At 69.0% G+C, this 42764-nt stretch carries 40 protein-coding genes and 3 pseudogenes; 18 read left to right on the top strand and 25 right to left on the bottom strand.

Annotated features, from left to right (window positions below):
* Positions 1-97: 97 nt before the first annotated feature.
* Both AWZ10_RS32365 and AWZ10_RS32360 read right to left on the bottom strand, forming a co-directional pair.
* Positions 98-322 (bottom strand): hypothetical protein, encoded by a 225-nt coding sequence (locus AWZ10_RS32365; protein ID WP_046702442.1) that lies wholly within the window; start codon positions 320-322, stop codon positions 98-100.
* Positions 323-639: 317 nt separating this feature from the next.
* A complete protein-coding gene (locus tag AWZ10_RS32360; protein ID WP_060892756.1) occupies positions 640-2652 on the bottom strand; it encodes a DHA2 family efflux MFS transporter permease subunit in 2013 nt (670 codons plus the stop codon).
* Positions 2653-3288: 636 nt separating this feature from the next.
* Between AWZ10_RS32360 and AWZ10_RS55885 the strand changes: the two are divergent.
* From AWZ10_RS55885 to AWZ10_RS55535, 5 genes and pseudogenes are all read left to right on the top strand, one after another.
* A pseudogene (locus tag AWZ10_RS55885) lies at positions 3289-3561 on the top strand (glucose-6-phosphate dehydrogenase); the annotation flags it as partial.
* Between the two features lie 186 nt (positions 3562-3747).
* Positions 3748-4920: an MFS transporter gene (locus tag AWZ10_RS32350; RefSeq protein ID WP_159058427.1), complete on the top strand. Its 1173-nt coding sequence runs from the start codon at positions 3748-3750 to the stop codon at positions 4918-4920.
* 47 nt (positions 4921-4967) lie between these two features.
* Positions 4968-5114, top strand: coding sequence for a hypothetical protein (locus AWZ10_RS51740; RefSeq protein WP_159058426.1), 147 nt, complete (start codon positions 4968-4970; stop codon positions 5112-5114).
* Positions 5111-6073, top strand: coding sequence for an SDR family NAD(P)-dependent oxidoreductase (locus AWZ10_RS32345; protein WP_060892755.1), 963 nt, complete (start codon positions 5111-5113; stop codon positions 6071-6073). The genes AWZ10_RS51740 and AWZ10_RS32345 overlap by 4 nt, the downstream gene beginning before the upstream one ends.
* Positions 6074-6122: 49 nt before the next feature.
* Positions 6123-6524, top strand: a complete 402-nt coding sequence (locus AWZ10_RS55535; protein WP_079104520.1) for an MmyB family transcriptional regulator — start codon at positions 6123-6125, stop codon at positions 6522-6524.
* On the opposite strand, the gene AWZ10_RS32340 is transcribed toward AWZ10_RS55535, so the two are convergent.
* The 7 genes and pseudogenes from AWZ10_RS32340 to AWZ10_RS48465 form a co-directional block, all read right to left on the bottom strand.
* Positions 6421-7353, bottom strand: coding sequence for an NADP-dependent oxidoreductase (locus AWZ10_RS32340; protein ID WP_060892754.1), 933 nt, complete (start codon positions 7351-7353; stop codon positions 6421-6423). The genes AWZ10_RS55535 and AWZ10_RS32340 overlap by 104 nt on opposite strands.
* 562 nt (positions 7354-7915) lie before the next feature.
* Positions 7916-8785 (bottom strand): helix-turn-helix domain-containing protein, encoded by an 870-nt coding sequence (locus AWZ10_RS32335; RefSeq protein WP_046702437.1) that lies wholly within the window; start codon positions 8783-8785, stop codon positions 7916-7918.
* Between the two features lie 179 nt (positions 8786-8964).
* Positions 8965-9660, bottom strand: a pseudogene (locus AWZ10_RS32330) (type 1 glutamine amidotransferase domain-containing protein).
* A gap of 27 nt (positions 9661-9687) precedes the next feature.
* Complete coding sequence (locus AWZ10_RS32325) at positions 9688-10080, bottom strand: nuclear transport factor 2 family protein (RefSeq protein WP_060892753.1); 393 nt, start codon at positions 10078-10080, stop codon at positions 9688-9690.
* Between the two features lie 66 nt (positions 10081-10146).
* Positions 10147-10746 (bottom strand): flavodoxin family protein, encoded by a 600-nt coding sequence (locus AWZ10_RS32320; protein WP_046702434.1) that lies wholly within the window; start codon positions 10744-10746, stop codon positions 10147-10149.
* A gap of 244 nt (positions 10747-10990) precedes the next feature.
* On the bottom strand, positions 10991-11902 hold the full coding sequence (locus AWZ10_RS32315; RefSeq protein ID WP_046702433.1) for an alpha/beta hydrolase: 912 nt from the start codon (positions 11900-11902) through the stop codon (positions 10991-10993).
* A 77-nt stretch (positions 11903-11979) separates the two neighbouring features.
* Positions 11980-13329, bottom strand: coding sequence for an FAD-dependent monooxygenase (locus AWZ10_RS48465; RefSeq protein ID WP_244172615.1), 1350 nt, complete (start codon positions 13327-13329; stop codon positions 11980-11982).
* Between the two features lie 203 nt (positions 13330-13532).
* Between AWZ10_RS48465 and AWZ10_RS32305 the strand changes: the two genes are divergently transcribed.
* The 5 genes from AWZ10_RS32305 (at position 13533) to AWZ10_RS32280 (ending at position 19731) form a co-directional block, all read left to right on the top strand.
* Positions 13533-13985 carry an IclR family transcriptional regulator domain-containing protein gene (locus AWZ10_RS32305; RefSeq protein ID WP_060892751.1) on the top strand — a complete coding sequence of 151 codons (453 nt, stop codon included), beginning with the start codon at positions 13533-13535 and terminating at the stop codon, positions 13983-13985.
* A 608-nt stretch (positions 13986-14593) separates the two neighbouring features.
* A complete protein-coding gene (locus tag AWZ10_RS32295) occupies positions 14594-15241 on the top strand; it encodes a (2Fe-2S)-binding protein (RefSeq protein WP_046702430.1) in 648 nt (215 codons plus the stop codon).
* A gap of 5 nt (positions 15242-15246) precedes the next feature.
* Entirely contained in the window at positions 15247-16227 is a 981-nt protein-coding gene (locus AWZ10_RS32290; RefSeq protein ID WP_060892750.1) for an FAD binding domain-containing protein, read from the top strand.
* Positions 16224-18410 (top strand): xanthine dehydrogenase family protein molybdopterin-binding subunit, encoded by a 2187-nt coding sequence (locus tag AWZ10_RS32285; protein ID WP_046702428.1) that lies wholly within the window; start codon positions 16224-16226, stop codon positions 18408-18410. The genes AWZ10_RS32290 and AWZ10_RS32285 overlap by 4 nt, the downstream gene beginning before the upstream one ends.
* Positions 18411-18567: 157 nt before the next feature.
* A complete protein-coding gene (locus AWZ10_RS32280) occupies positions 18568-19731 on the top strand; it encodes an XdhC family protein (protein WP_060892749.1) in 1164 nt (387 codons plus the stop codon).
* A gap of 63 nt (positions 19732-19794) precedes the next feature.
* On the opposite strand, the gene AWZ10_RS32275 is transcribed toward AWZ10_RS32280, so the two are convergent.
* The 6 genes from AWZ10_RS32275 to AWZ10_RS32250 form a co-directional block, all read right to left on the bottom strand.
* Positions 19795-20460, bottom strand: a complete 666-nt coding sequence (locus AWZ10_RS32275; protein WP_046702426.1) for a response regulator — start codon at positions 20458-20460, stop codon at positions 19795-19797.
* Positions 20457-21743, bottom strand: a complete 1287-nt coding sequence (locus tag AWZ10_RS32270; RefSeq protein ID WP_060892748.1) for a sensor histidine kinase — start codon at positions 21741-21743, stop codon at positions 20457-20459. Before AWZ10_RS32270 ends, AWZ10_RS32275 begins: the two co-directional genes overlap by 4 nt.
* A gap of 97 nt (positions 21744-21840) precedes the next feature.
* Complete coding sequence (locus AWZ10_RS32265; RefSeq protein ID WP_060892747.1) at positions 21841-22686, bottom strand: ABC transporter permease; 846 nt, start codon at positions 22684-22686, stop codon at positions 21841-21843.
* The gene (locus tag AWZ10_RS32260) at positions 22683-23621 is read right to left on the bottom strand and encodes an ABC transporter ATP-binding protein (protein ID WP_046702424.1); all 939 of its coding nucleotides are present in this window, start codon (positions 23619-23621) and stop codon (positions 22683-22685) included. Before AWZ10_RS32260 ends, AWZ10_RS32265 begins: the two co-directional genes overlap by 4 nt.
* A 652-nt stretch (positions 23622-24273) precedes the next feature.
* A complete protein-coding gene (locus AWZ10_RS32255) occupies positions 24274-24729 on the bottom strand; it encodes a MarR family winged helix-turn-helix transcriptional regulator (RefSeq protein WP_060892746.1) in 456 nt (151 codons plus the stop codon).
* 402 nt (positions 24730-25131) lie between these two features.
* Positions 25132-25803, bottom strand: a complete 672-nt coding sequence (locus AWZ10_RS32250) for a helix-turn-helix transcriptional regulator (RefSeq protein ID WP_060892745.1) — start codon at positions 25801-25803, stop codon at positions 25132-25134.
* Between the two features lie 72 nt (positions 25804-25875).
* On the opposite strand from AWZ10_RS32250, the gene AWZ10_RS32245 reads away from it, so the two are divergent.
* A complete protein-coding gene (locus AWZ10_RS32245; protein WP_060892744.1) occupies positions 25876-26727 on the top strand; it encodes an aldo/keto reductase in 852 nt (283 codons plus the stop codon).
* Between the two features lie 260 nt (positions 26728-26987).
* Here the strand turns inward: AWZ10_RS32245 and AWZ10_RS55880 are convergent, their stop codons facing one another.
* Entirely contained in the window at positions 26988-27221 is a 234-nt protein-coding gene (locus AWZ10_RS55880) for a hypothetical protein (protein ID WP_199845806.1), read from the bottom strand.
* 67 nt (positions 27222-27288) lie between these two features.
* Positions 27289-28837, bottom strand: a pseudogene (locus AWZ10_RS55875) (amino acid adenylation domain-containing protein).
* Between the two features lie 351 nt (positions 28838-29188).
* Between AWZ10_RS55875 and AWZ10_RS51735 the strand changes: the two are divergent.
* On the top strand, positions 29189-29353 hold the full coding sequence (locus AWZ10_RS51735; RefSeq protein WP_159014885.1) for a hypothetical protein: 165 nt from the start codon (positions 29189-29191) through the stop codon (positions 29351-29353).
* A 195-nt stretch (positions 29354-29548) separates the two neighbouring features.
* On the opposite strand, the gene AWZ10_RS32230 is transcribed toward AWZ10_RS51735, so the two are convergent.
* Both AWZ10_RS32230 and AWZ10_RS32225 read right to left on the bottom strand, forming a co-directional pair.
* A complete protein-coding gene (locus AWZ10_RS32230) occupies positions 29549-30088 on the bottom strand; it encodes a GlcG/HbpS family heme-binding protein (protein WP_060892743.1) in 540 nt (179 codons plus the stop codon).
* Positions 30089-30346: 258 nt separating this feature from the next.
* Positions 30347-30910: a MarR family winged helix-turn-helix transcriptional regulator gene (locus AWZ10_RS32225; RefSeq protein WP_079104519.1), complete on the bottom strand. Its 564-nt coding sequence runs from the start codon at positions 30908-30910 to the stop codon at positions 30347-30349.
* 825 nt (positions 30911-31735) lie between these two features.
* Between AWZ10_RS32225 and AWZ10_RS32220 the strand changes: the two genes are divergently transcribed.
* Both AWZ10_RS32220 and AWZ10_RS32215 read left to right on the top strand, forming a co-directional pair.
* The gene (locus tag AWZ10_RS32220; RefSeq protein ID WP_060892742.1) at positions 31736-32683 is read left to right on the top strand and encodes a quinone oxidoreductase family protein; all 948 of its coding nucleotides are present in this window, start codon (positions 31736-31738) and stop codon (positions 32681-32683) included.
* Between the two features lie 143 nt (positions 32684-32826).
* A complete protein-coding gene (locus AWZ10_RS32215) occupies positions 32827-33429 on the top strand; it encodes a TetR/AcrR family transcriptional regulator (protein WP_079104517.1) in 603 nt (200 codons plus the stop codon).
* A gap of 57 nt (positions 33430-33486) precedes the next feature.
* On the opposite strand, the gene AWZ10_RS32210 is transcribed toward AWZ10_RS32215, so the two are convergent.
* A complete protein-coding gene (locus AWZ10_RS32210) occupies positions 33487-35085 on the bottom strand; it encodes an FAD-dependent monooxygenase (RefSeq protein ID WP_208618591.1) in 1599 nt (532 codons plus the stop codon).
* A 395-nt stretch (positions 35086-35480) separates the two neighbouring features.
* Between AWZ10_RS32210 and AWZ10_RS51730 the strand changes: the two genes are divergently transcribed.
* Positions 35481-35654, top strand: coding sequence for a hypothetical protein (locus tag AWZ10_RS51730; protein WP_159058425.1), 174 nt, complete (start codon positions 35481-35483; stop codon positions 35652-35654).
* A gap of 110 nt (positions 35655-35764) precedes the next feature.
* Complete coding sequence (locus AWZ10_RS55530) at positions 35765-36319, top strand: VOC family protein (protein WP_060892740.1); 555 nt, start codon at positions 35765-35767, stop codon at positions 36317-36319.
* On the opposite strand, the gene AWZ10_RS32200 is transcribed toward AWZ10_RS55530, so the two are convergent.
* From AWZ10_RS32200 to AWZ10_RS32190, 3 genes are all read right to left on the bottom strand, one after another.
* Complete coding sequence (locus tag AWZ10_RS32200) at positions 36305-36934, bottom strand: TetR/AcrR family transcriptional regulator (RefSeq protein WP_060892739.1); 630 nt, start codon at positions 36932-36934, stop codon at positions 36305-36307. The genes AWZ10_RS55530 and AWZ10_RS32200 overlap by 15 nt on opposite strands.
* A gap of 181 nt (positions 36935-37115) precedes the next feature.
* On the bottom strand, positions 37116-37571 hold the full coding sequence (locus tag AWZ10_RS32195; RefSeq protein ID WP_046702415.1) for a MarR family winged helix-turn-helix transcriptional regulator: 456 nt from the start codon (positions 37569-37571) through the stop codon (positions 37116-37118).
* A gap of 145 nt (positions 37572-37716) precedes the next feature.
* The gene (locus AWZ10_RS32190) at positions 37717-38769 is read right to left on the bottom strand and encodes an ABC transporter permease (RefSeq protein ID WP_244172613.1); all 1053 of its coding nucleotides are present in this window, start codon (positions 38767-38769) and stop codon (positions 37717-37719) included.
* Positions 38770-38851: 82 nt separating this feature from the next.
* On the opposite strand from AWZ10_RS32190, the gene AWZ10_RS32185 reads away from it, so the two are divergent.
* Positions 38852-39325, top strand: coding sequence for a MarR family winged helix-turn-helix transcriptional regulator (locus AWZ10_RS32185; protein WP_052769433.1), 474 nt, complete (start codon positions 38852-38854; stop codon positions 39323-39325).
* A gap of 576 nt (positions 39326-39901) precedes the next feature.
* On the opposite strand, the gene AWZ10_RS32175 is transcribed toward AWZ10_RS32185, so the two are convergent.
* On the bottom strand, positions 39902-40594 hold the full coding sequence (locus AWZ10_RS32175) for a response regulator (protein ID WP_060892737.1): 693 nt from the start codon (positions 40592-40594) through the stop codon (positions 39902-39904).
* Positions 40591-41787 (bottom strand): sensor histidine kinase, encoded by a 1197-nt coding sequence (locus AWZ10_RS32170; protein WP_060892736.1) that lies wholly within the window; start codon positions 41785-41787, stop codon positions 40591-40593. The genes AWZ10_RS32175 and AWZ10_RS32170 overlap by 4 nt, the downstream gene beginning before the upstream one ends.
* 212 nt (positions 41788-41999) lie before the next feature.
* Here AWZ10_RS32170 and AWZ10_RS32165 point away from each other — a divergent pair.
* Positions 42000-42764: ABC transporter ATP-binding protein (locus AWZ10_RS32165; RefSeq protein WP_060892735.1), on the top strand; the 765-nt coding region annotated here is incomplete at its 3' end.

Genomic DNA, 42764 nt, shown 5'->3' with positions numbered 1-42764 from the left:
CGCGACGGTGTGTGCCGTCGCGGCCCCGCCGTTGTTCACCCCGCCACGCGGACGGGGCGACCGGTGGTGGGTGGAGTGCCTGTCAGCTCCGCCGCGTTCACCGGACCGGGTTCCATCCGTCGGTACCGGCCAGGTACTTCTCCACGGTGTAGTCACTGGCCTGTGCGTCGGTGAGCTGCGGCCGGTTGGAGTTCACGCCGGCTCCGGGGCCGGAGTTGTGGTATTCGAAGAGCCGGGCGTTCCGCCAGGAGTAGTCGGGGGTCATGTCGGTCCAGGGTTGCCTGGTCGTGTCCCCGGCGGGCAACTCGGTGTCACGGATCACCGTCTGGGGCTTGGCTGTCGCCGCGGGTGGGTCCAGTCGTGTCGCCGTACATCAGCGTGCCGTGACCCGTCCCCCTGTCAGGCCGAACGGCAATGGCCATGAGCGCACTTTTCCGTCGGCCTCGAAGGGCAGAATCGCCTACCCGGAGAGCGATAGGGAGGGGAAAATCTCCTACCCCTCACAGCTTGCCCTGACCGGCGGCATGTCTGCCGATACGGCAGTGCGACGAAGGGCTCCTTCGAACCCAGGGCCAATGGCGGGTTACCTGGCGGTTGTCCGCCACCCGGAACGGTGCACGTGAGGCACCCCTGCAGCATTCAGCCCGCTCGCCCGTTGTTCGAGCCCGGCAGCTGTGACGTCAGGTCCTCGACCAGCTCGACCAGGTCCGTGGACCGGTCGGGCCCCCACCAGTCGCCGAGCAGTTCCGCGAAGGAGTCCTCACGCGCCGCCGAAAGCCTTGCCGCAGCCTCGTGCCCCGCGTCGGTCAACACCAGGTCCATGCCCTCGCGCGTGGCCAGATGCTCCAGCTCGATCTGCTGCAAGGCAGCCTGAATCACAGGCAGCGGCACATGGCTGTACTCAGCGAGTCGTATCGGCGACAGCGACCTTTCCGGCCGCAGTGCCCGCAGCAGCAGCCAGCTGGAGGCGGGCAGCAGGTCGTATCCGGCCTTGGCGGTGATCTTCTCGTAGATGCCGCGCCGTCCCTCCCGCGACCCGAGTACGGACAGGGCCCGCTGCATCTCCTCGCGGGAGGAGCGGTGCACGGGGTGGGCGCCGATGGTCTGCGCGAGGTCGGGCTCGGTGACCGAGCCGCGCAGCCTGTCCTCCTTGAGCAGCCAGGCCAGCGCGAAGCCGAGCAGGACGATCGGGGCGGCGTAGAGGAACACATCGGTGATCGAGGTGGCGTACGCGTGCAGCGCGGGCGGGCGCAGTGTGGGCGGGAGTTCGGCGATGGCACGCGGGTCGGCTTCGAGCGCGGCGGCCGTCTCCGGCGGCGCCGTGCCGGTGAAGGCGCCGCGCAGTTTGTCGTCGAGCCTGCTGGTGAAGATCGTGCCGAAGACGGCGACACCGAATGCCGAGCCGATGGACCGGAAGAACGTGACCCCCGAGGTGGCGACGCCCAGATCCTCGTACGACACCGCGTTCTGCACGATCAGTACGAGCACCTGCATGACGAGGCCGAGGCCGAGGCCGAAGACGAAGAAGTACAGGCTCATCTCGATGTCGCCGGAGGACTCATCGAGCCGGTGCAGGAGCAACAGCCCGACCGCGGTGCAGGCGGTGCCGAGCACCGGGAAGATCTTCCAGCGTCCCGTTCGCGAGACGATCTGGCCCGACATCGTGGACGTCAGCAGTAGTCCGAGCACCATCGGCAGCATGTGCACACCCGACATGGTGGGCGACACACCTCGCACGACCTGCAGGAACGTCGGCAGATAGGTCATCGCGCCGAACATCGCGAAGCCGATCACGAAGCTGATCGCCGAGGAGAGCGCGAACGTACGGATCCGGAACAGCTTCAGCGGAAGCACCGGCTCGGCGGCCCTGCGCTCGACGAACAGGAACCACATGAGCAGTACGGCGCCCAGGACGGCGGTACCGATCAGCGGGACCGACGTCCATCCCCAGGTTCTGCCGCCGAGCGAAGTCACGAGGATCAGGCAGGTGGCGACGGCCGCGATGAGGACCGTACCGAGGTAGTCGATCCGGTGTTTCTCGGCCCGGACCGGGATCCGCAGCGTGGCGGCGATCACGAGCAGGGCGACGGCACCGACGGGCAGGTTGATGTAGAAGACCCATCGCCAGCTCAACTGGTCCACGAACAGCCCGCCGAGCAGCGGCCCCAGGACGCTGGTCGCGCCGAAGACAGCACCGAACAGGCCCTGGTAGCGGCCCCGGTCCCGAGGCGGCACGATGTCGCCCACGATCGCCATCGACAGGACCATCAGGCCACCGCCACCGAGTCCCTGCAGCGCGCGGAAGGCGATCAGTTGGGACATGTCCTGCGCCAGACCGCACAGCGCGGATCCGATCAGGAAGATCACGATTGCGGCCTGGAAGAGCCTCTTGCGCCCGTACTGGTCGCCGAGCTTGCCCCACAAGGGGGTCGCCGCGGTCGAGGCGAGCAGGTAGGCGGTGACGACCCAGGACAGATGGCTCATCCCGCCGAGGTCGCTGACGATCGTCGGCAGCGCGGTGGAGACAATGGTCTGGTCGAGTGCCGAGATCAGCATGCCGAGCAACAGCGCGCCGATGGAAACGCGCACCCTGTGTCGGTGCCCCGCCGCCGGCTGCGGGTTTACCGCCCGTTCGCCCACGTCCTGGGACATTGCCGCCTCCTGAAGTCGATTTCTTTGTGACCTTGTCGGGCACGGCATTACGCCGGAATTTACACATGGGGCAATTCCATGCCTGCCGCGACGGAGAATGGGAGAAGAATCTGTCCCAGCCGGCAGCCGACCGGTGGAATGACGGACTGGTGCCACCTCTGTACCGGGCGGGGCTCGGCTCGTCTCTGTTCAGGGCGTCAACGCGCTGAGTCACCAGGACGATAGCTGCGGGGCATCAAGTGCGCATCGCCGTATGGGGGGAGGAATCTGTCCCCTGGATAACTCGTACCGGGGAGGGCAACGTCATCTTTACTTTCTCCTCGACAAAGGGAAGTTTATTGTCCGACGCAGAGCGCAGAGCGCGGAGACGGATACGCAGACGTGATGCGCGTAGCCCGTCAGGCGTCGCGTTGTCACGACATTTGGACGGTCGTCCCGTGGAGTCTGGCGTAGCGATTCTGGCCACTGCCGGCGGCTACTTCCTCGGTGGGCCGTGTCAGCTCACCAATGAGCCTTCGGGGCGGTGGCGAACGCCGGTGCTCTGTCGGGTCTCGGGCCCAAGGAGCGAGTCACAGATGATCAGAGCCGCACCCCACCGAGAAGTGCCCTCAGTCCGGCAGCCACGGCGAGGAACGACTGCGCCGCGTCGACCACTTCCTCGCCAAGGACGTCATCGAGGACCTGCTGACCTTCCGCTTCGGCAACACCACCATCAACGCCGTCCTGGACCGCCGCTTCGCACGCAGCGTCCAGATCACCATGGCCGAGGACTTCGACGTGGCCGACCGCGGCGGCTTCCACGATGCGACCGGCTGCCTGCGCGACGTGGTCCAGAACCACCTGCTGCAGATGCTCGCCCACTTCGTCATGGACGCACCGCGCACCGGATCGGCCGCCGACGTCCTCGACGAACGCATCCGAGCCCTCGGCGCCGTCCGTACCGTCCGGCCCGAGAACCACGTACGCGGCCGGAGAGATCCGCCCCACCCTGAAGATGCCGTCGACTCGCAGTCACCTGGACACCCACCCATGGCTACCCCGGACACCCCCACGCCGCCCACTGCGAGCGCCCCGAACGCAGCGGACAGGAACAGAATGAGTCGCGGCCTGACTCTGCTGTTCGCTCTCGCCGGCGGCACCGCGGTCGCGAACCTCTATTGGGCACAACCGCTCCTCGACTTCATCGGCGGGGACCTGCATTCCTCCACCGCGCTGGCAGGCTGGCTCGTGACAGTCACACAGATCGGCTACGCGGCCGGAGCACTGCTGCTGGTGCCCCTCGGTGATGTACTCGACCGGCGCCGGTTCATCCCCGGGCTGATGCTCTGCGCGGCCCTCGCCCTCATCGCTTGTGCGCTCGCTCCGTCCATCGGCGCGCTCCTGGTCGCGACCACACTCCTGGGCTTGACCACGGTCAGCGGCCAGCTGCTCACCCCGCTCGCCGGTGATCTCGCTGACGACACCAACCGCGGGCAGGTGGTCGGGATGGTGGTCTCGGGGCTGCTCCTTGGCATCCTCACCTCACGCACCATCAGCGGACTCATCGCGGATGCCGCGGGATGGCGCGCCGTCTACTTCGTCGCCGCGGCGGTCTCCGTCGCCTTCGCTCTGCTCCTTCGTCGTGCGATCCCTTCGCTCGCCCCGAAGGCTCACCTGTCCTACCCCCAGTTGTTGGTTTCGGTCTGGCAGGTGATCCGGCATGAGCGGGCAGTGCGCTGGACCCTGTTTCTCGGTGCCACCGCCTTTGGCGTCTTCACCATGTTCTGGACCGCCCTGACCTTCCTGCTCAGCGCGCAGCCGTTCTCCTATTCGGTCTCCGTCATCGGCCTGTTCGGCCTCATCGGGCTGGCGGGGGCGCTGGCCGCCCAGCGTGCGGGGCGGCTCCACGACCGGGGCCGGTCCATGCAGGCGACCGGATGGGGGTGGGCAGCGATAGTGGTCTCCTTCGTCGTGGCGGCGTTCGCCGGCCGTTCCGTAGCGGGGCTCATCGTGGCCATCGTGCTGCTCGACGTCGCCGTACAGGGCGTGAACATCCTCAACCAGACACGGCTGTTCGCGGTCGCCCCGCAGGCCCGAAGCCGCCTCAACACGGCCTTCGTCACCTGCAACTTCATCGGCGGCGCGGTCGGCTCCGCAGCCGCCTCCGTCCTGTGGTCCGTCGGCGGCTGGAACGCCGTCTCCCTGACCGGCGCAGGCCTCGGCTGCGTCGCACTCCTTGTGTGGGCCCTCGGCCGCCGCGGACCGCTCCTCAACGAGCGAAGCAACTGAACGACCGACCATCACCGGCATCACGACCTGGCTGAGGAAGGACAGCCATGCGCGTCGTCGCGTCGAAGACCACTACGCCGTCTCTCGACGCGCGCATCGACATCGCCGACGACGTACGGCTCGCCGAGTTGGACGCGGCAGGCACCGAAGGCAAATTCTTCTCCGCTGCTCTGGTTTGGAGCGTTTGGGCATGACCACTACACAGCACAAGATCGGCTCCGGTTTTGACGGCACGAGCACCGCCGACGACGTCCTCCGGGGCATCGACCTGAACGGGAGGCTCGCGATCGTCACCGGCGGCTACTCGGGCATCGGCTTGGAGACCGCCCGTGCGCTGACCCGGGCCGGCGCCCGCGTCGTCGTCCCCGCGCGTCGGCCGGCCGACGCGCGGGAGGCGCTGGACGGGGTTCCCGGCGTCGACGTGGATGAGCTGGACCTCGGCGATCTGGAGAGCGTGCGCGGCTTCGCGGAGCGGTTTCTCGCCTCGGGCAGGCCCGTCGACTTCGTCATCGACAGCGCCGGGATCATGGCCTGTCCCGAAACGCGGGTCGGGCCCGGCTGGGAGGCGCAGTTCGCCACCAACCACCTCGGCCACTTCGCCCTCGTCAACCGTCTGTGGCCGGCCCTCGAAACCGGCGGCGCACGTGTCGTCTCCGTCTCGTCCGGCGGTCACCACATGTCCGGCATCCGCTGGGACGACATCCACTGGAAGCAGGGCTACGACAAGTGGCAGGCGTACGGGCAGGCCAAGACCGCGAACGCGCTCTTTGCCGTGCACCTGGACAGGCTCGCCAAGGACTCCGGCGTCCGCGCCTTCGCCCTCCATCCCGGCGTCATCATCACGCCGCTCCTGCGGCACGTGGCCGAGGAGGAGAAGATGGGGTTCGGCTGGTTCGACGAGGACGGCAACCTGAGGAACCCGGAATTCTTCAAGAACCCGCAGCAGGGTGCGGCCACGCAGGTCTGGGCGGCGACGTCACCCCAGCTGGCCGACCTGGGCGGCCTCTACCTGGAGGACTGCGATGTCGCCGAGCCTGCTCCCGCCGACGGTGAGATGCGCGGTGTGAAGGACTGGGCGATCGATCCCGGGCAGGCGGCGCGTCTGTGGGAGCTGTCGGCGGAACTGACGGGCGTGAACCCCTTCGCCTCGTAGTGCGTGTCCGGAGCGGGCGAGCGTCTCGAACGCTCCCCTCTCCTGACTCGTGCTGGACGATCTCACCGCCTCCCACGCCTCCGTCACCGGCCGGCGCACCGACATCCTGGGCTGGAACCAGCTCGCCGCCGCCCTCTTCAGACAGTCTGTGAACCGGCCTGAAGGATCATGGTCACCGGTGCCCTGGGCAATGCTGATACCAGCTTGGACGGCTCCTCGCGAACGATCCAGCTGGTGGTCCAGCTCCGACCGATTGCGCGAGAGTGCGGCCGGACGTCGTTCGACGTCCGGCCGCAGCGTGAGGTGGCGCTGGGGGCTGCCGCCCCTGTGCCCGTACTTGACTCTGCTCAGAAGGTCAGGACCAGTCGGCCCCGCACGCCGCCGACGGCGAGGAGCCGGTGCGCCTCGGTGGCCTGTTCCGCCGGGAACGACTTGGCGACCCGGAGTGTGATGAGGCCGTCCTCCGCCTGCTGCCGGAGCCGGTCGAGCCTGGCGTGCTCCCGGGCGTAACGGAACACGACGATCGGCTCGTAGGTGATGTCTCGTTCGCCGGGGCCGTCGTAGCCGAGCAGTGTCACCACCCGGCCGCCGTCGCGTACCGCATGAGCGGTGAGAGCGCCGAGCGACGCGGTGTCGACGAGTCCGTCGACGCCCTCCGGGACCTCTGCGCGGACACTGCCTGGGTACTCGGCGCCGCGACGAAGTACGACGTCTGCACCGAGTTCCTTGATCAGTGCCTCGTCCTGCTCCGAGGCGTCGGCGACCACCCGCAGTCCGTCCGCCTTGGCCAGTTGGACGGCGTATCCGCCGACCGCGCCGGCCGCTCCGGTGATCGCGACAGTCTGGCCGGGCTCCAGGCGGAGGGTGTCCAGGGCCAGTCGCGCGGTCAGGCCGTTCATCGGGAGGGTTGCTGCCTGCACGTCGGTCGTAGCGTCAGGAGCGCGGACGACCGACTCCACCGGTACCACGACCTGCTCGGCGTAGGCGCCGTGGGAGCCGTTGGAAAGCACGATCGCCATCACGCGGTCGCCGACGCGCAGGTCCGTGTTCGTACCGGTGCCTATCTGGTCCACGACCCCTGCGGCTTCCATGCCGGGAACGAACGGCGGTTGGGCGTCCGGCGACCGGGCGACTCCGCTGCGCTGAAGGGCATCGACCGCGTTGACGGTCGCGGCGTGCACCCGGATGCGGACCTCGCCCGGACCGGCATCGGGAGCGGGCAGTTCGAGAACCTGAAGCACCTCCGGCCCACCGAATTCCGTGAAACCTACAGCCTTCATTCGAAGCACCTCATTGTTTGGCATGCGGTCGTTGGGTGTCTGACCCTCCCGTCTCGTGTGCGCCCGGAAAAGGGGAAGGTTCTTGGCTGGGATGAGGTCATTGGGGGGACGAATCTCTCCCCCCATGACCGGAGCGGGACCGCGAGATGCGATGCTCCTCGCGGTCCCGCTCCGGTATGCGAGCGGAGCAAGTACGTGGGACGGCCTGAAGCCTGAGGCAGGATCATCCTGAGGCGGAACGAGCGGGCTCGGCGTCCGAGCGCTCAGACGGCGAGGACGAAGCAACTGAGGGCAACGTCGGCAATGGTCACGGCCGCTCAACCGCCCGACGCTCACAGCGCCCTCGCGGCGGCCGAGCCGATGGCGTCGCCGAGGAAGTTGCTGTGACAGAGGTCGTACTCTCCGCTGGGCGGGGCTCTGTACGGGAGGCAGGCCGCAGAGATGCTCTGGTTCATCAATGTCCGCTGACATTTTCCAGCTCGTGCAGGCGACTCCTGTTTAGCCAGTGCAGCCCTGGCCAGGGGAAGGATTTCTCCCCCTGCGGACGTAAGTGGGAGAGGGCTCAGGTGGCGGGGTCGGACGCCGTCGGCTTCTGGTCCGCGGCCCAGGAGGCCAGGAGACGTAGTCCGTCGTGGGACGGGGTACCGGGTTCGGCGTTCCACACGATGATGTGCTGGTCGGGGTCCGTGCCGCAGGTGAGCGTGTTCCAGTCGAGTGTCAGCTCGCCCACCACCGGGTGATGAAGCTTCTTGATGCCCTTGCCGCGCATCGCGACGTCGTGTTCGGTCCACCACTGCCGGAACTGTGGGTCACGGGCGGAGAGCTCCTCGACCAGAGCGGTGAGGGGCTGGTCGGCGGGATAGCGCGCGCTCTCCATCCGCAGCTGGGCGATGGCCAGCCGGGTGACCTCCTCCCAGTCGGCATACAGCTCGCGCATCCAGGGTTCGGTGAACAGCAGCCGGACGAAGACGCGCTCCTGCTCCGGGTAGCGCCCGAAATCGGTCCACAGGGCGGCGGCGAGCTGGTTCCAGCCCAGGATGTCGGTGCGCCGGCCGATGACGAAGGCCGGGGAGGCGGTGAGATCGTCCAGCATGCGCTGCAGCTGCGTGTCCACCTGCTGGCGCTCGCGCGACGCGGACGGGCGCACTCTCTCTTTCGCCGCGAGGTCGAAGAGGTAGGTGCGCTGGTCGTCGTTCAGGCGGAGCGTCTTGGCGATTTCGTCGAGCAGGGGAGCCGATGCCTGGAGACGGCCCTGCTCGATGCGCGTGTAGTACTCGGTACTGATCGCGGCGAGAAGGGCCACCTCCTCTCGGCGCAGACCGCTCACACGCCGTCGTTCCCCGGCGCGGAGTCCGACCTCGGAAGGACTGAGCTCGGCACGGCGGGCCTTGAGGAACTCACCCAGCTCGTTCAGATGAGGGTTGCGGTTCATGAATTGCAGCCTCGCACAAATGCCCGGCGCTGTGAGGGGGGAGAGATCCTGCCCATGTGAGCTTTACCCATATATGAGAATGATATCGGCTTCGACCTGCATGGCAAAAGACAGAACGGGACTCGGCGGCCCGGAGTGCGTACCGGGCCGCCGAGTGAGCACATGGCCCTGGTGTCAGCTCACAGTGCCTTGAGCAGTTCCTGGGCCAAGGCTACCGCGGAGCCCGGGTTCTGGCCGGTGAACAGGGTGCGGTCCACCTCGACGTGCGGGGCGAACGGCTCGGTCTCGCGATAGTCCGCGCCGAGTTCGTTGACAAGGCGGTCCTGCAGCAGCCACTTCGCGCGGTCCGCGAGACCGTTCTGCTTCTCCTCGGCGTTGGAGAGGCCGGTCAGACGGTAGCCGGTGAACGGGGATGTCCCGTCCGGGCCGATGGTGGCCAGCAGCGCCGCGGGGCCGTGGCACACCAGGGACACCGGCTTGCCCGAGGCGAGCCAGTCGGTGAGCAGCTTGCCGGAGGCGGCGTCATCGGGCAGGTCTTCCATCGGGCCCCAGCCGCCGGGGTAGAACACGGCCACGTAGTCGTCGATGTTGACGTCCTCGATGCGCATCGGGTGCGCCAGCTCGGTCGCCTCGTGCAGGGCGGTGCGCATACGCTACGCGCCTTCCTCGCCGCCGTTGAAGTCCGCGGTGAGGCTGAGCGCGTCCGCCGTGGGCGGCACACCGCCGGGCGTCGCCGCCGCGATCTCGAATCCGGCCTCCTTGAAGACCTGGTAGGGGCCGATTGCTTCCTCGGCCCAGAAGCCGGCCGGCTGCCGGGTTCCGTCGGCCAGCGTCCAGTGGTCGGACGCGGTGATCACGAAGAGGATCTTCGCCATGGGTGGATCTCCTTGAGGGGGGTGGTCTCAGCCCTTGAGGGCTTCCTGGATGACGTGGCTGTCGGCGGCCTGCCGCATGCTGACGGCCTTGCCGTCACGGACGGTCCACAGGTGGATGAACCGGACGTCGGCCGTGTTCCCGGTCTTCGTCTCGGCGTGGTAGTGCCCGAACACGAAGACATGGCCCTCGTCGTCCGCGTAGAACTCCTCGGGCACCGCGCCCAAGGAGACGATGTTCGGCATCGGCGTGCCGAAGAAGTCCTTCGCCACGCTGTCCCAGCCGTGGTAGACGCCGCTGTTCGGGAAGCCCGGAGTGATGTCCCAGACGAGGTCAGGGTCCATGACCTCCGAGGTGACCTCGGGCGCCATTCGGGATTCGTATACCCGGCGGATGAGGGCGAGGTTCGGAGAGTCGGACATGGGTTGCTCCTTGCGGGGGGTGGGGTTGGTCGATCGGAATCGGAAACAGGAAAGAAGGCCAGGCGATCAGGCGGCGAGCGCGGCCCGCCCGGCCCGGAAGACCGCGGCCTGGTGTGCGACGCGCGCGCCCAGGTGCTCCGCGGTGGCGAGGTCCGACCGGTGGACCGCCTCCGGGCCGGCATCGGTGGGGCTCTGGGCACCGGCACCCATGAAGAAGCCCAGCCGGTTGATGTCGTCCTCGCTGCCCTTGGTGGAATCCCAGCCCGGCATCAGACCCAAGCTGATCCAGTGCATGCCGTGCTGAGCGGCCAACGTGGCGAAATAGTTCAGGGTTGACGACTTGTCACCGCTCTTGGCACCGGAGTTGGTGAAGCCCGCGGCAAGCTTGTCCACCCAGGCGTGCGAGAACCAGCGCTTGCTGCTGGCCTCGGCGAACACGTGGAACGCCGAGGAGGCGGTACCCATGTACGTCGCGGCGCCGAAGATGATTGCGTCAGCGGCGTCCAGCTGCGCCCACTGCTCATCCGTGATGGTGTCCACGGAGATCACGACCACGTCGGCGCCGGCTCCCGCCGCGCCACGGGCCACGGCCTCGGCGACGACGGCCGTGTGGCCGTAGCCCGAGTGAAAGGCAATGGCGATCGTGGTGCGGCCGGAAGGGGACATGATGATCGGGCTCCTCGAATGTCTTTGTGCGGTGTGTGACCGAGCATTGCATCGGAAGAGCGCACTGTGAGGGGTAAGAAATTTTCCCCCGCCTACCGCTCTACCGGTATGCGAATCCGGCCCGACGGCCGGACCCTGCAGAGTGGCTCGTCCGGCACCCGCGTGGTAAGACAGTTACGGTTTGCGTTCGCTGCTCGTCGGAGACCCGGTCTCTGTCCATACTCGGCTGAGGCGTTGTGGGCCACTAGAGGACGCCGAAGAACTCCACCATCTTGGGGATTGCCTGGTCCACGTACTCAGGCACGTCGTACATCGCGATATGCGTTGCGCCTTCGACGACGAACAACTCCTTCGGCCCCTTGGAAAGCTCGTAGGCCTGGTCGCTGAATACCTTTGTGTCCGCCTTGCTCCCTGCGATGAGGAGCATCGGCTGGGTAAGCAGTTCCGGGATCTGGTCGAACGTCGAGAAGGCGAACATCTTGTCCATGCTGGTCAGCAGGAAACGTCCCTTCGAATTGGGATGTTCACCTCGCGGCGTCCTGTAGTAGTCGTACCCCTCGCGCAGGAGGTCCGGCGTGCTCTCGTTGATCTCCTCCAGCGTTTCCGGGACGAACGGGGCGTAGAGAGGTTCTGCTCCCCTTGCTTCCGCCGTGCGCTGCTGGGCGACCATTTCCAGCGTTCCGATCTGCTCGGCCACTGGGGACAGGTGCCCCAGAAAGCTCCTGGAGCCTTCGCCCATCGGAGCCGCGCTGACCGTAGCCACTGCCTTGAAGCGACGTTCCGTCTGAGCCACGCTGATCGCGTAGCCGCCGCCGGCGCAAATGCCGAAGACCCCCATGCGCTCGGAGTCGACGAATGGAAGCGTGGTGAGAAAGTCGGCTGCACAGCGAGCGTCTTCCACCCGGGTCGTCGGGTCTTCCAGGAGGCGGGGTTCGCCACCGCTCGCTCCCTGGTATGAGGAGTCGTAGACGACGGTGACGAATCCGTGCTCAGCGAGCCTCTTGGCGTAGTGGCCGATGGTCTGTTCCTTTACGCCTCCGGCCGGATGAATGCCGACGAGTGCCGGATATTTCTTTTCTCTGCTGAAGTTTTCTGGCAGATGGAGATGTCCCGCAATCTCTACTGCATTATTCCTGAACGAAACAGTTTCGACCATGGTGCGTACCCCTTTTGTGTACTCGGGCCGCGGTCGGGCGGACCTGAGATCATGGTCTGCCGAAGCTCAGGGCATGTCTACTCGTGATGGGGGGGAGGAATCTTTCCCCTGGGTACAACTCGCTGGGTGAGTATTTGTCCCCCGATGGGGGCTCGGACCACACATCGAGAAATGCGTGCAATTTGCAAACATTTTCCACTCGAGTCGACCGGGCGCCCACGGGACGTCGGCGTTCCACTGTGCCGAGGGCGCCCTTCGCAGGCCATCCGGCGTGGTGATCCGACGGTGGTGAACGTTCGCCCTGGATGTCGGCGACCCCGGTCCGCTCTTGGCTCCTGTAAGGGTTCAGGGCGATTTCGCCTCGGGTGTGCCGCTGCTCCAGTGCCGCGAAGGCGCCGGTGGCGCGGTCGAGTGGACATGCGGCCGCGATGGGAGGGGGTGCCATTGCCGGACGTGACGTTCGGGACCCGGGCCGGTTCTGCCCGTGAGCCTGGGCGCGCCAGGGGTCGCGATCGGCGGGGAGTGTGCGCATGCGCGGCGTCGCCGAGCAAGGTGATCCTGCCCCGGCTCCAACGCCGTAGTGGCGCCCGGTCCAGCATCGCCCAGCGCCCGGGCAGACCGCCGGCGGTGATCAGGTCCGTCACCCGCGGGTCCCAGTCGGCGAACTCGGCACGGAACGCCTCGATCGTGGCCGTCGTACTCCAGGACTCGTCGGTGTAGTCCCCGGCCGGGGCGAAAGCGACGACATTGACGGCCTGCCCACCTGCGACCGGATAGTGCACGAAGTGCCGTCCGGGCCCGAGCCAGAGGGTCTGGGCGCGGCGCAGGGCGAAGTCGGGCGCAGCTTGGGCGGACACGATCGTGCGGAAGGCGCAGATACCGGAATAGGTCGGCGGTGCGGCCTCGGTCACCGCGCCGCGGACGACGGAGTGCACGCCGTCGGCGCCGATGACGATGTCCGCCTCGGCCTGGCTGCCATCGGCGAAGCGCAGCGATACGACGTCCTTGCGTGCGTCGACCGCCGTGCAGCGTGCGCCCAGGCGGACCCACTCGCTGGGCACAGTCGCCCTGAGAGAGTCCAGCAGGTCGGCCCGGTGCACGACATAGGTGCGCTCGCCGTAGAGCCGTTCGCACACGCCGCTGAGCTTCTCCACCGACAGCACGCTGCCGTCCGCCCAGCGGCGGAACTCCCAACCCCTGTCCAGCGGCACGGCCCGGCGGAGGAACTGGTCCATGACGCCGAGGCGCCGCAGCAGCCGTACGGCATTGGGAGCCATCACGAGCCCCGCGCCGACCTCGGTGAGCGCGGGCGCCTGCTCGTAGACGGTGACCGTCAACCCCGCGCGGCGCAGGAAGGCACCGGCGGCCAGACCACCGATGCCACCCCCGACGATGGCAATGCGCGGACCCGACACGGTGGCAGGCACTGATGGACTCCTCTGGCTCGTCCAGGGCAAAACAACTGGCCCCCAGATCCTGTCTGGCGACCGGCGCCGCCGGGAACGGCTGTGCTCATTGAATGGACAGCGTTTTCCATGGCATGGCTACTCTGAGTCGGCAAGACGAGCGGGCCGCACAGCGAGCAGGCCTTACCCAATGTCCCGGACCAGTGAGCCCGGCAGGACTGACGGTGAGTTCCCGCCTGCTGGACGTACTGTTCGCGTTCCACCCCGGGCACAGTGTGCTCAGCCTCGCCGACCTGGTGCGCAAGACGGGCATGCCGCACGACACCGTGCGGAGACTGGTCATGGAGCTCACCGACTTCGGCGCGCTGGACCGTCGGCCGGACGCCAGATTCACGGTGGGACGGCGGCTGTGGCAACTCGGGACCCTCGCCCCGCTTGCCGAATCACCGCGCACGTTGGCCCAGCCGTTCCTCGAGGATCTCTACACCGCGCTTCACCAGCACGTCCGACTGGCGGTCCTGGAAGGCCAGGAAGCGGTGATCATCGAGAGGCTGCCCGCGCCGGAGGCACTCGGGCTCGTCCTGCAGGTCGGCGGGCGATTCCGCGACAACGCCTGGTGGTCAGTGTTCGGGAAGGGACGGTCGAAGGCAGGCCGAGTCGGCGACGCGAAGCTGTAGGCGCCGCCCCGTGTCCTCGCCCGAGCGGCTCCCGTTCTGGACATGCTCGTCCAAGTCATCCGCGCGTGGAGATATAAAGGTGGTTGATGCACTCACGCTTGTTTGATGTGGATCAGAAGGTTAATGCTTGGTCTGTGTCCAGAACCCTGGCCTTGATCACCGGTGACTGCTCGGTCAGCGGTGTCGCCTGTGTCCCGCCCTCGGTCGCCGACTGCGACTTCCTCCCGGTGGCCCTGTTGACGGGCCGGCGGAACGACCTGGCCATCGACTCGGGCGCGGTCGGCGCAGCCGCGGCGCACTGTCCGACCTCCGGTGACATCCGGCTGCCGGCACGCCGCGCTCGAGTCGGCGGCGTCTCGCCGCTGCGCCGGTCTCGCCGGGCGTGCGGGGGAGGTGCCGTGTCTTCCGGGCCAGGAGGACCAGTGGGCCGCGCTCGGCGCAGTCCTGGGAGCCGAATCCGCCCTGCCGTACTGCGGCAGCGACGCTTCTCCTGCCGTCCCGGGGGAACGGCAGCCTGGCTGAGCAACGGGCACGGCACCCCTTCGCGGACGGCCCGGCCATCGATACGCCCCTGCCAACCACCCGTACCCCATCGAGGGAGTGTGGACATGTCCACCGAACATCCCGCCGAGGTAGAGACTTTCGCCGGCGAGCCCCCGTCCGCGCCCACTCGGCGTACCTTCATCGCCACGACCACCGCTGCAGGAGGAGTCGCTGTGGTGGGCGGCCTGATCGCGGGGCCGCCCGCGCTCGCCGCCGAGGAAGCGGCGGCCGCCGAGGTGTCGCCCGGCAGCCGTGTCTCCTTGACCGTCAACGGCGTCCGGCGCACCGTCACGATCGACAACCGCACCTCGCTGCTGGACCTCCTGCGCGAGCATCTCGACCTGACCGGCTCGAAGAAGGGCTGCAATGCCGGTGCCTGTGGCGCCTGTACGGTCCTGGTCGACGGACGCCGGGTCAATTCGTGTCTGACGCTGGCGGTGCGCCTGGAGGGCGCCGAGGTCACCACGATCGAGGGCCTGGCGAAGGGCGACCGGCTCCACCCGCTGCAGCAGGCGTTCATCGACCAGGACGCCTTCCAGTGCGGCTTCTGCACATCGGGCCAGATCGTGTCCGGTGTCGGGTGCATCCAGGAGGGTCACACCGGCTCCACGGAGGAGATCCGGGAGTGGATGAGCGGCAACCTCTGCCGCTGCGGCTGCTATGTGAAGATCGAGCGCGCGGTCGAGCAGGCCGCCGCCGGCCGGAAGGGCTGATCCCCATGCGTCCCTTCACCTACACCAAGGCCGCGGACATGCGTGAGGCTCTCAGCGCCGGTTGGCGCGGCGGACGTTACGTCGCCGGCGGCACCACGCTCGTCGACCTGATGCGGGAGACCGTCGAACGTCCCGGCTCGCTGGTCGACATCAGCGCCCTGCCGCTGCGCGAGGTCACCGTCACCGAGCGCGGGGGCTTACGCATCGGCGCCCTGGTCCGCATGGCCGAGGCCGCCGCCCACCCCAAGGTGCGTGTCCTGTACCCCGTCATCTCCGAGGCGCTGGAGCTGAGCGCCTCGGCTCAGCTGCGGAACATGGCGACCATCGGTGGCAACATCATGCAGCGCACCCGGTGCACGTACTTCCGGGACGTGACCGCCGACTGCAACAAGCGCGAGCCCGGCTCCGGATGTGCCGCGCTGCACGGCTACAACCGCAGCCATGCGATCCTCGGCACCTCCGACCACTGCGTGGCCACCCACCCCTCCGACGTCGCGGTGGCCTTCGCGGCACTGGAGGCGACCGTGCACCTGCTGGGCCCGGACGGGGAACGCCGTGTCGCCTTCGCCGACTTCCTGCTTCAGCCGGGCAGCACCCCGAACCGCGAACAGGCCCTGCGTAAGGGTGAGTTGATCACCGCTGTGGAGATCCCGGCCCACGCCCGCCCACTGAAGTCCGGCTACCTGAAAGTGCGCGACCGGCAGTCCTACGAGTTCGCCCTCACCTCGGCCGCGGTCGCCCTGCACATCCGTGGCGGCATCATCCGCGAGGCGAAGGTGGCCGCCGGCGGGGTGGGCACCGTGCCGTGGAAGCTGCCCGCCGTCGAGCGCCATCTCATCGGCGAACGTCCTTCCGACCGGCTGTGGGCCGAGGCCGCCGGGCACGCGGCCGATGGGGCGCACCCCCTCAGCCACAACGGCTTCAAGCCCGAGTTGCTCAAACGCACCGTCGAGCGCCAGCTGCGCACCGTAGGAGGCATCACATGAGCCAGCCGCAGGCAGCTGTCGGTGCGGGGCTGCCCAGGGTCGACGCACGGCTGAAGGTGACCGGGGGAGCGAAGTACGCCGCCGACAACAATCCCGACGGGGTTGTGCACGCGGTCATCGTGGAAAGCAGCATCGGGCGGGGCCGGATCACCGGCATCGACACCCGTGCCGCCGAAGCCGAACCAGGCGTGCTGAAGGTGATCAGCCACCTCAACGCGCCCAAGCTGCCGCCCGTGGAGGGGCGGTTCCCGCCGGGCAAGCCGCTGCGCGCGTTTCAGGACGACCGGGTCCAGTTCTTCGGACAGCCCGTCGCGGTCGCGGTGGCGACCACGCTGGAGATCGCACAGCACGCCGCGAGCCTGGTGAAGGTCTCCTACGCCGCCGAGACCTCCTCGACCGACCTGAGCGTCGCCGACGCCGCCGGAGAAACCCAGACCTATGCACGCGGCGACGCCGACCGGGCCCTGGGCTCCGCCCCCGTCCGGCTTGAGAGCGCGTACCGGACGGCCCGCAACCACCACAACCCGATGGAACCGGCCGGCATCGTCGCCCACTGGGACGGCGACCGGCTGACCGTCTGGGAGAAGACCCAGTACGTGCAGGGCGCCGTGTTCACCTTCTCCGGCGAGTTCGGCATCCCTCCGGGCAACATCCGCGTCATCTCGCCGTTCATCGGCGGAGCCTTCGGCAACGCCGCCCGCACCTGGGTGCACTCCGTCATCGCGGCCATGGCCGCACGCGAAGTGAAACGCCCCGTGAAACTCGTCCTCACCCGCAGGCAGATGTACTTCACCGTGGGATTCCGGCCCGCATACGAGTACGGACTGCGACTGGGCGCTGACCGAGGGGGCCGCCTGACCGCGTCGACGCACGACGTCCGCGCCGAGTCCTCCCGCTACGAGACGTACAGCGAAAGCGTTCTCGTCCCCGGCCGGATGCTCTACAGCACGCCCAACGTCCGCCAGGCGTATGACCACGTCCCGCTGGACGTGAGCACGCCGATGTTCATGCGCGGCCCCGGCTACGCCAGTGGCGCCTACCCCGTCGAGTCGGCCATGGACGAACTCGCCCATGAACTGGGTGTGGACCCGATCGAGCTGCGCCTGCGCAATGAACCGGCCGACGACGAGTCCAGCGGCCTGCCGTTCTCCACCCGCCGCCTGCGCGAGTGCTACCGCACGGGTGCCCGTGAGTTCGGCTGGCACCGGCGCAACCCGAAGCCGCGCTCGAAGCGTGACGGTGACTGGCTCATCGGCATGGGCATGGCCGCCGGTGTCTACGACACCATGCGCAGCGAGGCCCAGGCCTCGGTGAGGCTGGATGCCGACGGCACCGCCCTGGTGCAGTCCTCTACCAGCGACATGGGCCCCGGCACGGCCACGTCCATGTCTCAGGTCGCCGCCGACGCCCTCGGCCTGACCATGCGTCAGGTGACCTTCCGGCTCGGCGACTCCCTCATGCCGCCGGCCGCCGGGCACTTCGGTTCGCAGACCATGGCCAGTGTCGGATCCGCCGTCCAGGACGGCTGCGACAAGCTGCGCAAGCAGGCGATCACGCTCGCGGTCGACGACGAGGGATCACCGCTGTACGGCACCGATGCGGCCGACATCGTCGTACGAGGCGGTCGGTTGTACGTGAAGGACGACCCCGCACGCGGGGAGACCTATCAGCGGCTCCTGGCCCGCAACGACCGGACCCATCTCGAAGTGCTCGGTTCGTACGCCGGGGCGCCGGAGCCTGAGAGGTTCTCTCTCTACGCCTACTCCGCGATCTTCGCCGAGGTGGCCGTCGACGCCCGCCTCGGCCTGGTACGGGTCCGGCGCATGCTCGGCGTCTACGACGCCGCCCGCATCGTCAACCCGAGACTCGCCGACAGCCAGGCCATCGGAGCCATGACCGGCGGGATCGGTCAGGCCCTTCTCGAGCACACGGTCACCGACCACCGCGACGGCCGGATCGTCAACGCGAACTTCGCCGACTACCTCGTGCCGAGCCACGCCGACATCCACGACCTGAAGGCGATCTTCATCGACGGGGAGGACTACGAAGCCGATCCCATCGGCGTCAAGGGGCTCGGTGAGATCGTCATCGTCGGAGTGGCACCCGCCATCGCCAACGCGGTGTTCAACGCCACCGGTCGCCGCATCCGCGAACTGCCCATCACCGCCGAAGCACTGCTCTGAGCCCCCGGGTGGCCGGTGTGTACCCCACCCGGCCACCCGGGCCTGTCCGTCCGGCGGCTCGTGACGTCACGCCCCCGGGCACCAGGGCCGTCGTCGCGGTTTCCTCCCCTAGAGCGCGGCGACGGCCCGTCAACCCACACCCAACGGAAAGCCCCCCATGCTGAACATCACGGACACACTGCACGACTGGTGCCACGAGGGCCGGCCGTTCGCCCTCGCCACCGTCATCGGCCTCAGAGGAAGCGCACCCCTGCCGGTCGGCACCGCACTGGCCGTGGACGCCGACGGCAACGCGGTCGGTGGCATCTCCGGCGGCTGTGTCGAGGCAGCGGTGTACGAACTCGGCCGCCAGGTGCTGGCAGACCGCGCTGCCCCCGCACGCGTTGCGTTCGGGTACTCCGACTCGGATGCCTTCGCCGCCGGCCTGACCTGCGGCGGAGAGATCGACGTCCTGGTACAGCGCGTGGAGCCCGGCGCCCAACCCCATCTCGCCGCCGCCCTCGATGCCGTGACCGCCGGACTTCCGTCGGCCGTGGCCCACGTCGTGGACGGTCCTGGTGAGCTCGTCGGCCGTACGCTCCATGTCCCCGACGAGGGGGCCCACGAGGGCACGCTCGGCGACGAGAGCGAGGACCGGGCGGTCGTGGCGCATGCGCGTGCACTCCTGCGGGCGGGTCGCACCGCCTTGATCGAGGTCGGCGGCGGTGGGGGAGAACCAGGGAACTCGGACGACGGCACCTGCCCGCGCAAGCTCACCGTCCTCGTCCACGTGCACGGGTCCCGCCCCCGCATGCTGATCTTCGGCGCCGTCGACTTCGCCGCCGCCCTCAGCCGGGCGGGGAGCTTCCTCGGTTACCGGGTGACCGTCTGCGACGCCCGCCCGGTCTTCGCCACCCAGGCCCGCTTCCCGCACGCCGACGAGGTTGTCACCGACTGGCCCCACCGCTACCTCGCGGCCACCGAGACCGACGCCCGCACCGCCGTCTGCGTCCTCACCCACGACGCCAAGTTCGACATCCCCCTGCTGCGGCTGGCACTGACCCTTCCCGTCGGCTACGTCGGCGCCATGGGCTCGCGACGCACCCACGAGCACCGCGTCGACCTGCTCCGGGAAGCCGGCGTCTCCCAGGACCAACTGGCGCGTCTGCACTCGCCGATCGGCCTGGACATCGGAGCCCGTACTCGCGAGGAGACAGCGATCTCCATCACGTCGGAGATCATCGCCCATACCAACCGTGCCACCGGCCGGCCCCTGTCACACGGCGCCGGCCCCATCCACCTTCCCGCGCAGCCTCTGCCCGGCCTGGTGACGGCGCCGTAACCCCCGCACAGACGCCGTCCGGCAGCCGCAGGGTACCTGCCCCACTGAGTGGTGTGCGGACGGTCACGCGCCGGGGTGGGCGTGGCCGGTCTGGTAGGCGATCACGACGAGTTGGGCGCGGTCGCGGACGCCGAGCTTGGTCATGATGTGGTTCACGTGTGTCTTGGCGGTCGAGGGCGAGATGTGGAGCTGCTCGGCGATGGCGTCGTTGGAGAGGCCGGCGGCCACGAGATCGAGTACTTGGCGCTCGCGGTCGGTCAGGGACGTCAGCTCCGGGGCCGGAGCGCTCGTCCTGTCGGGTGTGGTGAGGTAGTGGGCGATGAGTGCCCTGGTCGCCCTGGGTGACAACAGCGCCTCTCCGAGGGCGACCAGCCGGATGGCGTCGAGGAGATAGGAGAGCTCCACGCTCTTTCCGAGGAACCCGCTGGCCCCGGCACGTAGCGCCTGGAAGACGTGCTCGTCGGCTTCGAAGGTCGTCAGGATCAGCACCCGTACGCCCGCGAGGTCTTCGTCCGCCGAGATGGCGCGCGTGGCGGCGAGGCCGTCCATGTCGGGCATCCGGATGTCCATCAGCACGACGTCGGCGCGGGCGCTGCGGGCCAGTCTGACCGCCTCTTCGCCCGTCGCGGCCTCTCCGACGACCTCCAGGTCCGGCTCCGACTCGATGAGCATGCGGAAGCAGGTGCGGACGAGGGCCTGGTCGTCGGCGAGCAGCACGCGGATGGTCATCCCTGCCTCCCCTCGGTGGCGGTGGCGGTGGCGGTGGCGGTCGCGGGCAGGGCCGTGCCGGACCGATCTGACGTTCGGTTGTCGGCCGGTGGTCCGGCGGCGGGCAGCGGTAGCCGCACAACGAGGCGAAAGCAACCGGCGGTGTCTGCTCCGGCATGGAGGCTGCCGCCGACTGCGTGGGCGCGCTCGCGCATGCCCGTCAGCCCGTGCCCGGTGCCCATCGCGGCCGACGCAGGGTACGGGCCGGAGTGCAGGGGGTTGGTGATCCGAACGCACAGTTCGTCGGGCCCGTAGTCGACGAGCAGGTCCGCCTCGGCGGTCGCGCCGTGCTTGTGCGCGTTGGTCAGCCCCTCCTGGATGACGCGGTATGCGGCCAGGTCGATGGCGGTCGGCAGGGGGTGCGGGTGGCCGGCCTGCCGGTGGCGGACGCTCAGCCCGGCGGCGGTCAGCGATTCGAGGAGCCCTCCGAGGCGGGACAGGCCGGGCACGGGTTCGGTCGGCTGAGTCGCCTCCGTCTCGTCGCCGGACTGCCGTAGTACGTGCAGCAGCGGGCCCAGTTTGTCCAGGACTGTGCGGCCCGCCTCACGGATGTGACCGAGCGCCACCTCGGCCTGATCCGGTCGGCCCCGAAGGAAGCGACCGGCGACTCCTGCCTGAATGGTGATCAGAGCGATGTGGTGGGCGATCACGTCATGGAGTTCCCTTGCGATGCGCAGCCGCTCTTCGGCGACCCTGCGGCGGGCCTCTTCTTCCTTGCTCTCCTCCGCCCGCAGCGCTCGCTCCTCCATCGCGGCGACGTAGTCGTGCCAGGTGCGCACGGTGCCCCCGACGGCGGCGAACATCCCGGTCCAGGCGAACACGGCGCCGGCTTCCTGGCTGGAGGCCGAATCCGTCGCCCAGGTGATGACGGCGTACAGGGCGAGGGCCGTTCCCAAGGCGGCGAACAAGGCGGTTCGCCGACGGACCGTTCGGGCCACGGTGTAGACCGCGATCAACGCGGCGAGCTTCAGTGCCCGCGACGGATACGACGCGAGGATGGTGAAAGCCACCTCTCCAAGCACTGCCAGCGCCAGAACGGGCAGCGGTGCCCGGCGGCGGGCCAGCAGAAGCAGGAACGCGGCCGCCGTGGCGACGGCGTCAGCGCCCGACGGCCGTATGCCGTCGGGCCACCGTCCGAACAGCAGAGGCAGCAGGCCGATACAGCCCACCAGGGTGGCGAGGGCGGCATCCACCAGACGTGGGTGAGTGCCGGTCACCCGTCGCAGCGACGCCGGTCCGATCACGGCTTCACCGTTCCTTATACAGATCCTCGGTTGGGGACAGGTGGCAGCCTGTCCTCAAGCCTGAAGGCGTACGAGCGGGTCGGCGCGACAAACGGTGTCACGCGTCGCGTCGCTTGAGCAGGACGGCCGCGCCGGCCAGGAGCACGACGATGTAGCCGACGAACACCACCAGCCCGAACCCGGGTGACAGCGAGTCACTGGACGTCCGCACTGTCATGACCGCGTTCGCCGCGTTCGACGGCAGGTACGGGCCGATGGCGTCGTTCCAACTGCTGGGCAGGAGCTGGATCAGGCCGGGCACCACGAACAGCGTGCCCACCACCAGGGTGATCGCCCCGGCGGTGTTGCGCAGCAGGAAGCCGACCGCCAGGCCGATCAGCCCTGCACCGGTGAGGTGGACCGCCGCGCCGACAAGTGCCCGGAACACCCCCTGGTCCGACAGTACGGCGGTGTCCAGACCGCGGGAGGACAGAACCGACTGACCGGCCAGAAAGGCCCCCAGGACCGCGACGAACATGAGCACGAAGCTCACCACGGCGAAGACGGTCACCTTGCCCCACAGTACTGGCAGGCGTGCGGGGACCGCGGCCAGCGTGGCCCGGATGGATCCGGTGGCGTATTCGCCGGCGCTCATCAGTACCCCGAGCACCGCGACGGCCAGCGAGGCGAGCATCACCCCGCCCAGACTGATCGAGGTCGGGTCTCCGAAATCATCCTCACCCGGGCCGTCTCCCGAGCCGACCACACTGCTGAACAGCAGCCCGAAGCCGATGACCAGGGCCACGGTGATCGCCAGCGTGTAGAGCGTCGAGCGCAGCGACCGCAGCTTGATCCATTCCATGTGGACCACCCGCGGAAAGGTCACGCGTTGACCGCCCGCATGTCGAACGGTGGTCCCGGTCGTCTTCTGCGCGTCCTGGGTGTCGAGGGCACTGGTGCTCATCGGTTCGTCCTTCCGGCAGCGGCGAACTCGGTGGTGGTGGCGCGGTATTCGACGGAGTCGCGGGTCAGCTCCATGAACGCCTCCTCCAGCGAAGCCTCCTGAACGAACAACTCGTGCAGAACCAGCCCGGCGGCCGCGGCACGTTCGCCGATCTCGGCGGCCTCCAGCCCCATGACGTCCAGCACGCCGGGCCGGCTGCTGCTGACCGAGACGCCGTCACCGACCAACAGGTCACGCAAGGACGCGGCCTGCGGCGACTGCACCCGTACGCTCCGACCGGGGGACTGGGCGATGAAGTCGGCGAGCGGACCCGCGGACAGCAGTCGGCCGCGCCCGATCACGATGAGGTCCTCGGCGATCAATGCCATCTCGGTCATCAGGTGGGAGGACACGAAGACGGTGCGCCCCTGGTCCGCGAGGTCCTTCAGGAGGTTGCGGATCCACAGCACGCCCTCGGGGTCGAGGCCGTTGACCGGCTCGTCCAGCATGACGATGTGCGGGTCGCCGAGCAGTGCCGAGGCGATGCCCAGCCGTTGCCCCATACCCAGTGAGAAGCCGCCCGCCCGCTTGCGGGCCACCTCCGTCAGACCGGCCATGTCGATCACCTCCAGCACCCGCCGCTTGCCGATGCCGTTGCTCGCCGCCAGCGCGAGCAGGTGCTGATATGCCGAGCGCCCGGGGTGGATCGACTTCGCCTCCAGCAGCGCCCCGATCTCCTGCAGGGGAGCCTTGATCTGCTCGTAGCGGCGGCCGTCGACGCGGACGGTCCCGGACGACGGGCGGTCCAGCCCCATGACCATCCGCATCGTCGTCGACTTGCCTGCCCCATTGGGCCCGAGGAAACCCGTCACCGCTCCAGGACGCACGGTGAAGCTCAGCGCGTCGACTGCGAGCTTGTCGCCGTACCTCTTGCTGAGGTCGTTCACTTCGATCACAGTCCACCTCCGGGTTGTTCTGGGCCTCAAGGTTCGTGCAAGGGGGTCGGCGCCTGCGTCGCCCTGCGGCGGTCACTGCTCGTACCACGACCGCGGTACGCCGTCGTCGGTGGCAGCGACCTTGGGGTGACGTCCGTCGGCGCCTGCTGTGATCGAACAAGGTCGACCTTCGACTCGCGAGGGCCGTGAGCTGCGGATCCGATTGCGTACTCGAAGGTCATGGGGACGCCTTTACCCGCAGCCTGTGACGGGTCGGGCGAGGTGGCTCGTCGCCCGGGAGCACGCGTCATTGCGGGGGTTCGGGTCGATGCCCTTGCAGTCGGCGGCAGCGGCATCGGCCGGGATACTCAGGCGGCGACGACAGGTGGGTCTGCGTCCATGTTGAGGGTCACCACTTGGCCGCCGTCGACGGCGGTATGAGGATGCGTTGTACGACCGCCGGCCAACAGCCGCCTCATGAGGCACTTACCACCCGTGAAGCCACGCTGATCTCACCGGTCGACGGCTGGGCCGGGCTGTCGCGCATTCCGGAGGGTGTTCCCGTCTCGACGCGCCGAGCGCCGGATCGTTCGTTCTGATCGCGGGAACGGAGGGACACCAATCGCAGGCGCCCACCTTTGTGGTGGGGGAGACGGTCGGTGAGCCCACCGTCTCACGCTTCCCGGACCACGTCGGCCACCTCGTCGAGCAGTGCCCTCAGCTGTGCGGCTTTCTTCGGACCGAGCTTCTCGGCGATCCGCTGTTCGATCCCCACGATCACGGCATCGGCATCGTGCAGGGAGTCGCGGCCGGCGTCGGTGAGGTGCAGTTCCTGCACGTGGCGGTGGCGAGGGTGCGGTCGGCGCTCCAGTTGCCCCCGCTCCTCCAAGCGGGCCACCTGGGAGGCCACCGCTTGCGGGGTGACGTTCAGGCGCCGGGCCAGTTCCGCGCCGGTCAGGCCGGGATCGCTGTGGACGGAGATCAGCAGGGTGTACTGCGCGGCCGCGATGCCCAGGGGTCGTAGCCGCTGGTCCTTCCGGGCCTGCACAGCCCACTCCGCCCGCCGCAGGGCCCAGGTCACCCGGGTCAGGTGCTCGGCAGGGATCGACCGCGCGTCATCCTTTGTCACCCGGTGAGAATACGGCACCCGGGTGCTTGCCAAGTACTTGATTACCTTCAAGTATATGAATCAATTTTGCTCCGGCCGAGAGGCTGATGTCGTACCTCGCACGAGCGGATCTGGCCCGTAGCCGGTGGTGACCCCGGGTGTCACTCAAGGCAGGAGGATGCGGTGACGGAGGAGATCGAATCCGACGCGTCCATGGATCTGCGTGTGATCCGCTTGGTGCGGGTGTTGACGCTCTCGGTGTGGCCGTTGTGGTCGGGCAACGTGAGACTGACTGGTGGGGGCGCCGGACCGGACACGGGAGGATGCCGGGCCCAAGGCGGTGCCGGCTCCGGTCAAGCGGTAGCTCCACCGTCGCCGCGAACCTCGACACCTGAGTCGGCTTCGGCCCGGGCGTAGGTCTGCTCACCGGCGGGTCAGGCCCAACTCGCCCGCGCGCATTCCGGCCTGGAAGCGTGAGTCGGCGCCCAGGGCTACAAGGAGTTCGGCGACTCTGCGGCGGTAGGTGCGCAGCGACATGCCCAGTTCGCGTGCAGCTGCCACGTCGGTCATTCCGGAGCCCAGTGCGTACAGCACCTCGCGGGCTTGCGCGTCAATGCGGGGCCGGTCGGCGTCGGAAAGGGCCGCCAGGTCGGTGGCCGTCTCCCACGCGGCTTCGAACAGTGCGTATGCCCCGCTGACCAGGGCAGGTTCGGCACTCATCGTGTACGTACGGCGCCGGGGACCGTGAGCGGACGAGGGCGCGGCATCGGGGTCGGTAAGGAACATGGTTCGCCGGTCGATGAAGACCGTTCCCTGGGGCAATGGGGTGGCGCTGATCCGCACCTGTATGCCATGGGCGGCCATCTCGCGCAGCACCTCCCGGTCGCGCTCGTCGGCGAGCACGGCGGGACTGTACAGCTTGCGGGCCTGACGTGTTCCGTCACGTCGTATCCGCAGACGAGCGGAATCGCGGGCGTTCGGCCAGGTGTCGAGGTCGCGCGCGGCGCTGACCCATTCCGCGCCATACAACTCCACCAAGGGCTTGATCCGCGCGTGCAGTTCAAGGTCACCTTTGAGGGCCATGTGCTGTGGCATGCGTTCATTGTGCCTCTGGCAGCAAGGTGCCACGGCCTCGTCAGCGGGTTGCGGGCCATGCAGGCTGGGCCCATGAGTAATGAATTCCGCCTCGGCGGCGACCTGGCCGTCAACCGGCTCGGCTTCGGTACCATGCGCCTGCCGTCCAAGGAGGGCATGGGCGGGCCGGCCCGCGACCCCGAGGCCGGCCGTGCCGTGTTGCGCCGCGGCGTCGAGCTGGGTGTCAACCACTTGGACACCGCCGACTTCTACGTCAGCGCCGGTGATGCGGTTCGCGCGAACACCCTGATCCGTGAAGCCCTCCACCCTTATGCGTCCGACCTGGTCATCGCCACCAAGGTGGGGCCCATCCGCCGCCCCGATGGCTTCCGCCGGGCCGCCACCCCGGCCGACATGCGCGGCTTGGTGGAGACCAACCTCGATGGCCTGGGCGTGGACCGCCTCGATCTGGTCTACCTGCGCGTCGGCCGGATGGAACCCCCGCACGGCGAGTCGCTTGCCGAGCGCTTCGAGGCGCTCGCGGCGCTGCGGGAGGAGGGCCTGATCCGTCACCTCGGCCTCAGCAACGTCGACACCGCTCATCTCGCGGAGGCACGCGCGATCGCCCCGGTCGTTGCGGTGCAGAACCAGTTCCACGTCGCCAAACGCGACGACGTGCAGCTGCTGGCCGCCTGCGAGGAGGCCGACATCGCATTCGTGCCCTTCTTCCCACTGGGGGGCGGCCGGGAACTCGACGACGAACGGCTCGCCAAGGTCGCGGCCCGGCACGGCGCCACCGTGTCGCAGATCGGCCTGGCCTGGCTGCTGGCCGCCTCACCGGTGACCCTGGCTATCCCCGGTACGGGCTCCCTCTCGCACTTGGAGGACAACATGGCCGCCGCCGGGATCACTCTCAGCGAAGAAGACCTCGCCGACCTCTCCTGACATCCGAGGGCCGTCGAAACGCCACAAGGGGAATCGTCACGGGCATCGTCGACCGCAGGAGACGGTATGCACGCAGCCCGTCATCTTGCTGGCCACCCCGGAAACCCGAACGCACCGACGGTCACCGAGGCGGTACGAGCACGCGATCGGGAGCGTGCTCGCGGCGGGCAAACCGGTCGGCGCTGACAACCGACCCCGCGTTCGCGAGGCGGTGCATCGTCCAACGCCGAGCGCGGTGACCAGGTGGTCGCGTTTGGTCTTCAGCGCGGCTTCGCGGGTGTCGGCGTACGCCTGCGCCGCGAGGGTGAGGAAGCGACCGCCGAAGTGGCCAGCCGGAACAGGACGTTGATGACGTACTGCTGGCGGATGAGTACGGCGAGGGCGAGGTCGGCAAGGGACGCGTGGGCGAGGGATGGCGTCGACAGAGGCCAACTTGTCGCTGCGTACGCTCCGTTGATCGGCAGGATCAGCCTGGCCGGCCGCTTGTAGTGCATCGACCGCGGGTGCTTGACGAGCCGTCTGGGTGCGGAGGCGAGCGGTGCGGCTCGGCGGTCTCCCGGTTCAGTGAGGTCGCGATCGGGCCACCGCCGTGAACTTCTCGGCCAGCCGTAGCAGCACCTGCTTGTCGATATTGCCGCAGTCCGTCTCCGCTCCGGGAGGGACACGAGCGGCAGGATCTCCGACGGAACGCAGTAGTACGGCCGTACGTCCGCCACCGCGCGGCGGGCCTTGTCCGGGTCGACGTCGGCCGGGCAGACGAACGAGACGAGGTTGTCGGCGTCCCGTTTCAGGGTCACCACGCGCATGCACCCCGCGACCGACTCCCATCACTGAGGAGACGGAGTCGAGTTCGATGCGGAAGCCGCGCACATTGAGCTAGTCGTCGGTGCGGCCGAGGTGTTCGAGCTCGCCGTCGGGGGTCCAGCGGCCGAGGTCACGGGTGCGGAACATGCGGTGGCCGGGGCCGAGGAAGGGGTCGGGGGCGTAGCGCTCGGCGTTCAGGCGATCGTTGCCGAGATAGCCGGCGGAGACGCAGGCGCCGCCCGCCCACATCTCGCCGACCTCGCCGATCGGCAGCGCCCGGCGGCCCGCGTCGAGGACGTACACCTTGTTGTTGGGGGTGGGGCGGCCGATGGTGAGGAGGGGTGCCGTCGGGTCGTGGCGGCGCATCGTGTGGACGATCGTCGTCTCCGTCGGGCCGCAGCAGTTGAAGAAGGCGGCGCGTGCCGCCCAGCGGTCGGCGAGCGGGCGCGGGCAGGGCTCCCCGGCGACGGCGACTGTGCGGACGTGCGGGCAGGCGGCGGGGTCGATGCCGGACAGGACGGTTGGGGTGGCGACGATCACGTCCGCCGTGCGGGCCGCTGCCGCGATGTCCTTGCCGCGGATGACGAGGGTGCCGCCGTGGGCGAGGCAGCCGAGGATCTCCCAGGCGGCGATGTCGGAGGCTATGTCGAGGAGTTGGGGCACGCGGTCGCCGGGGCGGATGCCGAGCGAACCAGGTTCGGTGAGCAGGATGTTGGCGACGTTGCGGTGGGTGACCTTGACGCCGTTGGGGTCGCCGGTGGTGCCGAGGGTGAACAGGACGTAGCAGCCGTCGTCGGGACGGATCGCCGGCCGGGGGCCGGGGGCCGGGGGCCTGTGGCAGGGGCTCGGTGTCGAGAGCGATCAGGCGGTGCCCGGTGGGCCGCGGGACGCGGGCGGCATGGTCGGCGAGGGTAAGGATCACGCGGGTGTCGGCGGTGCGGATCACGTGCCCGAGCTGGGCCGGGGGCGTGAGGCTGATGTCCTGCGGGACGTAGGCGGCGCCCGCCTTCAGGATGCCGAGCAGGCCGACGAGCATCGGGATCGAGCGGAGTACGAAGAGGCCGACGTGGTCGCCGGGCCGTACACCCTCGCGGACCAGGCGGGCGGCGAGGGCGTCCGCGTACCTGTCGAGCTCGCCGTAGGTGATCGTGGCACCCAGGTGTTCGGCGGCGACGGCGTGCGGGGTGGCGGCGGCCTGCCGTTCGACAGCGTGGTGGACCAACGGGTCGGGGAGGACGGCGGTGGGGCCGCAGCCGTACTGCCAGAAAAGGTGCTGGTCGCGGGGTGGCAGGTGGCGCAAGGGCATGATGGGAAACCCTCCTGGCTGATTCGAGACGGTTTGCTGCCGATCCGGGATGAGTACCGGGCATGCCCGGTACGTCGTATGACGTGCAGGTACTGCGCTGCGAGCGCCGTGCGGGGTTTTGCGCTACCGGGCCGTACGGATCCGTCGAGCGATTCCGACTGAGCGCTGTGCAACATGAGGTTTGCGGGTCACGGGTCTGGTGCGAGGGGGCGGGTGGGAGGCTCACGCTGGTCGTCGGCCGGTGTCCAGCGTGAAGATCGTTCTGGCCGGTGCGGTGTCGGATTCTGCTGCGCCGGCCGCAGTGCCGCTCCCACGGTCCTCTCCGGGCCGGGAGGACGTGGGGATGCGGGGATGCGGGAGCTGGAGTGGATCACGGCTCGCCGGAGTGAACCGGGCACGCTTGCTGATGAGTTGGCCGAGCAGCTTCAGGAGGTCCGGGACGAGCGGGTCCTGAACCTGCCGGCCGATGCGTTCAGCGGTGGTGGTGATGGGCCTGGCAGTGATGCGCCGGGCTGAGGGCGGGTGTCACAGTGGCAGGGCTGGGGCTGAGCCGACCGACCACGGGTTGCAGCCAGGCAGGCGCGGGGATCCCATGACGCGCGGCTGCGGATGCGCCGGCCGACGGGGCATCCGCAGCCACGATGACGACGAGGCGGGCGGCCCTGCACGAAGCGTGCAGGGGTGAGGATGGTGTGCCGTCTCGTCAGGGGGTCAGAGTGCGGTCAGCGCGGCGCGGGCTACCTCGTCGTCCTGGGCCGGGGTGCCTCCGCCGACGGCGAGGGCGCCGATGAACTGGCTGTTCTCGAAGATCGGTCGACCGCCGGCCAGCAGGCTACCGCCAGCGGCGACGAGGGAGGCGATCTGGCCCGGGTCCTTGATGTTGGAGGCCAGGTCGGCGGTGGCGGTCCGGAAGGTGCGCGCGGTGTGTGCTTTGTGCGGTACCAACATGGCCGCCGCTGAGCTGTTGTTGTCCATGCGAAGGGACGCCTTGGCTTCGCCGGCGGAGTCGACGACCACCACATACATGGGAGGAAGGTTGGGGTGGTCCCGCACGTAGCGGACGGCGGCCTCGGCGAGCCGCTGAGCCTGGGCCAGGCTGAGCGTCCGCGTCGCGATCGATCCGCCGCTGCCGGTGGCGGCCGAGGCGTTGCCGGCCGCCATCTGGCTGACCGCCAGTCCGCCCGCTACCGCCCCGGCTATCCCGAGCATTCCGCGTCTCGTGGCCAGGGTGTTGCCGGATTCCTCTGCCATGGCTTGCTCCTACGTCTCTGCAAGGCTTACGAATCCCGAGGTCGCTCTTGGGCGTCCGGCCCGCGTCGACGGGCGGGTTGCTGCCCGGACGCCTGGTCCGAACGGCGGGCGACGGCGTGGGCACCGCGCCCTCCCGATCACTTCATGCGTGAAGTTATATCCGGGTGTCACTTCACGGTGCAAGTGATCCGTCAAAGTAATTCACTTCACGTATGAAGTGATGCCTCGTGCCTGAACCGGGATGTCACGGCCTCAGGATCAGAGGGACTCGGTGCTGCCCGCCGCCTGCGCGATGCGCCTCGCGATCTGGGCCATCTGACGCACCTGCGTGGGGGAGAGGCTGTCGAAGATGAGGCGGCGGACCGCGGCGACGTGGCCCGGGGCGCTGACCTCGAGCTTCTCCGTCCCTGCGGCGGTCAGGCAGGCCAGGGTGTAACGGCCGTCGGTGGGGTCGGGGCGGCGGGTGAGCCAGCCGCGTCGCTCCATGCGGGTCGCGACCTGGGACAGACGCGGCAGCTGACCCCCGGTGAAGTCGGCCAGCTCGCTGATGCGAAGGGTGCGCTCGGGGGCCCGGGCCAGCCCTACGAGGACTTGGTACTCGAAGTGCGTGAGCCCGGCGTCGCGCTGGAGCTGTCGATCCAGTGCCGCGGGCAGCTTGGTGACCATGCCGGCCAGGGCCATCCAGGCGTGGAGTTCTTCCTCGTTCAGCCAGCGGATCGGTTCCGCGCACTCGCTGTGCCTTTCAGGCTCGGCCTGTCCGCCGGGGCTGTGTTCACCGGTGGGTGCGCTGGGGGTCCGCTTCACCGGGCGGTTCTTGGCCATGAGCGGATTCTATGCGCGAGGAGCGGATGGCCTTTCTTGCGAAGCGGCCGGCTTCCGGGTAGGTGAGGCAACGACGACCAGGTCGTAGGTGGTGCCGGCGATGATCTGGGGTGAGCTTCCCCTCCGGTGACGCTGCGACAGGGGCTCAAGTACGAAGAACCACCGTCGGCGGGTGTCGAGAGAGCCATGCGACCTGTCGCCGCGAGCGCGTCGCGAGCCTGCTGTTGTGGGTCTCGGGTCACCCGGTCCGGACGGACCTCGGAGTGCACCGCCTGCCGTCGCACGACCAGTTCACCGGCAAACTGCGAGTGGTCGGCCTCGGTGCCATCGCCGACCCTTAGATTCGTCGGACTCGACGACAGCGATCGTTGGCTACAAGGCCGCCCGGACCCCGGTCGAGTTCGGGTTCGCCCACCGCGAGAACTGGTGCGTGCTCGGAAAGGTCCGCACCGACCCGAAGCTGGCCCTGGTCAGGGCTCTGCTGGTCCTCACAGACCGCGAAGTCTCCCGGTGGCCGACGATCCTCGCCGAACTCGCACGCACGCGACCAGCCCGAGCACCCCCATATCCGCACACCAAAAACAGTAAGGTGGCTTATAATCTGTGGCGGGCCGGCGCCAGCCCCCGCGAGGCGCGAATACCGGGCCGCGGCAATGGCGCTAGCCCGAGTCCTGCGCCGCTCACCGAACCGACGCTCGCCCCGTTGGCCCAGGCAGGCATCAGGCACCGATGCCCCAGCGCACACCATCCCCAGTGCGTACAGGCGGATGGAAGTGACCACGAGTGGGTGGAATGAACCCCTCCGGAACAGAGTTGGCCTCCGAAATGAGCGAAGCAGTAGTAGCGAGTGCATACGGCGGTCCCGAGGTCCTGTCGGTGATCGATGTCACCGTCCCGGATCCCGGGCCGGGCCAGGTTCGTCTCGCGGTCCGTGCCGCCGGCGTCAACCCCTTTGATCAGAAGATGTACAGCGGTGTCTTCGGGACCGATCTGGCGAATCTGCCGATGCGACTGGGTGTCGAGGCGGCGGGTGTGGTGACCGCGGTGGGTGCCGACGCGACCGGCCCCGCAGGTCCGGTCGAGGTCGGCGACGAGGTGATCGCCTATCGTGCGCCCGGCGCGTACGCCGCCGAACTCGTCGTGCCGGCCTCGTCAGTGGTGCCGAAGCCCGCCGGCCTGTCCTGGGAGCAGGCGGGCGGCCTGATGGTCGTCGGCGTCACCGCCGTGCACGTTCTCGAGGCGATCGGCCTGCGCAAGGACGAGTCGGTGCTGATCCACGGCGCCGCCGGCGGAGTCGGCCTGATGGCCGTGCAGCTGGCGGCCGCGCGCGGCGCCACGGTCCTGGGAACGGCAAGCCCGGCCAGGCACGACCTGCTGCGTGACCTGGGAGCGATCCCCATCGCGTACGGGCCCGGCCTGGCCGACCGGGTGCGCGCGGCAGCACCGGAGGGTGTCCAGGCGGCGGCAGACCTGGTGGGCACCGACGAGGCGGTGGACGTCTCCGTGGAACTCGTGGCGGACCGTTCCCGCATCGCGACCATCGCGGGCTTCGGGCGCGGGGCCCAGGCCGGCATCAAGCTCCTCGGTGGCGGTCCCGGCGCAGATCCGGGCACGGACGTCCGTGCCGCCGCCCGCCTGCAGCTCACCGAGGCTGCGGAGGCAGGGCGACTGCGCGTCCTGATCGCCGGCAGCCACCCGCTCGGCGAAGCCGCTGCCGCCCATCGCCAGATCATGACCGGCCACACCAGCGGAAAAATCGTCCTGGTGCCGTAACCCCGACCAGACCCGCGCTGTGTCTCCGGGCAGGGGACACAGCGCGGGTCCACGCCATACAGCCGTCGCGCAGGCTTCCGGGCGAGATCCCTTCATCGCCGTCAGGCCCGTCCAGCTCGCTGTCTGCACTCAGTTGAGACGAGCTGAACACGTCGGAGGAGCCCGGGACGCCGCGGAACCGCCAACAGATCCGCCGTGAAGAGCGGGCGGGTGATCTGCTCGCCGCGGCGACGGAGCTCTTTCTCGCCAAGGGCTACGAGAAGGCCACGATGGCGGACATCAGCGCCGCCGCCGGTGTGGCCAGGGGCAACGTCTACTGGTACTTCAACTCGAAGGACGACATCTTCGCCGCGGTGACGGACCGGATGCTCAGCCGCGAGATCCGCACCCTCAACGCGGAGCAGGCGGGCGCCGCCCCCCTGAGCCGGCTGGTGCGCGGGCTGCCCGACATGCGCTTGTACAGGACGGTGCACCAGGCCATGCATGACCGGCTTCAACATTCCGAGACGGTTGGTGCCGCCCACAGTACTGTCCTGGACTGGATCGTCGGACTGGTCGACGAGGTCATGGCCGAGCGCGGCCTCGACGACGACCCGGACATCGGTGCCGCGCTCCTGCGCGATGTCGCAGTCGCCGTGTTCGAAGGCGCCAAGGTGCCCAACGACCGGAACAGACCTGCACATGAGAGGATCCATTTCCTGATGGAGTCCATCCTGGCCGGGCGTTCACCAATCAAGAGGGCATGACGCCGAACGCGGCGGCTCGGAGTTGGCGCGTACCGGCTTTCGCCGTGACAGCCTGCGTCACATGACCGATCCAGCGGCCGGATTCCCGGCTTCTGCCCCGCGCAGCCGGTCGAGCACCGCGGTTGGGTCCGCCGGAGCCTGTTTGCCCCGCCACCCGACGTGCCCGTCCGGACGTACCAGCACCAGTGGCCGCTCGTAGCGCCTCGCCGCGGCCGGATCGGTAAGGCGCAGCACCGTCAACGGCAGGCCATGCCGGCGCGCGGCCGTCGCCAGCGGGGACGGGTCTGCCGTCCCCGAGACCACGAGCACGAAGCCGCGGCCGAAGTGGTCGAGCACTGAGCTGCCGTCCGGCAGCCAGACGTGCGGTGCCCGGCAACCGGGCCAGGTCGACGGGACGTAGTCGTTCGGCTCGTCGGGCGGCTCCGGGGTGCCGTCCGGCACGCAGATAGGGGAGCCGCTGTAGCGGTATCCGAGTTGTACGCCCGTGCAGCGGAACTCCTTGCCTCTCGATCGGCGGATCATCTCGCCCATCTCACTGCGTGCCCGGTCGCCCTCTGCGTCCGCGCGGCCGAGCGCGGCGTCAGGTGTGAGCTGGGAGTCGGAACTCCAGTTGCTCGATGCCTCGGTGACGTTGCGGACGGCGATCGGTCGCCGCTCCAGTTCATAACTGTCGAGCAGCGCGGGGCCTCCCCAGCCCTGGAGGACGGCGGCGAGCTTCCAGCCGAGGTCGATGGCGTCGCCGATCCCGGTGTTGGCGCCGAAGCCTCCCTTGGGCCACAACAGATGTGCGGAGTCACCCGCGAGGAACACGCGCCCGGTGCGGTAGCCGCGGGCCACGACGCAGTGCCCGCTCCAGGGCTGGGCGGCGAGTATCTCCACATCGACGGGCGCACCGACGGCTTCGTGCACCCAGGCGACCGCATCCCCGGGTTCCGGCTCTTCCTCCAGGTAGACCGAGAGTCGCCACTCGTCCACGCCGTTGACCACCGTGATGTACGGCCTGCGTGCCGACGAGAGTGTGTGGATCTGTACCGCCGGGCCGCCCAACCGCTCCCGGAGCAGGTCCAGCAGTAGCGGTGCACGGAAGTGCACCGCGAAGTTGTGGCCCTGAGCGAACATGCCCTCGAACTCGATGCCCAGCGCCCGGCGGACGCTGCTGCGGCCACCGTCACAGGCCACGAGGTAGTCGCCGCCCAGTGTCTCGGAGGCTCCGCTCTCCTGGTTACGCACCACGGCGAGGACACCGTCGGAGTCCTGCTCGAACGTCTCCAGGCGCGTGGCGTACCTGATCTCGACCGAGGGCAGTCCCAGCGCGGTCCGTTCGAGCAACGGCAGGAACGAGAACTTGGACAGGAACGCGGGGCCCTCCGGCGTCAGCGGGCCATACGTACCGGGAGATCGGTTCGTGACCCCGTAATCGAATTCGGCGAGCGTGTGTCCCGTCACCGACGTGGCGAACACCGTGCGATGCGGATAGTCCGTTGGTGGCGCCGACTCCGCTCGCGCCTCTTCCGCACAACCCCAGCGCCGAAGGTGTTCCATGGTGCGGGAGAAGATCGCCTCGCCCGCCGGGAAGGGCACGCGGCCGTCGCTTTGATCGATCACCGTCACCGGCACACCGCGCCACCCCAGCTCGATCGCGAGCGAGAGCCCCACGGGCCCCGCCCCAACGACCAGGACACGCCGAGATCCGGCTCTTTCGTTGCGGTCAGACACAGGGGACCTGCCTTCCTGAGCACGGATTGGGTCAGTCGCGACCCCATCTCTTGAACCGGAGTCAGAATTGCATGCCTAGGTCGTTCTGTGGAAGAGCTTGCTATGTAGGCACCCATCGACAAGGTGGGTGCGGTGCTACGCTTGACCCGGGTTCAAGAGGTGGGAGCGCGTCGTGATGTCTCCAGCCGATCGAAGCGATGCTGTGGGCCGCTGTCGTGCCCCGGTCGTCAGCTACCACCGCGACATCGACAGTGGCCAGGCCGCCGCGGGGATGGGCGCGTTCGCCGCCGACGCCGAGTTCGAGGCGCACGGCGGTCTTCCGCGGACGGGACGAGATGCTCGGCTTCCTGAGCGAGCGGGAGACAACCACCGGACGGCAGACCGTCCATGTGCTCGCCAACGAGGTCGTCACTGGTCAGGAAGACGGAAGCGACGACAAGTGGGTCGAGTTGCAGCACATGGTTCTGCTGCACGTCCGGCAGTCCCCGCCGGAGTGGCGGAACCGGTGAACGGTGCTGAGAACGCGGTCCAAGAAGCAGGCGCCGTCGGAGTGGCGGATCACCCACCGTGCCTCGAGGCCGCTGCACCCCGCCGTCTGACGGGCAAGGAGGCCCTCACGATGACGACGACGCCCCAGAGCACGGCCGCCCCCGCAGCCAGCGAGACCTCAGCCGTCGCGCTGCAGCTCTCCGAACTCGTGCTCAAGACTGGCCGCTACGATGACATGGCCGCCTTTTACACGCACGTACTGGGACAGGGTCCGTTCTACGAGCGGACCCCGGATCCTGACGCCCCACCGCGTCCCGCGGGGATGCCCGAGCGAGCGGTCGATGTCCGCCTGGGCTTCTTCCGTGTACATGACTCCCCGCACGGCAGCCAGGTCCTCGCGCTGTTCGGCATCGACAGCCTGATCGGGACTGAACGCTCCGAGCCTGGCCTGCATCACTTCCAGTTCGGCGTCGCGACCAGTGCGGGGATCGCGAAGAAGTACGGCTTCTCGCTGACCAACTTGCTCTGCACCGCCGGCCCGGACCGCTTCATCACCGGGCTGGCGCGACGACTCGACACCGCTGCGGAGAACGGGAGTTGGGAGCGCGGCCTGGCCGGTGGTGCGGACGAGTGCGGTGACACGGTGACGCTCTCGGGCGGCCCATCCTGGTCAAGTGCGCGGTGAGCTGTCGGGCTGTAGGCCGTTCAGGGCGGTGTCGACGATCTGCTCTGCCAGTCCGTCAGGGAGGTCGGGGTCGGGGCGCGCGAACGAGCGGACGATCAGGGGGCCGACGAACATGTCGATGGCCAGTTCCAGGTCGACGTCGGTGCGGAGTTCCCCGTTCAGCCGGCCCCGCCGCAGGACCTCCAGTCCGAGGTCGCGCCGGGGAGTGATCACAGCGGCATGGTAGGCGGCCCATATCTTCGGGCTGCATCTCATCTGGGCATGCGCGTTGTGCAGGATCGCCGATGAGCGGCCGGCCAGACGGCGTCGGCGCAGTGCCTCCAGCAGAACGACCAGGTCGTCCCGCATCGAGGTGCCGGGGAGTTCGCGCTCGGCAGGATCAGCGGCGCGTATGACGTCGACGAACAGATTCTCTTTGGCGCTCCAGCGCCGGTAGATGGCCGCCTTGCCGACGCCGGCGGTACGGGCGATGCGCTCGACGGAGAGATCGGCCAACGGGACGCCGTCCTCGAGGAGCTTCATCACCGCTTCCAGGATGGCCTGTTCCACGGCCTCGCTGCGGGGACGACCACAGGTGGAACCGTACGACGGCGGACCGCTCTCGGCACGGCTCATGGCGTTCTGTCCTTTCGCTCGCGGTGCGCCGATGAACGTCGCACGGTCCGCGTCGGGACTCAATCCCCAGAGCAGCATTCACTGTGCCCGGTGACCTGTGTCCCGCTCAGTCTTTCCCTCTCTCTTTTTCACATCGACGCGCGGGGGGCGCAGAGGCATCCGCTGGACGGCCAGGGTCAGTTCAAGGTTCGACTGTCGATGCGAGGGCGTCGGGGTTCAGTTCCTCGACCAAGCGGTAGAGCAGCCGGTGAATGGTGTCCTTGTCGTCCGGGGAGAGCGGCGAGGTCGTCTCCCGTTCGATCCGGCGGGCGATCGACGTGGCACGAGCGGCCGTCGCGTGTCCCTGGGCGGTCGCGAACAGGCGCATGCTGCGGCGGCTGGTCGGATGCGGTTCACGTCGTAGCAGTCCTCGCTCGACGAGTTGGGTCACCGCGGCTCCCATGGACTGGGCGGTGATGCCGGAGCGGCGCGCGATCTCCGCGGCGGACACGCCCGGCGTCCAGAGGGCCTGCTGCAGGGCGTTGTGCTGTGCCAACGTGAGGTCCTCCGTGCGCAGCGCCCGCTCCAGTCGTCCGGCGATGATCTGGGAGAACTGCCAGGCGAGATATCCGGTGGTGGGGAACGTCGCGTCGGTCACGGCCGCAGTCTACGAGAGTGCGGTGTGCTGCTTGCGGGCGCGCTACCGGTCGGCAGTGCTGCGGCGGTGCGCCACGGAGTTTGGGTCGATGCCGCTCCCGTCCCTGGACACAAGGCCGGGGAATGCCGCTCGGCCGGGTGCCGGGTCAGGCGACGGCTGCGCTGCGTGACCCGCTGACATCACGCCAGAAGAGCGTCGCGACGGCGACCAGGATCCACGTCACCAGGACGGCGATGCCGGCGGTGAGACCGTCGTTGTTGAAGTGGGACAAGCCCTGGACGGCTCGTACGCCGACTCCCACCGGGAGGATCTCCGAGAACGGGTGGAGCCAGTCCGGCAGGTAGGCGGTGGGCAGAGTGCCGCCGCTCGTGCTGTTGCCGAAGGTGAACAGGACCACGGCGGCCAGCGACATCCCGGCCCTGCCGAAGACGCGCATGAACGCCATGGTCGCGCTGCCGACGGCTGCGGCCATCAGTGCGATGACCCCCGCGATGCCCAGGAAGGGTCCCGGCAGTGCCGCGAAGCCGAGGCTTCCGGCTATCACGGCCACCAGAATGCCGGCGAGGACGCTGAATGAGGCCAGGCTGGCCAGCCTCCACCGGTATTCCAGTCGGGGAGCCATCTGGTACGTCATCATGCCGAACAGGAACCCGGCCAGAACGACGCCGAACCCGGCGTAGAACACCGACATGCCGCGGGTGTCGCCCGTCGAGGCAGGCACGACGTCCTGCACGGTCATCCGCTCGCCGTTCGCCTTGGCGACACCGGAGAAGGCGCCGGTGACCGTCGAGGTCACCGAGGGACCGTTGGCCCCGGCATAGAGCAATTCGGCGGACCTTCCGGAGTCGGTGACATAGGCGGCGTACACCTTTCGGTCCTGCAGTGCGTGGCGGGCCGCAGTCGCGTCGGGGTAGCGCTTCACCTCGAATCCACCGGGCAGTCCGAGCTCCAGTCCTCCGGTGATCTGCTCGAGCCGTTGGGTCGTCCCGACGACGGCGACCGGAAGGTCGTGCGGCCGCGGGGCGTGAAAGGCGGCCAGGAACACACTGACGAAGATCGAGCCGATGACCAGCACGATCACGACCGGGAGCAGAACCCCCTTCAGCCCAGTGGCCCCTTGCGGCGCTGGAGCGGTGTCCAACGCGTGGTGATGGGGCGCGTGGCGCGGTTCGACGGAAGTGGTGGGTGATGTGGACATGGTGGAGTGCTCCATCCCTGGTTGTAAGGTGCCTTATAGTTCTATCATAGAAATATAAGGCACCTTACTGTTGGAGTCGCTCATGGGCCGCAGTCCCGCAGATCCGTCCACGCGCATGGGCTACCTGGCGTGGCAGGTGGTGCATGTGATGGGAACGCGTCTGGAGAGAGCGCTGCGTTCGCTCGACCTCACGGCTGCCCAGCACAACGCTCTGCAGCACGTCGTCTGGGCGCCGGGCATCTCCGCCGCCGAGATCGCGCGTCGGACCGGCTTCACGCCCCAGTCCATGGGTGCCGCCGTCAACGCGCTGGTCGACCGCGGCCTTCTCATGCGCCGCGAACACCCTTCGAACCGCAGAACCGTCCAGCTGGCCATCACCGACAGCGGTGCGAGTATCGCCGAGCGGGCACTGGATGTGGTGGAACGTCTGGATATGGAAGCGCTCGCGGTCCTCGCCCCCGCTGAGCGGGAAGTCGTACGCTCCCTGCTGCTCCGGATGCTCGCCGAGATCAATCCTGACGCTTTGCCGGCGACGGACCTGCGTGGCACGGGCTGAGCGCGGCGTACCCGCATCCGGGTGAGGGCAAGGGTCAGGAAGAGCCTGTTCACACCGTCAGTGCGGCACCTCAGGTGGGGACGGTGACTCCGTCTCCGTGCCCCGGGAACAGCCGGTGCAGGTGACTGACTGAGATGTGGTGCATCGCCGCGACGGTTGGTCCGCCAGCACCGCGTAGTCGTACGAGACGCTGTTCCCGTCGGCCTTGGTCACGGACACCATGATCTGCTGCCGCTTCCCGTTCTCGGACGTCACGGTGCACTCGACCGAGTCGCGCTGCTGCGCGCTGAGACCTCCGCCGCACCTTCACGGTTTTCGGATTCCTCTGGACGAGCGGCAGGGAGTGGTTCTCGCGGACCTGCTTCTCGACCTCCGCACGGCTTACGGTCCCGGTGGAAGTGACGCGGTTGCCAGGGACGCGGCGACGTATTTCGTGTTTCCCCCCTGCGATGCGTTTGCTGCGGTGAGGCTGTCACCGGAAGAGTGGCCCGCCGGACGGTGGCTGCGCTTCGGCCCGTCGGCCGAGAGCGTGCGGCCGGGGTCGGCCTGTGGGCCGACCCGGGGCCGACCCACAGGTCAGGCGGGCGGCGTCTGGCGGTCGCGTACGAGCCCGGTGTCCCAGGCCCAGGCGGCGATCTCGACGCGGTTGCGCACGCCGAGCTTGTCCTTGATGTTGGCCAGGTGGGTCTTGACGGTGCCCAGGGACACGAACAGCTCGCCGCAGACCTCCTGGTTGGTACGGCCCACCGCCACCAGGCGTACGACGTCGAGTTCCCGCTCGGAGAGCGGATGCGGGACCGCTGCCGGCGGCTGCTGTCCGGCGAGGTGCTTGAGCAGCCGGACGGTGACGGCGGGGGAGATCAGGGCATCCCCGCGGGCTGCGGAGCGCACGGCCTCGATCAGCAGGGTGGAGCCGGCGTCCTTGAGGAGGAAGCCGCAGGCGCCGTTGCGCAGGGCTGTGTAGGCGTAGTCGTCCTGGTCGAAGGTGGTCACCACGACCACGCGGATCGGGTCGGCGACCCCTGGCCCGGCCAGGGCCCGGGTGACCTCCAGACCGTCCAGCCTGGGCATACGGATGTCGACGAGACACACGTCGGGTCGCATCCTTCGGGCGAGTTCGACGCACTCGGCGCCGTCGGCGGCCTCACCGATCACCTCGAGGTCGGGTTGGGTGCCGAGGATCAGCCGGAAGCCGGTGCGGACCATCTCCTGGTCGTCCGCGATCAGTACGCGCGTCCGGGGCTCGTTCCGATCACTGCCGCCGCTCATGCCGGTGATCCTTCCACGGCTGCCAGGACGGGGAAGTCGGCACGCACGTACCAGCCGCCGTCCGATGTCCGGCCGCTGGTCAGCGATCCCTCCACGGCCTCCACGCGTTCCCGCAGGCCCACCAGGCCGAAGCCGCCCCGCCCGCCGGTCGGCACGGCGACGCGCGTCCGCGGCGCCGTGTTGCGCACCTCCACCCGCAGCCGGTCGCCGCGGGAGTGCCGGTGCAGTTCGAGGCGGACGACGACGTCCGCGTCATGGGCATGGCGGCGCACGTTCGTCAGCGCCTCCTGCACCACGCGGTGGACGGACGTCTCCACCTCGGGAGCCAGCCGGATCCCGCGCACCTCGGATGCGACGTCCAGCCCGGCCTCGGTGCCGTTCCCGGCGAACGCGGAGACCAGGCGGTCCAGCTCGGTCAGCAGCTCACCCGGGCGGGCGGCCTGATGGTCGTCCTCGCGCAACACCCGCACCAGGCGGCGCATGGAGTCCAGCGTCTCCCCGCCGGCCCGCGAGATTCCCTCCAGCAGCGGCTTGATCTGCTCCGGCGACCTCTCCTGGATCACCAGCGCCGCATTGGCGTGCACGACGATGCCGGTGACGTGGTGGGCGACGAAGTCGTGCAGGTCCCGGGCGAGTTCCAGGCGCTCACTCTGGCGTACGGAGGCCACGGCCCGGGTCCGGCGGGCGTCCAGGAGGCGCAGGTAGCAACCGAGGCCCACGGCGGCGCCGACGGCGAATGTCAGCACGAAGGAGTATCGGAAGAAGGAGTGCTCCGCGCCCCCGCGCAGCGGCATGGCGATCACCGCGACAGCCAGCGCCGCCGACAGTGTCACGGCGGTGGCCGGCCGCTCCACCCGCCGCGCGGTCCGGGAGAGCAGTACGAGCAGGGCGACCGTTTCCAGCAGACCCCACGTACCGCTGGAGAGCCGCGCATACGCGCACAGGCCCACGGTCAGGGCCAAGGAGCCCAGCGCGGCGGCGCCGGCCCGCCATTCGGGAGTCGGCCGGCGGGCGGGAAGGAGCAGTGCGGCGGCGGCGAGGGGTCCGGAGACCAGGGGCAGCCAGCTCGACCAGCGGTCCTGCGGGTCGTAGTAGGTCACCAGGTCGAACAGCCACACCAGGGCCAGACCCGTGCAGAGAGGGACCGTGATGGCGCGCCGGACGGCCGGGGAGAGCGGAGTATCAGGTTCCACGCCGCAAAGGGTACGGAGGTGTGGCCGAGCCGTGGGTCGGCCCGCAGGCCGATGCCGGCCGCTCCGGATCGGTCCGGCGGCCGAGGACGGGCGGGGTGGTACGGCGGGATCGTCGACGGTGTGCAGATCCTCGGCGTTCTCCAAGTGGCCCTGGCGGCGTTCGCCGGCCTGTGCCTCTTCCTGTGCGCCCTTGTCACCGTGGAGTCCGCCCGATGAACTCGTACCGCACGACCGCCGCCTACCCCGTCCTGGTGGCCGCCGGTCTGAAGAAGTCCTACGCGCTGACCCGCGCCCTGGCCGGTGTCGACGTGTCCGTCTCGGCGGGCGAGTCGCTGGCGATCATGGGCCCGTCCGGGTCGGGCAAGTCCACCCTGCTGCACTGCCTCGCCGGCATCGAACTCCCCGACGAGGGCCAGGTGATGCTCGCCGGCGAGCGAAGTGGGACAGGGGTCCCCCTGGACGAAGCCTGGGTGAGCGTGGACGAGCTGGGCGAGCCGCACCGCAGCGAGCTGCGCCGGACGCGCTTCGGCTTCGTCTTCCAGTCCGGCCAGCTGCTGCCGGAGCTGCCCGCCGACGAGAACGTGGCCCTGCCGTTGATGCTCGGCGGCATGTCTCGCCGCCAGGCGGTCCAGAAGGCGCGGGAGTGGTTCCCGCCGCTGGGCCTGGCGGGTATGGAGGAGCGGCGGCCCGGACAGCTGTCCGGCGGGCAGGCGCAGCGTGTGGCCATCGCCCGCGCGCTGGTCGGCGGCCCGCAGGTGATCTTCGCCGACGAGCCCACGGGCGCACTGGACCAGGTCACCGGTATGGAGGTCATCGACCTGCTGGTCACCACCACCCGCAGGCAGGGAGCCGCACTCGTCGTGGTCACCCACGACGAGGACGTGGCGCGCCGGTGCGACCGCACCGTCCGGGTCCGCGACGGCCGCCTGGGCGAGGACCACCGGACGCCGGACGGGGCCGCAGGCGCGAACGGCGCC

The organism is Streptomyces europaeiscabiei (genome assembly GCF_001550375.1).
In the GTDB taxonomy this organism is placed as follows: Bacteria; Actinomycetota; Actinomycetes; order Streptomycetales; family Streptomycetaceae; genus Streptomyces; species Streptomyces europaeiscabiei.
This window is presented reverse-complemented; position numbering and strand designations above follow the sequence as displayed.

Bases quoted from the DNA above. Each gene is read 5' to 3' on its own strand.
- AWZ10_RS32325 (WP_060892753.1), bottom strand. From the start codon at position 10,080: ATGTCCGACTCTCCGAACCTCGCCCTCATCCGCCGGGTATACGAATCC.
- AWZ10_RS32280 (WP_060892749.1), top strand. From the start codon at position 18,568: ATGCTGAACATCACGGACACACTGCACGACTGGTGCCACGAGGGCCGG.
- AWZ10_RS32250 (WP_060892745.1), bottom strand. From the start codon at position 25,803: ATGCCACAGCACATGGCCCTCAAAGGTGACCTTGAACTGCACGCGCGG.
- AWZ10_RS32340 (WP_060892754.1), bottom strand. From the start codon at position 7,353: ATGAAGGCTGTAGGTTTCACGGAATTCGGTGGGCCGGAGGTGCTTCAG.
- AWZ10_RS32320 (WP_046702434.1), bottom strand. From the start codon at position 10,746: ATGTCCCCTTCCGGCCGCACCACGATCGCCATTGCCTTTCACTCGGGC.
- AWZ10_RS32295 (WP_046702430.1), top strand. From the start codon at position 14,594: ATGTCCACCGAACATCCCGCCGAGGTAGAGACTTTCGCCGGCGAGCCC.
- AWZ10_RS55530 (WP_060892740.1), top strand. From the start codon at position 35,765: ATGACGACGACGCCCCAGAGCACGGCCGCCCCCGCAGCCAGCGAGACC.
- AWZ10_RS32350 (WP_159058427.1), top strand. From the start codon at position 3,748: ATGAGTCGCGGCCTGACTCTGCTGTTCGCTCTCGCCGGCGGCACCGCG.
- AWZ10_RS32290 (WP_060892750.1), top strand. From the start codon at position 15,247: ATGCGTCCCTTCACCTACACCAAGGCCGCGGACATGCGTGAGGCTCTC.
- AWZ10_RS32265 (WP_060892747.1), bottom strand. From the start codon at position 22,686: ATGAGCACCAGTGCCCTCGACACCCAGGACGCGCAGAAGACGACCGGG.
- AWZ10_RS32345 (WP_060892755.1), top strand. From the start codon at position 5,111: ATGACCACTACACAGCACAAGATCGGCTCCGGTTTTGACGGCACGAGC.
- AWZ10_RS32225 (WP_079104519.1), bottom strand. From the start codon at position 30,910: ATGGCCAAGAACCGCCCGGTGAAGCGGACCCCCAGCGCACCCACCGGT.
- AWZ10_RS32285 (WP_046702428.1), top strand. From the start codon at position 16,224: ATGAGCCAGCCGCAGGCAGCTGTCGGTGCGGGGCTGCCCAGGGTCGAC.
- AWZ10_RS32220 (WP_060892742.1), top strand. From the start codon at position 31,736: ATGAGCGAAGCAGTAGTAGCGAGTGCATACGGCGGTCCCGAGGTCCTG.
- AWZ10_RS32315 (WP_046702433.1), bottom strand. From the start codon at position 11,902: ATGGTCGAAACTGTTTCGTTCAGGAATAATGCAGTAGAGATTGCGGGA.
- AWZ10_RS51740 (WP_159058426.1), top strand. From the start codon at position 4,968: ATGCGCGTCGTCGCGTCGAAGACCACTACGCCGTCTCTCGACGCGCGC.
- AWZ10_RS32245 (WP_060892744.1), top strand. From the start codon at position 25,876: ATGAGTAATGAATTCCGCCTCGGCGGCGACCTGGCCGTCAACCGGCTC.
- AWZ10_RS32190 (WP_244172613.1), bottom strand. From the start codon at position 38,769: ATGTCCACATCACCCACCACTTCCGTCGAACCGCGCCACGCGCCCCAT.
- AWZ10_RS51735 (WP_159014885.1), top strand. From the start codon at position 29,189: ATGCGGGAGCTGGAGTGGATCACGGCTCGCCGGAGTGAACCGGGCACG.
- AWZ10_RS32175 (WP_060892737.1), bottom strand. From the start codon at position 40,594: ATGAGCGGCGGCAGTGATCGGAACGAGCCCCGGACGCGCGTACTGATC.
- AWZ10_RS32230 (WP_060892743.1), bottom strand. From the start codon at position 30,088: ATGGCAGAGGAATCCGGCAACACCCTGGCCACGAGACGCGGAATGCTC.
- AWZ10_RS32200 (WP_060892739.1), bottom strand. From the start codon at position 36,934: ATGAGCCGTGCCGAGAGCGGTCCGCCGTCGTACGGTTCCACCTGTGGT.
- AWZ10_RS32360 (WP_060892756.1), bottom strand. From the start codon at position 2,652: ATGTCCCAGGACGTGGGCGAACGGGCGGTAAACCCGCAGCCGGCGGCG.
- AWZ10_RS32275 (WP_046702426.1), bottom strand. From the start codon at position 20,460: ATGACCATCCGCGTGCTGCTCGCCGACGACCAGGCCCTCGTCCGCACC.
- AWZ10_RS32335 (WP_046702437.1), bottom strand. From the start codon at position 8,785: ATGAACCGCAACCCTCATCTGAACGAGCTGGGTGAGTTCCTCAAGGCC.
- AWZ10_RS55880 (WP_199845806.1), bottom strand. From the start codon at position 27,221: ATGCACTACAAGCGGCCGGCCAGGCTGATCCTGCCGATCAACGGAGCG.
- AWZ10_RS51730 (WP_159058425.1), top strand. From the start codon at position 35,481: ATGCTCGGCTTCCTGAGCGAGCGGGAGACAACCACCGGACGGCAGACC.
- AWZ10_RS32185 (WP_052769433.1), top strand. From the start codon at position 38,852: ATGGGCCGCAGTCCCGCAGATCCGTCCACGCGCATGGGCTACCTGGCG.